Source organism: Vibrio sp. Isolate32, assembly GCF_022397955.1.
GTDB lineage: Bacteria > Pseudomonadota > Gammaproteobacteria > Enterobacterales > Vibrionaceae > Vibrio.
Window position 1 is genome coordinate 57,672 of the sequence record NZ_JAKEUQ010000012.1, and the last position, 56,303, is coordinate 113,974.

44 protein-coding genes and 1 pseudogene (1 of these 45 only partly in view) are annotated in these 56,303 nt (G+C 45.2%); 23 read left to right on the top strand and 22 right to left on the bottom strand.

Going from position 1 to position 56,303, the window contains the following annotated elements; all coding sequences use genetic code 11:
* A protein-coding gene (gene yccS, locus L1D11_RS11375; RefSeq protein WP_239832101.1) for a YccS family putative transporter crosses the window boundary here: on the bottom strand, window positions 1-1,017 show its 5' end (the start). The gene continues 1,167 nt to the left of window position 1, outside the view; only the first 1,017 of its 2,184 coding nucleotides appear in the window; its start codon is at window positions 1,015-1,017; its stop codon lies beyond the left edge, outside the window.
* Window positions 1,018-1,194: 177 nt separating this feature from the next.
* Between yccS and helD the strand changes: the two genes are divergently transcribed.
* Complete coding sequence (gene helD / locus L1D11_RS11380; RefSeq protein ID WP_239862502.1) at window positions 1,195-3,270, top strand: DNA helicase IV; 2,076 nt, start codon at window positions 1,195-1,197, stop codon at window positions 3,268-3,270.
* Between the two features lie 82 nt (window positions 3,271-3,352).
* On the top strand, window positions 3,353-3,703 hold the full coding sequence (locus L1D11_RS11385) for a VOC family protein (protein WP_239832099.1): 351 nt from the start codon (window positions 3,353-3,355) through the stop codon (window positions 3,701-3,703).
* A 92-nt stretch (window positions 3,704-3,795) separates the two neighbouring features.
* Here the strand turns inward: L1D11_RS11385 and L1D11_RS11390 are convergent, their stop codons facing one another.
* Together L1D11_RS11390 and torT are read right to left on the bottom strand one after the other, a co-directional pair.
* A complete protein-coding gene (locus L1D11_RS11390) occupies window positions 3,796-4,251 on the bottom strand; it encodes a methylglyoxal synthase (protein WP_239862504.1) in 456 nt (151 codons plus the stop codon).
* A gap of 61 nt (window positions 4,252-4,312) precedes the next feature.
* Window positions 4,313-5,341 carry a TMAO reductase system periplasmic protein TorT gene (gene torT, locus L1D11_RS11395; protein ID WP_239862506.1) on the bottom strand — a complete coding sequence of 343 codons (1,029 nt, stop codon included), beginning with the start codon at window positions 5,339-5,341 and terminating at the stop codon, window positions 4,313-4,315.
* 92 nt (window positions 5,342-5,433) lie between these two features.
* On the opposite strand from torT, the gene torS reads away from it, so the two are divergent.
* Entirely contained in the window at window positions 5,434-8,448 is a 3,015-nt protein-coding gene (gene torS, locus L1D11_RS11400; protein ID WP_239862508.1) for a TMAO reductase system sensor histidine kinase/response regulator TorS, read from the top strand.
* Between the two features lie 122 nt (window positions 8,449-8,570).
* Here the strand turns inward: torS and L1D11_RS11405 are convergent, their stop codons facing one another.
* From L1D11_RS11405 to L1D11_RS11415, 3 genes are all read right to left on the bottom strand, one after another.
* Window positions 8,571-10,925 (bottom strand): fatty acid cis/trans isomerase, encoded by a 2,355-nt coding sequence (locus L1D11_RS11405; RefSeq protein WP_239862510.1) that lies wholly within the window; start codon window positions 10,923-10,925, stop codon window positions 8,571-8,573.
* Between the two features lie 144 nt (window positions 10,926-11,069).
* Window positions 11,070-12,734, bottom strand: a complete 1,665-nt coding sequence (locus L1D11_RS11410) for a VRR-NUC domain-containing protein (RefSeq protein WP_239862511.1) — start codon at window positions 12,732-12,734, stop codon at window positions 11,070-11,072.
* 56 nt (window positions 12,735-12,790) lie between these two features.
* The gene (locus L1D11_RS11415) at window positions 12,791-14,026 is read right to left on the bottom strand and encodes an OFA family MFS transporter (RefSeq protein WP_239832094.1); all 1,236 of its coding nucleotides are present in this window, start codon (window positions 14,024-14,026) and stop codon (window positions 12,791-12,793) included.
* A 596-nt stretch (window positions 14,027-14,622) separates the two neighbouring features.
* On the opposite strand from L1D11_RS11415, the gene L1D11_RS11420 reads away from it, so the two are divergent.
* Complete coding sequence (locus L1D11_RS11420; protein WP_105023277.1) at window positions 14,623-15,003, top strand: NADH:ubiquinone oxidoreductase; 381 nt, start codon at window positions 14,623-14,625, stop codon at window positions 15,001-15,003.
* 136 nt (window positions 15,004-15,139) lie between these two features.
* Here L1D11_RS11420 and L1D11_RS11425 read toward each other — a convergent pair whose 3' ends face one another.
* A complete protein-coding gene (locus L1D11_RS11425; protein WP_239862513.1) occupies window positions 15,140-15,484 on the bottom strand; it encodes a YajD family HNH nuclease in 345 nt (114 codons plus the stop codon).
* A gap of 273 nt (window positions 15,485-15,757) precedes the next feature.
* Between L1D11_RS11425 and yghU the strand changes: the two genes are divergently transcribed.
* The 3 genes from yghU (at window position 15,758) to L1D11_RS11440 (ending at window position 18,572) form a co-directional block, all read left to right on the top strand.
* Entirely contained in the window at window positions 15,758-16,609 is an 852-nt protein-coding gene (gene yghU / locus L1D11_RS11430; RefSeq protein ID WP_239832093.1) for a glutathione-dependent disulfide-bond oxidoreductase, read from the top strand.
* 206 nt (window positions 16,610-16,815) lie between these two features.
* Window positions 16,816-18,042, top strand: coding sequence for an NAD(P)/FAD-dependent oxidoreductase (locus L1D11_RS11435; protein WP_239832092.1), 1,227 nt, complete (start codon window positions 16,816-16,818; stop codon window positions 18,040-18,042).
* A 206-nt stretch (window positions 18,043-18,248) separates the two neighbouring features.
* Window positions 18,249-18,572 carry a DOPA 4,5-dioxygenase family protein gene (locus L1D11_RS11440; protein WP_239832091.1) on the top strand — a complete coding sequence of 108 codons (324 nt, stop codon included), beginning with the start codon at window positions 18,249-18,251 and terminating at the stop codon, window positions 18,570-18,572.
* A 110-nt stretch (window positions 18,573-18,682) separates the two neighbouring features.
* Here L1D11_RS11440 and L1D11_RS11445 read toward each other — a convergent pair whose 3' ends face one another.
* From L1D11_RS11445 to L1D11_RS11465, 5 genes are all read right to left on the bottom strand, one after another.
* Window positions 18,683-18,835 carry a hypothetical protein gene (locus L1D11_RS11445; RefSeq protein WP_239832090.1) on the bottom strand — a complete coding sequence of 51 codons (153 nt, stop codon included), beginning with the start codon at window positions 18,833-18,835 and terminating at the stop codon, window positions 18,683-18,685.
* A gap of 87 nt (window positions 18,836-18,922) precedes the next feature.
* Complete coding sequence (locus L1D11_RS11450; RefSeq protein ID WP_239832089.1) at window positions 18,923-20,215, bottom strand: HAMP domain-containing sensor histidine kinase; 1,293 nt, start codon at window positions 20,213-20,215, stop codon at window positions 18,923-18,925.
* Window positions 20,212-20,886, bottom strand: coding sequence for a response regulator transcription factor (locus L1D11_RS11455; protein WP_239832088.1), 675 nt, complete (start codon window positions 20,884-20,886; stop codon window positions 20,212-20,214). Before L1D11_RS11455 ends, L1D11_RS11450 begins: the two co-directional genes overlap by 4 nt.
* A gap of 8 nt (window positions 20,887-20,894) precedes the next feature.
* The gene (locus L1D11_RS11460; protein WP_239862515.1) at window positions 20,895-21,806 is read right to left on the bottom strand and encodes a sterol desaturase family protein; all 912 of its coding nucleotides are present in this window, start codon (window positions 21,804-21,806) and stop codon (window positions 20,895-20,897) included.
* Between the two features lie 11 nt (window positions 21,807-21,817).
* Window positions 21,818-22,408, bottom strand: coding sequence for a hypothetical protein (locus L1D11_RS11465; protein WP_239832086.1), 591 nt, complete (start codon window positions 22,406-22,408; stop codon window positions 21,818-21,820).
* A gap of 180 nt (window positions 22,409-22,588) precedes the next feature.
* Between L1D11_RS11465 and L1D11_RS11470 the strand changes: the two genes are divergently transcribed.
* From L1D11_RS11470 to L1D11_RS11485, 4 genes are read left to right on the top strand one after another with little or no spacing between them, the layout of a single operon-like run.
* Entirely contained in the window at window positions 22,589-23,476 is an 888-nt protein-coding gene (locus L1D11_RS11470) for an ABC transporter six-transmembrane domain-containing protein (RefSeq protein ID WP_239832085.1), read from the top strand.
* Window positions 23,466-24,641, top strand: coding sequence for an efflux RND transporter periplasmic adaptor subunit (locus L1D11_RS11475; protein WP_239832084.1), 1,176 nt, complete (start codon window positions 23,466-23,468; stop codon window positions 24,639-24,641). Before L1D11_RS11470 ends, L1D11_RS11475 begins: the two co-directional genes overlap by 11 nt.
* The gene (locus tag L1D11_RS11480; protein WP_239832083.1) at window positions 24,638-27,820 is read left to right on the top strand and encodes an efflux RND transporter permease subunit; all 3,183 of its coding nucleotides are present in this window, start codon (window positions 24,638-24,640) and stop codon (window positions 27,818-27,820) included. Before L1D11_RS11475 ends, L1D11_RS11480 begins: the two co-directional genes overlap by 4 nt.
* Window positions 27,817-28,851 (top strand): AraC family transcriptional regulator, encoded by a 1,035-nt coding sequence (locus L1D11_RS11485; protein WP_239832082.1) that lies wholly within the window; start codon window positions 27,817-27,819, stop codon window positions 28,849-28,851. The genes L1D11_RS11480 and L1D11_RS11485 overlap by 4 nt, the downstream gene beginning before the upstream one ends.
* A 77-nt stretch (window positions 28,852-28,928) precedes the next feature.
* Here L1D11_RS11485 and fruA read toward each other — a convergent pair whose 3' ends face one another.
* From fruA to fruB, 3 genes are read right to left on the bottom strand one after another with little or no spacing between them, the layout of a single operon-like run.
* On the bottom strand, window positions 28,929-30,692 hold the full coding sequence (gene fruA, locus L1D11_RS11490) for a PTS fructose transporter subunit IIBC (protein WP_239832081.1): 1,764 nt from the start codon (window positions 30,690-30,692) through the stop codon (window positions 28,929-28,931).
* Between the two features lie 15 nt (window positions 30,693-30,707).
* Window positions 30,708-31,685 carry a 1-phosphofructokinase gene (pfkB, locus tag L1D11_RS11495; RefSeq protein ID WP_239832080.1) on the bottom strand — a complete coding sequence of 326 codons (978 nt, stop codon included), beginning with the start codon at window positions 31,683-31,685 and terminating at the stop codon, window positions 30,708-30,710.
* 9 nt (window positions 31,686-31,694) lie between these two features.
* Window positions 31,695-32,828, bottom strand: coding sequence for a fused PTS fructose transporter subunit IIA/HPr protein (fruB, locus tag L1D11_RS11500; protein ID WP_239832079.1), 1,134 nt, complete (start codon window positions 32,826-32,828; stop codon window positions 31,695-31,697).
* A gap of 374 nt (window positions 32,829-33,202) precedes the next feature.
* On the opposite strand from fruB, the gene cra reads away from it, so the two are divergent.
* On the top strand, window positions 33,203-34,207 hold the full coding sequence (gene cra / locus L1D11_RS11505; RefSeq protein ID WP_239832078.1) for a catabolite repressor/activator: 1,005 nt from the start codon (window positions 33,203-33,205) through the stop codon (window positions 34,205-34,207).
* A gap of 57 nt (window positions 34,208-34,264) precedes the next feature.
* Here cra and L1D11_RS11510 read toward each other — a convergent pair whose 3' ends face one another.
* From L1D11_RS11510 to nirB, 4 genes are all read right to left on the bottom strand, one after another.
* Complete coding sequence (locus L1D11_RS11510; RefSeq protein ID WP_239832077.1) at window positions 34,265-36,106, bottom strand: bifunctional protein-serine/threonine kinase/phosphatase; 1,842 nt, start codon at window positions 36,104-36,106, stop codon at window positions 34,265-34,267.
* 128 nt (window positions 36,107-36,234) lie between these two features.
* On the bottom strand, window positions 36,235-37,704 hold the full coding sequence (locus L1D11_RS11515) for a NarK family nitrate/nitrite MFS transporter (RefSeq protein WP_239832076.1): 1,470 nt from the start codon (window positions 37,702-37,704) through the stop codon (window positions 36,235-36,237).
* A gap of 183 nt (window positions 37,705-37,887) precedes the next feature.
* Window positions 37,888-38,232, bottom strand: coding sequence for a nitrite reductase small subunit NirD (nirD, locus tag L1D11_RS11520; protein ID WP_061031137.1), 345 nt, complete (start codon window positions 38,230-38,232; stop codon window positions 37,888-37,890).
* A 127-nt stretch (window positions 38,233-38,359) separates the two neighbouring features.
* A complete protein-coding gene (gene nirB, locus L1D11_RS11525; RefSeq protein ID WP_239832075.1) occupies window positions 38,360-40,942 on the bottom strand; it encodes a nitrite reductase large subunit NirB in 2,583 nt (860 codons plus the stop codon).
* 505 nt (window positions 40,943-41,447) lie between these two features.
* On the opposite strand from nirB, the gene L1D11_RS11530 reads away from it, so the two are divergent.
* Window positions 41,448-44,054 (top strand): nitrate reductase, encoded by a 2,607-nt coding sequence (locus L1D11_RS11530; RefSeq protein ID WP_239834072.1) that lies wholly within the window; start codon window positions 41,448-41,450, stop codon window positions 44,052-44,054.
* A 94-nt stretch (window positions 44,055-44,148) separates the two neighbouring features.
* Here the strand turns inward: L1D11_RS11530 and L1D11_RS11535 are convergent, their stop codons facing one another.
* Window positions 44,149-45,051 (bottom strand): LysR family transcriptional regulator, encoded by a 903-nt coding sequence (locus L1D11_RS11535; RefSeq protein ID WP_239834073.1) that lies wholly within the window; start codon window positions 45,049-45,051, stop codon window positions 44,149-44,151.
* A 156-nt stretch (window positions 45,052-45,207) separates the two neighbouring features.
* Here L1D11_RS11535 and L1D11_RS11540 point away from each other — a divergent pair, with 156 nt between their 5' ends.
* The 5 genes from L1D11_RS11540 (at window position 45,208) to L1D11_RS11560 (ending at window position 49,914) form a co-directional block, all read left to right on the top strand.
* Window positions 45,208-46,218 (top strand): D-cysteine desulfhydrase, encoded by a 1,011-nt coding sequence (locus L1D11_RS11540; RefSeq protein WP_239834074.1) that lies wholly within the window; start codon window positions 45,208-45,210, stop codon window positions 46,216-46,218.
* Between the two features lie 109 nt (window positions 46,219-46,327).
* Complete coding sequence (gene dctP / locus L1D11_RS11545; RefSeq protein WP_239834075.1) at window positions 46,328-47,317, top strand: TRAP transporter substrate-binding protein DctP; 990 nt, start codon at window positions 46,328-46,330, stop codon at window positions 47,315-47,317.
* Between the two features lie 10 nt (window positions 47,318-47,327).
* A complete protein-coding gene (locus L1D11_RS11550) occupies window positions 47,328-47,861 on the top strand; it encodes a TRAP transporter small permease (protein ID WP_239834076.1) in 534 nt (177 codons plus the stop codon).
* A gap of 2 nt (window positions 47,862-47,863) precedes the next feature.
* On the top strand, window positions 47,864-49,168 hold the full coding sequence (locus L1D11_RS11555) for a TRAP transporter large permease (protein WP_239834077.1): 1,305 nt from the start codon (window positions 47,864-47,866) through the stop codon (window positions 49,166-49,168).
* Window positions 49,168-49,914, top strand: coding sequence for an alpha/beta hydrolase (locus tag L1D11_RS11560; protein ID WP_239834078.1), 747 nt, complete (start codon window positions 49,168-49,170; stop codon window positions 49,912-49,914). The genes L1D11_RS11555 and L1D11_RS11560 overlap by 1 nt, the downstream gene beginning before the upstream one ends.
* A gap of 204 nt (window positions 49,915-50,118) precedes the next feature.
* Here L1D11_RS11560 and L1D11_RS11565 read toward each other — a convergent pair whose 3' ends face one another.
* Window positions 50,119-50,646: a hypothetical protein gene (locus L1D11_RS11565; protein ID WP_239834079.1), complete on the bottom strand. Its 528-nt coding sequence runs from the start codon at window positions 50,644-50,646 to the stop codon at window positions 50,119-50,121.
* A 436-nt stretch (window positions 50,647-51,082) separates the two neighbouring features.
* Between L1D11_RS11565 and L1D11_RS11570 the strand changes: the two genes are divergently transcribed.
* The 4 genes and pseudogenes from L1D11_RS11570 (at window position 51,083) to L1D11_RS22740 (ending at window position 53,878) form a co-directional block, all read left to right on the top strand.
* On the top strand, window positions 51,083-51,853 hold the full coding sequence (locus L1D11_RS11570; RefSeq protein ID WP_239834080.1) for a GNAT family N-acetyltransferase: 771 nt from the start codon (window positions 51,083-51,085) through the stop codon (window positions 51,851-51,853).
* A 21-nt stretch (window positions 51,854-51,874) separates the two neighbouring features.
* Window positions 51,875-52,288 carry an NUDIX hydrolase gene (locus L1D11_RS11575; protein ID WP_239834081.1) on the top strand — a complete coding sequence of 138 codons (414 nt, stop codon included), beginning with the start codon at window positions 51,875-51,877 and terminating at the stop codon, window positions 52,286-52,288.
* 93 nt (window positions 52,289-52,381) lie between these two features.
* Window positions 52,382-52,885, top strand: a complete 504-nt coding sequence (gene def, locus L1D11_RS11580) for a peptide deformylase (protein ID WP_239834082.1) — start codon at window positions 52,382-52,384, stop codon at window positions 52,883-52,885.
* A gap of 219 nt (window positions 52,886-53,104) precedes the next feature.
* Window positions 53,105-53,878 (top strand): annotated as a pseudogene (locus L1D11_RS22740) (hypothetical protein).
* Between the two features lie 54 nt (window positions 53,879-53,932).
* Here L1D11_RS22740 and L1D11_RS11595 read toward each other — a convergent pair.
* Window positions 53,933-54,220: a hypothetical protein gene (locus L1D11_RS11595; protein ID WP_239834085.1), complete on the bottom strand. Its 288-nt coding sequence runs from the start codon at window positions 54,218-54,220 to the stop codon at window positions 53,933-53,935.
* Between the two features lie 1,220 nt (window positions 54,221-55,440).
* Here L1D11_RS11595 and L1D11_RS11600 point away from each other — a divergent pair.
* Window positions 55,441-56,058 (top strand): RraA family protein, encoded by a 618-nt coding sequence (locus tag L1D11_RS11600; protein WP_239833806.1) that lies wholly within the window; start codon window positions 55,441-55,443, stop codon window positions 56,056-56,058.
* Window positions 56,059-56,303 lie beyond the last annotated feature (245 nt).

Below are 56,303 nucleotides of genomic sequence, written 5' to 3' on the forward strand. Positions count from 1 at the left end.
ATTGAACAGATAATCCAGTTGGTTCAACAACGGCTTCCATTCGGGCTTATTCTGCTGGTGCAGATGATTAAGTGAAGACATCAGCTCATCTAGCGCCAATACAGACTTGTCACCATGTTGATATTCAGATCCAACCTTGAGCGAGCTCGCGACTTCTTTACATGCAGTGGCCTGCGCTTCCAGTAGGTATTTAAATCGGAATAAAACATCAGAACGTTCAAAGTGCTTAGCAAGCTCTTGATAACGATAGTGGGTCGAACTTACACGTTCGTGAATGTCTTGAGCGATGAAATAAGTATTTAAGAAGCGGTCACTAGGGCCATCAATGTGTCCACGCTTAGAGCGGTTAAGTAGCGTTGCTTTACACATGTTGAGCGCGTTCACGGTACTCGCATTTAATTTAGCTTCAATAATGCGGTGTGGCTGCGGAATAAGGTCGGATACTGGGTAGAAAAGTTCAGCCTTGGATTCCATGTAGGTGCCAATTTGGTCAAATACTGTGGCAAGGTTCTGCTGTACGGGTTGCATTGGCCACACAATCTGCCAAATCATTGACATTAAGTAGTACCAAGCCGCGCCTGTTAGTAGCAATAAAGGTTGGAACCATAAATTTGTGCTCTCATGGGCACCTAGCATGGTGTAGATTGCGACTAGCAGCGAGCCAAACGCAATGCTTGCGTATTTCGGGCCAATTGCGCCTAGCATGATGAATGAGAATGTTGATGCAAATAGACCTAACGCGAATAGCCACGGCGTGTCGAAAAGTAGTTCAATAGAAAAGGCAGCAATCGCAAAACAGATAAAGGTTAAGGTCAGAGCTTTGAGTCGCCCTGTAAAGCTATCGTCGCTTTCCGCTAGTGCGGCTGCGATGACACCTAGGATCAGTGGGGTGATGAGTGTGTTCTGTCCATAATACCAAGTAGGCACCACCACACCGAGCAGAGTGATGAGAATTAATACGCTGTAATTTATGGTTTTATTTGCCCAATAGAGGCGTAATTTGGCTGAAAATTCCACAGTCACTCGCTTGACGCACTAAAAACCATAATCCTAACAGAAATCAAGCACTAGAATTTGATACTTATCCATAATTGTCTGTAGGTGGTCATGAAAGCGTCGATAAGATATGAGATATTATTAATTCTCATTGCATCATGATATAAATTCAATATTCCCAATTAAGAGCACACTCCAATGCAGCTAAGCGCTAACAAGACTGCACAATTTTTTATTCAAAATGAATACCATCAGGTTGAACTCGATGGTTCACGTCTGTTGTTGTCGTCAGTGGGCAGTGAGGAACGTATCCCGTTTACTATTTGGAGTGGCAAGATCGCGATCAAACGCGGATTGTTTTGGGGATCGTTACAGTTTTTTGCTAATCAACAAGACGGAAAGCAGCGCAGTTGGTTAGTTCAAGGTCTACCTTGGAACCAGTGTCGTCAATTTGCACGCGCATCGGTGGCGGCATACCAGAAGTGGCACGATACACAATGTGAACAACTGGCTGAACACGTACCTCAATGGGAAGCTGAATTACTGCGTTTAGAGCAACTTCCAGCCTTTCTTCCTCACTCTAAGGTCAACACTTGGGTTGAGAAGGTTAACTCTGGCTTAGAGAGTATGACGATGACCCTGGACGAAGCTGCGCAGCGTATGCCAAATCGCATCGCAAGACTGCAGCCGTGGTTGTCTGATACCGAGGCTAAGCAAGCGGAAAGAAACCAGCAATGGCTTGAGACTGAGAGAAAAAACTGGGAAGTGTTGTTCGCTCAATGTGAGTCATCGCCGTTGAACTTGTCACAGCAATATGCGGTTTTGATGAACGATGACCATAACCTGATTCTTGCAGGTGCGGGCTCAGGGAAAACCAGTGTCCTGACTGCTCGTGTTGCTTATTTATTACAAAGCCATCAGGCACAAGCTGAAGAGCTGCTATTACTTGCCTTTGGTCGTGAAGCGGCCGAAGAAATGAAGCAGCGCCTCGACAGCAAAATTGGGTTGTCGTCTGAGAAGGTTCAAGTGAATACTTTCCACCAGTTGGGTTTGAAGATCTTGAATGAGGTTGAAACCGAGCGTGTGGTGATTTCTCCCCTTGCTTTAGATGACAATCAGCGCCAAGCCTGGTGTATTGATTGGTTGAAGAAGCACTGGATGACGCCGACCAACTTCAAACGTTGGCAGAAGCACTTATCTAAATGGCCAATTGCTTATCTAACGGGTGATGATGAGCTAGGCAGCCACGTTTCAAACCTTAAGTTGATTGGCTGGCTTGAAAAGCAATTGGAGCAGCTCAACGCATCAGGATTAACCAAGAAAGAAGTACAGCAGCAGCTTATCGATCACCGTGATTACACACGTCTTAACAGTGAACTATCACTTTGCTGGCCTTGTGTGACGGCGTGGCAAAAGGCATTGAAAGAAGAGAACCATATCGATTTCTCGACCATGATCAGTCGTGCGACTCTGTACGTCGAAAAAGGTAAGTTTATCTCGCCTTGGAAGTTCATCATGATCGACGAATATCAAGACATCTCTCCTGATCGTCTTGCCTTGGTTGAGGCGCTGTGTAACCAGTCTAAAGCGGAGCACCAAGCGTCTATTTTTGCCGTGGGGGATGATTGGCAATCTATTTACCAATTTGCGGGTGCAGACGTTGATTTAACTACAGGCTTTAAAGATCGTTTCGCCAGCTCGACGATTCACCACCTGGATACCACGTATCGTTTCAACAATCAGTTAGGTGCTGTGGCGAATCGTTTTGTGCAAGAAAACCCAATTCAGTTGCCGAAAGAGCTAAACAGCTTCAAGCAACAGAAGCAAAAGGCGGTCTACAGTGCGCCAAGTAAAGAGGTTGAGAAGATCCTTGATCAACTTAACCGCCAATCTAAAGGTAAAACCAACAAGTCGGTGTTGATGCTTGGCCGCAATCACTACCATAAACCTGAGTTGTTGGAAGACTGGAAGAAGATCTATACCTCTATTGATATCAACTTCATGACTTGTCACGCCAGTAAGGGTAAAGAAGCAGACTTCGTTATTATCCTTTGTGTGGATGAAGGACAATTCCCGGCGAAGAAGAAGCAACTTCACATTGACGGCGCATTGACTGAATCGTCAGACGTGTTCCCATTCGCGGAAGAACGTCGCCTGTTCTACGTAGCGATGACACGTGCTAAAGAGAAAGTGTGGTTCACACACAGCGGCGATGGTTCTGGCTTCGTACAAGAGCTGCATGGTTCTGACTACCCAGTGGTTCGTAAGAAGTAGCTACTTAGACGGGGTGTCGATTAAGAGCTCAAGTTGCTTTCGCTGTATTTTATTTGCAGACATAAAGTAGTAGGACATACATATGGAACATGGCTCAATCAATTACATCGAATTTGCCGCGAAAGATATCGTAGCGACCAAGGCGTTTTTCAGCCAAGTGTTTGGTTGGCGCTTTGAAGATTATGGTCCTGAGTATTCTGCTTTTGAAGGTAAAGGGTTAATGGGTGGTTTTTACTTGGCTGATTTATCTTCAGATGCAGAAAAGGGCGGGGCGTTGATGGTTTTCTACAGTGAAGATCTCGAACAGACCGAACGTGACTTGCTTGATGCGGGCGGAGAGGTCAATCGTGAAATATTCAGTTTCCCTGGTGGTCGACGCTTTCATTTTCGCGAGCCAAGTGGCAATGAAATGGCAGTCTGGAGTGACAAATAGCCTCTTATCAGAGCTCCTATATTCAGATAAACAAAAGCCTGCGATTAAGCAGGCTTTTTAGTCTGTGGCGTATTAGTCTATCTCAACGAGAGTTAGGTACGCTCAGCAAGATACGCTTCGTAATCTGGAATCTCGATAATCACTTCTTCTCCTAGCATTGAAGAGTTGAAAAGGAAGTTCGCAGTCGCGCGGTTGGTTGCAACTGGAATGTTCCAAACACTCGCAATACGCAGTAGTGCTTTTACGTCAGGGTCGTGCGGTACGGCATTAAGTGGATCCCAGAAGAAAATCAGCATGTCGATTTTGCCTTCTGAAATCAGAGCGCCAAGTTGTTGGTCGCCACCCATTGGGCCACTAATCATGCTCTTGATTGCTAAACCTGTCTCTTTGCTTAGCAGAGAACCCGTTGTACCAGTTGCATAAAGGAAGTGGCTTTGAAGCTTCTCTTTATTTTCTTTTACCCATCTTAGTAGCTCAGGTTTGAAGTGGTCATGAGCAACTAGAGCGATATGTTTATGCGTTGGCATAGTACGCGTTGTTTTTTGCATGAATTTACCCTAAATTATAGTTCGTATTTTTATTGTTATGAGTGCTTAACTCAATATAACACTATGGATTCACACTGAATACCGGCCGAAACTCAGAAGGTGACAATGAATCGGTAATAATTTGATCTTTGAGTGTTGCAGGGGTCAGAGCTTCAATTTTTGGTGCGCTGTGCATCTCGTAAGGCTGCCCTCGTAAATAACTCACCGCTTGTTTCACCGACAAGCGACCCTGTTCCACCATTTTGTCTGTTGGTGCAAAAAGTACCTTGTTTCGCAGTAAGCCACGGTAAGTACCATGACTCAAATAGCTGGAAATCAGACCAATTTCATCGGTTTTACCCGCCGCTCTTAGCTCACTGATTGCAGCCTCGATGGCAACTGCGCTACCAACGATGTACTGGACCTTTGCTTGTTCTATCACTTGTTGTACAAGATTGCGTTGCAGCTCTTTGTCGTTGTCAGCCCAATAGCTCACATCGATTTTTACATCGCTATCTTTAATCGCGTCATAGAATCCTAACGCAACAGGTTTAGTGCCACCGCTTGCTTGAGGGCCAAGCAATAATGCAATAGGGGTTTCGCCAGAGCCTGTTGGATGAAGCTTCGCTAAATACTCACCTACTTGAAAGCCCATCTGATACCAATCAACACCAACTGTACCTTTCAGTACTTTTTGCTGTTCTTTACTTAACGTTAATTCATTTACTGTTGCGAACATAGGTGTCGAACCAACCCAGTCAGTAAGGTTATCGTGATAGGCGTCTGGTGATACGGTGCCTAAAATAATGGCATCGGCACCCCATTTAGTACACAGGACGAGTTGTGAGGCTTGTTTGCCGATGTTTGGATAGCCGCCAGCTTCTAGCACTCGTAGTTCAACCTGCAATTTTTCGGCTTCGGAAATCATGCCGTAATTTACAGACAACCAATAGGAATCCTTGAGGTGTGGGTAGATGGCGCAAACCTTCTCTTTTTGTGACGTCGCTGTCGCTGGTTTGATAGGGCTTAATAGCTCATCAGCACTAGCGGAAGAGGCGGCTAACGCAAGTAAAGATAAAAGAAGTTTTGATGCGAAGGATTTAGTGCGCATGAATTGCCGTTTTATTGGTTTTAGATAAGAAACACCGCAAAATATAGCGTATTCTGCAGGGGGAAAGAAGAACGTTTTAAGGTTTAGGTTTTATGTTGTTAGCTTCAGCGAGTATTGGACGCAAGCTGCTGGCCTCATTTTTAGTGATGGCGATGCTCGTTCTTTTGTCTGCATTGATCGGGGTATCTGGTTTTAGCTTTGTTGCAAAAACAGAGAGAAACGTTGTTGATTCAGCGCTACCAGCGATGATTGAAGCTCGTCAGGTTTCTGAGTTGAGTAATCGCATCATTTCGTCTGTGCAAACCCTCTCTAATGCGAGAAATGAAGCTGAGCGAAAAGAGGCAGGCACACTGTTGTTTGACCAACTAGAAGCCTTGTTACAACACATCAAAGATTTGGGAGTCGATAGCTTTGATTCAGAACTGCTGCATAAACTTGAAAACAACGTGCAGAGCGTTATTAATACGCTAGCGGAGCTGGGCGTTTCAGTAGAACGTAAACTCTGGTTAACCAAAGAGCTATCGTCTCGTGTTGAAGAGATGCGCTTATTGGCTGAAGAGCTAGAACAACTGACTCGAACTCAAGTGCTAAATACCGCAACTATAGCCGTTGCGAACGTTACTCACATCTATGACCTATTAGAAACGAAAGAAACCGATAAAGCTTACCAAGCCTTAGATGCGCTGGTGGAAGTCGACCTTGACCTCTCAGAGCGCCTACACGAATTGCATCTTCTGGCGTTCAAAATGCTCAACCAGATTGAGGAGACTCAAACGGTAACCAATGTTGAGCGTATCCATCAAATCCAAACTGAGTTTGAGTCCAACCTTAGGATCATGGTTCGCCGCGTCAAAGCGGTAGAAGATCCAACACGTTCAGAGCAGATGTCCCTGCTTCTAGAAGAGCTACAAAAACGCCAAGTGGTGTTTGATATCTCTCTGGAGCAGTATGAGAACACCAAAAAGTCTGAGCTGTTGATGCAGAATACGTTGAAGTTGTTTTCACAGCTGAACACGACGGTCAACCAATTGATCGATGATTCCAACCTGAGTACGAAAAAAGCGGTAGATGAACTGACGTCTACGTTAAGCCTTGCGCAATGGTCACTCTCTGTGATCTCTATTATCGGCTTGGTGATAGTGGCGTTTATTGTATGGCGCGTGGTGTATGTGTCGGTCGTGAAACGCCTTGCTGAATATTCAGCAGCCCTTATGTCTATTGCGCAAGGGCGACTCAATATCGATATCTCAGTAAAAGGTAACGATGAGCTCGCGCACATGGGTGAAGCAATCATCACAGCAAGAAACACAGCGCAGGCGCTACAAATTGTGGCTGTGGGTGAGGCTAAAGCGAAACGAGAGCTAGAAGAACATAAAGAGCACCTTGAAGAACTGATAACAGAGCGAACCTACCAACTCCAAAAGACCAACGAGAAGTTGAATGTTGAGGTAACCAACCATGCGAAGGCGCGCAGTGCTGCTGAGCAAGCGAGTCGCGCTAAGTCAGCCTTCTTGGCGACCATGAGTCACGAAATCAGAACGCCGATGAATGGGGTGTTGGGTACGGCGCGTTTGCTAAAAGATACCGGATTGAACCCTCTGCAATCTGGCTATGCTGACATCATCAACCGCAGTGGTAAGAATTTATTAGCCATCCTCAACGATGTATTGGACTACTCTAAAATTGAAGCAGGACATCTTGAGATTAGGATTGCGTCTTTCGACTTGCATCAAATGGTTCAAGACACCTATCAATTGATGGAAGGGCGCGCAGCCGAGAAGAAGCTTGTCTTTAGCTACCATATTGAAAGCGATGTACAGCGCTACTGGCGCGGTGACGTCACCCGCATTAGTCAAATATTGAATAACCTAGTTGGTAACGCGATTAAGTTCACTGAAAAGGGCGATATCGATATCTTCATCAGCTTAGATCTTGAAGATGAAAACCGCGTTATGTTTGAGGTGTCCGATACGGGGGTTGGGATACATGAAAGTGAACAGAAATGCTTGTTTGATGCGTTTAGCCAAACCAACAGTGGTCGAAACAAAACGGGTGGCACTGGATTAGGTCTGGCGATCAGTAAGCGCATAATGTTGGCAATGGACGGTGATATAGGCGTTCATTCAGAAGAAGGGGAAGGCAGTCAATTCTGGTTCTCTTTACCGCTTCAGGCTGGCGAAAAAATCGAAACTAAAGCCTCAGTGGTTGAAACCTGCATTCGAGCTAAAGTGCTGTTGATTGAAGACAACCCAGTGAACTGCATCGTTGCTGAAGGCTTCTTAAATAACCTGGGGCATGAGGTCGTGATTGCCACAACCGGACAAGAAGCTCTTAAGATATACAGTGAACAATTCTTTGATATTGCGCTGGTTGATATCAACCTTCCAGACTGTGATGGTGTTGATATCATTCAGCAACTTAAAGAGATTGAGGTTCAAGCATCTGCTTTAGACTGTTTACCAGAGAGCAAAGCACAGTATGCGCCTCCTATGGTGGCGGTATCGGCTCATGTGTTTAATGAAGAAGTAGAAAGTTATTTGGCGTCTGGGTTTGATGGCTTCTTACCAAAACCTTTGGAGAAAGAGTCGCTTGCAAGGCTGATAGTGACTCAACTAGATGGCAAGACCTTGTTATTACCACAGCCTGATCCTAATGACTCGACCTGTAAGAGAAACGAGCATGGGTTTTGTGAAAAGCGTATTGAGAGCGACCTTATAGCTGAAAGCAAAGTTGAACAGCCAAACCAAGAGGAAAGTCCTGTGACCATTTCTGATAGCAAACTGATAATTGATAGCAAAGTAATCGAAGGCGACGTGTCTATTCTTGGTTTGGACAAGATGAAGCAGATTGTGGGGATCTTTGAACAAAGCAGCCTTGAGACATTAAAAGAAATGGCTGACGCCAATGATGCGGAGAACGCCCGTGAGGTGAAATCACTCGCTCATAAGCTCAAAGGGTCAGCGGGCAGCTTGGGGCTATTAGCCCTGTTTGATGTGTGTAAGAACATTGAGATAAGCAGTGAACCTTTAACGCAATACAGAGAGAGCTCTGAAGAATTAACAGAGCTAGTTAAAGACTCTCTAGCGGCGCTGCAACAACATGTCTGAGATTGAATGTTCTCTGTTACAAAATGAGCTTCTCAGGCTAAGCTGAGTTCTGCTTAACTGAGCATCCAGAAACAAAAAAACCTCTGCTAAGACAGAGGTTTTTTTTAAAGCGATGCTTCAGACTACCGGTTTTCGAAGCGGTTGTAGTCCAACAGGCCGAACTCAATCGGTTGGTCTTGTTGGTACCAACGATGTACACGGTCACTGAATGGCCAGAACTCATTAGAGCTGCGTCGAATAGCAAACTTATCGAGCAGCGTCACGTAATCTTCTTCAGTCTGTATGTTTTGTAGAGACTTCACTAGAGTTGGAATTTCCTTCTCTGTCAGAGATAGGTAAGCGGCTGGATAGCTGCCTACAATGCCTCGGACGAGCGTTAAGTCGTCATTAGCGTAATCTCTGTTACCTTCTTCATTAAACAGGCTAGAAATGTTGCTGTGAGCGTTATTGTGAATCATGGTGAACAGTTGCTCTTCACCGTTATCGCCTTCAATCATGATCATCACGAGTTGAGGGACATGGCGTAGGCCTTCACCTTTCACCAAGCTTACCTGTTTAAGCAGTGCTTCATTTGTATGGCTAAAGCCAGTATCAACGATCTCATAACGGTCATTGAGGATCGGGCTCAGCTTATCTCTCAGCTTATCGAGCAGCTCGCGTTTTGGATCGGTGGTTTTGTAAACTACGCTAGTTGGTTGATCAAAAGGTGCAATATTACGTTGCAAGAAATCGCTCAACTGTACGCTTTGATTTTGGTACCAGCTTGAGTGCTCAAGGTGTCGTACATCTTTTGGTAACAGTGTTAAGAAGTTACTTTCACCTTCAAGACGTAAGAAGTCCATAAACATACGCGTGATGAGCTGGTGGCCGAAGTTTCCATAAACATCGAAGCCAGCTACAAGTAGGTAATGAATTCTCTCTAAAAGTGCATAATCCAGAATCCACGCCGTTTTAGGTTGAGGGCCAACTAAGCCTTGCACAACTGATGCACTGTCAAAGTGACGGAAAACAGTAAGGGCAGCGTTCGGGTTAGTCCCATTGCCATCCCAGATAACGTCTGTCGTTAAGTTCTCGCCATTCTTAAACCATTTATTAGCAAAGTCTGATTTCCCTTCTAGGTAGCGTGCTTGCTGTTTTGAATATCTAACCCAGTTAGTTGCAGGAACCGTGTTACTTTCAAGCTCACTTGGAAGCTTAAGGTTGTCACGTTGGCTCGCATAAAATGCATTGATCTCTGGAAGATCGGCTTTGTCTGGGTCGATAAAGAATACCCAGAATCGGTCGTTAATCACGTTCAATGCTAACTGACCACGACATACTGGGCCTTTGATGTAAGCCATGATGGTGTTCTGTGCGTTGTCGAGCATAAACTTAAAGCGAGAGTTTACTGGCAAGGCTTCAAACGAGGTCATCGGGTTTGCGGCAACATCAATATCGTAGCTTGGCAGCTTATCTACGGTGTAATCGGCATCAACAAACCAAGTGTTCCAGTTTTGCAGGCGTTCTTCATTGAGTGCGAAAGGCATGTGTGTCTTGTCGACAATTGTGCCTTGCTCAGGGATAAGACGGTAGTACACACGAGGGACTTTTGGATCGTCATAAGGACGACGAGTGGTGATGCGCTTCACCGGTTCGCCAGGAGGTGTGGCAGAACGAACAATAGAGAAAAAGCGTGTCGGTTGTCCTAACTCAGAAAAATAAACGTGCGATAAAAACAGGTGCTCGTAGATGTAACGAGCTGAAAGTTGGCTCTTTCTTGAACTTTTGTTGAGGAACTTTTCGTAAGTATTAACCAGTTCTTGTTCAGCTTCACTTAGCGGAATATGTTCGTTCATCAAAGCGCCATTTTCCAACCAGCTCATCAGAGTCGCGTATTCTGTTTTGTCTAAGTTAGGCATCCCATAAGGCATACCCCACGTAGGGTAATCTCTCTCATATTGAGCATACTCTTCGATAGTCGGACACTGCTGGTCACGATCGATGGAAAAGTCGAAGCCTTCTAGCTGTGTTTGCTCTGGAAGTGGGTGATTCTCTTTCTGTATCAACATGCGCGAGACAAGCCCGGCATCTAAGTTAGCGGTCGAGTTCTGCATACGTTCGTTGAGTACAGGGTGAAAATCAGCATCGCGCCACTCTTGTGTGGTTAACGCATCTTCAAACAAGCGAGTGGGAGCCGATGCCGTTAAACGCGTACCTTGATAAACCAGTGCTTTACTTGCACCTCGGTCGATACCCTCCACAGAAGACATTTTCAGTTGGCAAGGTGCATCATAGCAGGCGTGACAAACCACACATCGGTTATCAATGATCGGTTTAACTTCGTTGAGAAAGTGTTGCGATTGAGCTGAAAGGATAGGAGTTTGGCGATCACGAACTTGTTGTTCGCCAAACAGCTCATCGAAGTTTAGACCCGCGTACACGGCACAACCTGAGAACACGCTGACAAGAGACAAAATGAAGAGTTTTTTCAAATTCATACGTACTTAGATATTTGGCATTTTTCCTAATTATATCGAAAACGATTGAAAATGCTCATGTTCTGACAATTTTGTAGACAAGATCTCTATAGGATTGAGCGGTTTGCTAGGCTTGGCTGCACGCATAGAGCTCAGTATTCAGGCCTACCGGTTAACGTAACAAACAGAAAAGGGGACTGAGAGTCGCTCGAATTCCTTTATCCAACGCCATTGGTTATCTTGTAATTTGTCTCCAGGGCCTTTGACTTCTATCCAGTGAAATTGGTCACCTTTAAAAGCGATCAGATCAGGCATTCCGGTTCTAAACAGTTTTAGGCCACTCAATATGACTTTGAAGAGATCGATCAGCAAGGCTCGTGGTACTGAGTGGATGCTACGTTCGATGAGTGCTTTAGGGAAGTGATTCCAATGCACAAATGGATTAGCAATGCCAAACTTTTCATCATAGACATCGAGCAAGTGTTCAATGCCTTTGCTCGAGATGGTTTGGAATACGGCATTGATTTGCAATTCACGCTTTTGTTGAAAGTCTGAATGATAAAGATCCAGTGGTCGATGTTGGTAGCGGTTGATAAAAGCACCTTCTACATCTGAGAAAATCACATCCCAAAACGCTAAGCCGAATAACCCAAACAGAAAGCTGTTCTCGGAAAAGTAGACTTCCCAACCTTCAGCTTCAAAATATTGCTTAACAGCAAGCTCGACTCTGGTTTGGCTTAGGTCTAATTCCAACCTAATTTGTTCGCAAATCGGCTTTGATGCGCGTGGAACCTTTTGTCCCTGTTTGCGTAGCAACCTCTGCTCAAGCTTAACTGCGACTTCCAGTTCTGATACGTCAGATGGATTAGTTTTCATTTCCGTGACGGTGTCACTCATTAGGTCTAGTTCATTTTGCTTGTCGTAGATGCGAGCAAGCCGCTCTCTGTTCGGTGGAAGTGATGATTGTTTAAACCAATGGACGGCTTTTTCGTTCTGATTGAGCCTTTCTAGATCACGAGCAATGTCATTGATCAGGCGTGATCGTTTTCTCGCGATGGTGCGATGTTCTGATTCACACGGTAAGGATTGCAAAAGGTGCTCAAGAACATCGCAGTCCTTACGGTCCCCTTCGTAATATTTTCGTTGAACGTCGCGCATTGATATCAGCTGATCGAGCTGCTCCCTGGAGTTGAAGAAGCGACGTTGCTTACTCAATGGGTAGCTTTCAAAAGTGTTGAGGCCAAGATCGCTTAAAACGAACTGACTGAGATCTTGGTATGTATTGGCAAAAAAGAGTAGCAGCAATACATCGATAACTTCGGCTTCAATAATATGAATACAGTCAAATGTTAAAGCTTGATAATTATCAAACGGTTGTTGAGTCAGTAGTCCTAATAGCACGTCTTTTTTTGCCGACTTACTGCTTTTGAGAGTAGGGAATACGTTCAATAGCTCAGGCTTGGTGAGTAAGTGTATGCCTAGCTCATGCTCTGTGATGACAAGGTTGTGCGAAGCTTTAGTATTACTCAGTGCAATAAAGCCGGATGTATTTAGCTCTTGCAGCGCGCCGGGGAGGTTGGGTATTTCAACGTAGTCGAGTTTATCACTGCGAAACCAGCATCCCTTGCGAGACAGCAAACGAACCATTAAACACTGGCTAGGTGTAGAAAGGCGCTTGTAATTTTGGAGCCAACGAGTTTCATCGGCGCTTAGAAGGTCAGGGTAGTACGTTTGAGCGTGTTCAATCAGTCGATTGAAGTTGTCGAGATAGTAAGTTGGGTGTAATTGAGGAGTGGATTCTAATGTCACTTGATACGTCGCTTGATACAAAAAGAGCCTAACCCTAAGGTTAAGCTCTTTCTTTTCAAATTCAATCTTTTATCAGATTAAGCTTGAGATGCTTTTAGCTCAGCAACTTTCGCTTCAGACATTGGCTTAGTGATGATTGCTAGAACAATACATACTGCCATCATTGCTGCAGAGATAGTGTAAGCAAGACCGTAGCTATCGCCGTTAGTCATCGAGTAACCAACAACCGCTGTACCGATTGCACCACCGATACCCCATGCCGTGTAAAGCACGCCGTAGTTAGTGCCGTAGTTTTTAAGGCCGTAGAACTCAGCTGTAAGCGTTGGGAATACTGCTAATAGGGTACCGTAACCAACCGCTGCTACTGCAGTACCGATGATTAGCGTGAACTCAGTGTTAAACGTAGCGAATAGCGCCATATTTGCACCTTGCAGGATGAATGCAAGTAGAAGAGTACGAACGCCACCGATCTTGTCAGCAAGCATACCAGCAGCAACACGACCGCCTGAGTTAAATACAGCAAGGATAGAAGCAAGGTAAACCGCGTTCGGTAGGTTTGCTTGTGCGCTTGCAATACTTGTGATGTTACCGATGATCATTAGACCAACAGAAGCTGCGAATGCGTACATGATCCATAGAGAGTAGAACTGAGGAGTCTTCAGCATTACTTTCCAAGTTAGGTCTTCGCTCTTCTTAATAGCTTTTGGAGCTTGGCCAGCTTTTACTTTTGGTTCAGCTGGAGCGTAACCCGCTGGTGGGTTGTTGATTGTTGCTGCTAGAGGTACTGCGATTGCTAGTACACCAACACCAAGAATCTTAAAGCTTGTTTGGATGCCCATGCTCTCGATAAGAGCAGCAGTAACTGGAGCAAGGTAAATTGCCGCTAGACCGAAGCCTGCTGCGATAAGACCGTTAACCATACCTTTCTTAGAAGGGTGGAACCACTTCATTGCAGAAGGAGAAAGGCATGCGTAGCCGAAGCCGATACCAGCACCTGCCATCACACCGAAGGTGATGTTTAGCATGAGTGGAGAAGTCGCAAAACCTGATGCGATCATGCCAAGGCCAGTAAGAGCTGTACCAAGAATTAGGATCTTACGTGGACCCATGCGGTCTTGTAGGATACCAGCAACAAGAAGACAGATAGAGAATGTGATTGTTGCAGTCGCGTATGGTGCTGATGCTTCAGCTGCAGACCAGCCTTCACCTTGTAGGGCTTTGTTAAATACACTCCAAGCATACAGGATGCCAAGACAAAGGTTGATACAGAAGCCTGCTAGCAGGATACGTGTAGCTTTATCAATCTTGCTCATTTTTATTCTCAGTTTTGTCTTTGGTCTAGTGAGAGCCACAGAACTAAAGACGGGTTATTGTGATTATTTCTTCAAAATTAGTTTGCGTTTATCAACAGATGGCGCAAAAGAGCGCGGATTATAACCAATAAAAATGTGATTGGAATCTCTTTTTCTATTTTTATCAAAATTAAACTTGAGTTGTTAAAGGACTGTTTCTTATGCGTATTGCAGTTGTTGTTAACACCTTTCTTTTTTGTACATTTTGTTGGTTTAGGCTCCAGTATTCATGCTTTTACCCAATTTCTTCCTGCTAGTGCCCCCACAAACCGTGCTGTCATCACATCATTGCAATTAATTTTAAATTATTTCTGTGGTTAATTTTGTGTAACAAAATAAATCAAATTAGACATTAATCGCCACAACCCCAGAGGGGACTTAGTTTGTTGAATTTATGAATGTTAATTGATTGTTAATGCGGGGCTTTGTGTTTCTTGTTGGTTACAATTTGTTCGTTTTTTGGGCTTGTTTTGTCCGTAAAAAGTGGGAAAATAGTCTGCAAACTGAGATTTCAAATTTGAAAGGATGCGTTTCTAGTCTACCAAGAGGCAAGTGTTATGAAACTATTTTTAATTCTACTGATGTCGATTACTGGTGGTGTAGCAGCCGCTGATCATATTCATTCTTTCTTATTCGGTTTCTACATTGCAGCACTTGCAGTGGGAAGTTGCTACTGGCTTGCATTCCGTAGCACACGTTTCCCTCAGTTGGCTCTAGTGCTTCTACTGTGTGGCTTCTTTGCGAAAATCGCGGTAACAGTGGTAGGTGTGTCTTGGGGTATCTCTAACGATATTATCCAGTCACCATTCATCTTCTCATTGTCTTACCTATTCTTCTTAGTGGTTGTGTCTTACGTGTGGTTCTCTTACCGCGATAAGCTGACACTAAAGAAACGTGAGAAACAGATTGAAGAATCTCGCAAGCAAGCTGCAGCATAGTTAAAAACAGATTTTCAAAAGCCTTCTTCGGAAGGCTTTTTTGATCCTGCGAGAACCTATATGGCCTCGATAGCAAGAAACCCCAGTATGGCGACATACTGGGGTTTCTTGCTATCGAGCCTTGATGAAGAGGATTTTACTTTTTCATCATCTTTGCTAGGTCAGCAAACGGGTTATGTGTCGCCGTTTGGTGGTCATCTAAACGTGCTGTGGCATCGACACCGTAACGTTCGTGGTCTGTGTATTTAGAATGTTCATGATCGTGACAGTAAAGGCACAATAGTTCCCAGTTACTGGCGTCTTCAGGGTTATTCGTGTGGTCATGGTCGACGTGGTGAACAGTCAGCTCTCTTAGGTTCGAGTAAACAAATTCACGTGCACACTTACCACATACCCAAGGGTAAAGTTTGAGTGCGTTCTCACGGTAACCTTGCTCTTGGCGAGCGTATGCCGCGCTTGAGCCATTGTAATCTGAAGACATTGCCAAATTCCTATTTGTTGTAATCAGCCGATATTATCACAGCTTTATTGAAGCTCTAGGGATGTTGTCACTAAATGATACTTTGCTTTAACCAACATCAAACTTGCGCTGAATTGGGTTGTGAGCGTTTTGGAAAGGACGCTGTATGTTGGATATGTCTTTCTGGAATAAGGCATGCTTAACAGTTTGAAAAGAAAACGCATTGAGGGGTTTTAACCGAGTAAATGTGACCTAATATCTGTTGGTAAGACCCTATACTAATAAGGAAATATCATGTCAGAACAATACACGCCACCAAAAGTGTGGGTTAACGATGCTGCCGGTGGTAACAAGTGGGCAAATATTAATAGCCCTGAATCTGGCGCTCGATTCGACAAAGATCTGGCTGTTGGTGAACATGCTCTGCAACTTTACTCCCTTGGTACACCGAATGGCCAAAAAGTAACGATCATGCTTGAAGAGCTATTAGCCGCGGGCGTGAAAGAAGCTGAATATGATGCGTACTTGATCAACATTGGAGAGTCGGATCAGTTCTCTTCTGGTTTTGTCGGTGTAAACCCTAACTCGAAAATTCCTGCTTTGGTCGATAAATCTGGCAATGAAGACGTGAACGTTTTTGAATCGGCTTCCATTCTGGTTCATTTGGCTGAAAAGTTTGGTCACTTCTTACCGAAAGAGGGCGCTGCTCGTTCTCAAACGTTTAACTGGCTATTTTGGGCGCAAGGTTCAGCCCCATTCCTAGGTGGAGGCTTTGGTCACTTCTACGCTTACGCAGATGAAAAGCAAGAGTACCCCATTAACCGTTTCGCGATGGAAGCTAAGCGTCAACTAGACGTACTGGATAAGCAGCTAGCAAACAGTACCTTTGTTGTTGGAGAAGAGCTGACTATCGCTGATATGGCGATTTGGCCTTGGTATGGCAACCTAGTACTCGGTAACCTTTATGATGCTGCTGAATTCTTGCAGGTTGAGTCTTACACCAATGTCGTTCGCTGGGCGAAGTTGCTAGAAGAGCGTGAAGGCTTCCAGCGTGGCCGTATTATTAACCGCTCATGGGGTGAAGAGTGGGAACAAGTACCAGAGCGCCACTCGGCTGAAGACATTGATAACGTGTTGAAACTATAGCCTTAGTTTTTATCTGAGATAGACAAAAGCGCCACATATTCTTATTGAATGTGGCGCTTTTTTGATCCTGCTATGAATCAATCTGAATTTAATTATTACAAATTAGTAAAGGTGATTTAATTTAAATTGGGATTATCATTAATTTTGTTATAAATATAATGCGCTCCATCAGAGAGATTTTGCCTTTAGGCATGGTGGGTAAGCGAATGTTGAAACAGAAAGAAAAGATTGTTGTGGTTGGCGGTGGCGCTGCTGGCCTTGAATTGGTTACGCGTTTAGGTCGTGATAAACGTTATGATGTGACACTTGTAGAGCCATCGTCACACCACTACTGGAAACCGCGCTTACACGAAATCGCAGCGGGAACATTCGACGAAGAACTCGACGCTGTCAGCTACTTCCAACATGCATCTTGTAATGGCTACACCTATGTTCAAGCTTCAATGAGCGGCTTAGAACGTGCTAATAAAGTCATCAAACTGAATCATTTTAGCGGTACGACGCAAGAGCTAGAATACGACTATCTTGTTATCGCAGTCGGCGCCATCAGCAATGACTTTAAAACAGAAGGCGTGAGTGATCACTGTCTATTCCTCGATTCAGCAAGGCAAGCACAAAAAGCTTGGCAGGAGATCAACCCTCTACTGAGAGCAAGCAGTCAGCGCAAAATTTCAATTGTTGGCGCAGGTGCAACGGGCGTTGAACTGGCGGCAGAGCTAGCAAAAGTGAGTGCCAAGCTACAGCGCTATCGTCAGGAAGGCAGTCTTGAAATCACTTTGATTGAAGCGGCTGATCGTGTGTTGCCTGCTGGGCCTGAATGCATGTCGAAACGAGTTCATGAAGCTTTGGTAAAACAAGGCATTAATGTTAGAACAGGGACTCGAATTCAAAGAGCTGAAGAGGCGAAATTAGTCACTTCAGAAGAGGCGGTTATTTCAGCAGATCTCCAGGTATGGGCTGCTGGTATTAAATGTGCGGATTGGCTAAGTGAATTAGACGGTTTAGAAACGAATCGAATCAATCAATTAGTTGTAGATCAGACACTAAGAACAACCAATGACAACGATATTTTTGTGATTGGCGATAGTGCTGAGTGTCCACAACCAGATGGTTCTTTTGTTCCACCAAGAGCTCAAGCTGCCAATCAAGCCGCGGGTCACTTAGCTCAGCAGTTCAAGCGTTTAGCGAAGGGCAAGGCGTTACAACCCTTTGTGTTCCACGATGGAGGCATGTTGGTAGCGGTTGGGCACGACTATGCGGTCGGCGCGCTGATGAATGACAGAGTGCTTTTGCGTGGTCGATTTGTACGAAACCTTTACGACACTATTTTCCGTTTACATCAGCGAGTATTGTTTAGTTGGGGACGTGTAACTGCATTGGTTGTATTAAAAAGACTGAAATGCGCACTAAATCCATACAGTAAAAAGATATAGAGGCTTCACTTCAGGCTGACACATAAAATGAGCGCCATACATAAGGCTATGTATGGCGCTTTTCTTATGCGCAAAAGATACCCTATAACTGCGATACAGCGTCTAAACCATAAGTGCCGATTTAGCTAGCTTATAATATTTAGCTTTAGCTATTGAATGCGGTTTAGGTATAAAATCGCGACATCATAATTCTAAAGGATGGTGCCATGTACCACGGTCATATCTATTTCCCTCTGCGATTTGCAGAGCAAGCAGAAACACTGCGTGAGAAGATTCTAGCTGAGCGCAAAGATGTATTAGAGGTTTTTCCTTTGGTACAGCGTTTGGTTGGCCCGCATAAGATGCCGATGTTTGAGATTCATTTTGCTAATAAAGAGTCGGGCATCGTGGGATGGCTTGAGCAAGAGCGTGGTGATATGTCGGTGCTGATTCACCCTGTAACCGGTGGTGAAGAAACATTAGACCATACAGTACGAGCGATCTGGCTGGGTCGTGAGCTAGGTGTATTTGAAGACACACTAAGTAGTTAATTTAATTTTCGCCCGACAGTGTGCACCTAATCAATGCATTTGGTTAAGGTAACAGCTGTCGGGTGTGCCAAAGCCCACTAAGTTTTAAACCCATCTTGCTTCTTGAATAACTAGCTTCTCCAACTATTCCCCAGTATCAAAGACACCGCCACCGAAACACCTAGTGCGATTAAAATATTAGGTAAGTTAAATCCCCAAATCGCGACACACACAGCCACAGTAACCATTGCCCACAATAGTGTTTCTAAAATCCAAGTACCCATAAAACGACTCCTAACTTGATTGTGCGACTAGCATAACCAAGCCAAGGTAAACATTTGGTCACCATCTGATACCGATTTCTAAATTCGTTAAAGCACCACTTTAACGCTGAACTCGTTGCCGTGAGTGCCATGAGTAAATCTCCACCCTTGGTTCTGACAAACGCGATCAATGAGTTCTAAGCCAATGCCAAATGAGGTTTGCTGTTCAGAGTCGTGAGTTATGTTTTCATCCTCTAAACGGTTGGTGACCTCAAACTGAGCTTGTGACAGGGTGATACGGATCTCTCCACTTCCGCCGTGTTGGAATGCATTACGGACTAAATTAGTCAGCACGACTTCGGTCAGCTCGCGGGGAAGGGTATGTTCTTCTGGATCAATATTGATTTGGATTTCTACATCTTTGTTTTTTAAAAGATAACGCTGGCTTTCGATGATGTTATTGATCAGGGGAGTTAGCTTAATCTGCTCATAGTTGGTTTCTATCTCGCTATTACGGCTCATCCAAAGCAGCGTCGTGACCAAGGTTTTCATATTGGTGGCGGAACGTTGGATTCGTGCGATAGCTCGCTGACCACTGTTTGGAATGCTGTCAGACAGTCGAACCAGCATATCGCCACTCGCTGAAATGGTTGCAATCGGCGTTCTTAACTCGTGGCTTGCTGCTCTCAAGAAAAAGCTCTCACGTCCATTGGCTTGGCGTTCACCTTGCACACTCTTAACAAGCTGCGATGCTAATTGGTCGATCTCTTGATATCGAAACTGAGCCAGCCCTTGTGTGTTATTCACATCAAGCGATTCTGACCATTTTGATAGGGTAATAATCGGTTTGGTGACTCGGTGTATCAAAAGGCGAATGATCAAGAACACCAAGAGTAAAAGTGCACCAATGGCGATAAAGGCGCTGTTTATTTGATTGACGGATTCAGGAGGGTTGAGCTCGAATAGCTTCAGATAAATCGCTTCATCGTACTCAGAGATGATGTACATCGATTCGTCAGTACCAGAAATTGAATGCTTGGCTGCATAGAGGTATTGCCCAGACTCATTACTGGCTGGAGTGTCGTAGTGTTCATAAATAGCGTCGTTATCAAACGTGTCCCAATCAAAGGCTTGTTGAAATTGAGTCGGCACTTCTGAGTAGCTTAGAAAAGCTTGAAAGGTTGGGTTTTGGTAGTCGGGTAATGCTCCAGTTTCAATGTAACGCTGCTCTGCAACTTCCAGCTCATACAAGAACCCATACTTTGCTGATTCGTTCAGACCAATATGATAGCTCTGTGAAACCATTAAGCTGTATATGGCGGTAAGCAATACAACAATGCCAAATAGATAGAGGTAGATGTCGCGCTTGATGCTGACTCGATTCACGCTTGCCTGCTTCATGACTGTTCCTCATGTAAGACCACGCCAATGCCGTGAACGGTATGGATTAGCTTGGTATCAAAGGGAGCATCAACCACTTGGCGAAGTTTAAACAGGTGCGCTTTCACGCTGTCAGAGCTTGGCATCTCGTCTTCCCAGGCTTCTTCAAGCTTGGCTTTGCTCACCACATTTGGGCTGTTTCGAACTAACGTGACGAGCATTCGCCAACATACTGGAGAGAGCTTCAATAGCTTGCCGTCTCTAATAGCTTGGTGCTTATCCAAGTCCAATTTGAGATCGGCTACAGACAAAGTCGTCACCGTACCTTGAGCACGACGAACCAGCGCCATCAATCTCATTTTGAGCTCTTCCATCGCAAAAGGTTTCACTAGGTAATCATCTGAGCCGACTTCGAAACCGGCGACCTTATCTTGCAATGTGTCTCTAGCGGTCAGCATGAGAATAGGCGTAGTAATGCCTTGCTGACGAAGAGATTGGCACACATCGAGCCCATCCATTTTAGGCATGTTGATGTCCGTTAAGATGATGTCATAGCGTCCTTCTAAGGCGAGGTTAAGCCCAGCTGCGCCATTATAGGCAAAGTCGAATTCGAAACCGTCCAGTTCCATGTAGTCTGCAATGGCTTCTGCCAAGTCACTGTCGTCTTCAATCAACAGGGCGTTAATGCTCATAAGTGTCCTTACTTTGTCTCTCGTTCTCGTTTCCAAGCCCATATAGGTGGCTGAATCAGAAGTTGTAGCCGGTAGTTCCAATTTGGTGCGTGCCATAGCTGTTGGCACAGTTTAACGTAGCCGTGGAAATATACCTTAAATGGGTTCACAGAGTTGATTCTAGGGAACACGCCATATCTGACTTCTTCCTCTTCTCTGGCGAACGTACCGAACATACGATCCCAAATGATGAATATTCCCGCGTAGTTTTTATCCAGGTATTGTTTGTTAGTCGCATGATGCACTCTGTGATGAGAGGGCGTATTGAACACAGCTTCGATAGGGCGCGGCAATCGCTTCACCGTTTCGGTGTGCAATAGCGTTTGGTATAGCTGCACAAAGGTTTCACACATCAGCACAACAAACGGATTAAAGCCAAGCAGAATTAACGGCAAATGGAAAAAGAACGGGAAGAACCAATCCAAAGGCCCAAAGCGATAGGCGACCGATATATTTAAGTAAGGCGAGCTATGGTGAACCGAGTGCGTTCCCCATGCTAGGCCATTACTGTGTAGGAATCGATGCTCCCAGTAATACGCGAGATCCGCCAAGATCAAGCATCCAAGAATCGTCCAGCCGGATATTGGCAGCTGAGTCAGGCTAAAATTCTCGTAGGCATAAACGAACGCACCGACATAAGCTAAGCCGACCAAGAAAACGGTGACCAACAAGAAGAACAGAGTGACAAAGTTAGTCGCGCTGTCTCCCAACATGTTCCAGCTTAGCTTTTTCTTAAAGGCATAGCGGATAAGCTCAAAGATAAATAGAGCGAGAGCAAGCATTACAAAATTGTCATCTACCCAAGTTTCGGTAAGGATGATGCTTGTTTCTGAGAAGGTTTGAGAGAGAAAACTCCCAATGCTATCCATAGTGAAATCCATAACCAAATCCTTTACTGATCATTCTTATAATAGACGTATAACTCGCTAGAATCTGGCAACCCATGCTGATTCAACTGGTGGTGCTCAATAACCTTATCAACCTCTTTTAAAATCGCGATCCCCTCCCAAGCTTGTGCTAATTCTTGCTCAGTATGTTCACCTTTACTAAGTAGAAGCGTACCTTTGGCTTTGTTTGGAATGTGGATTAAGCGGTTGTTTTTATTTGAAGTTGTTCGCTTAGTCGGGAAGCCAATGGTGACAGTAGCCTTGCTGAAGTCTGAACTGATGTCCTGATAGATCACGACCACTTTCTGTTGCTGTGCGACCTCCTCATCATTTGCCTCTAGGTTTTGGTAGAAGTCGACCCACAGCTCAGGCACATCCTCTAAAGGGATAGTCTTGCTCAAACCTTGCAGGTAAGTCGTATTTGCAGTCGCCTGTGGTTTTTCTTTTGATGGCTGTTTCTTTGAGGAGTCATTCGTTGGTGACTGAGCTATTGGTTGCTCAGTTGAGGCATCCGCAATCGCGGGCTGAATATGTAATAGCCCCCAAACTGCGCCAGTAATACCGACAGTCGTGAGTAATGAAGCGAATAATTTCATGCTCTTTCCTTGTTTTTCATTTTTCTTATCAAGGACAGTAAAGGAGCTAAGGTAAACAAAAGGTAACCGAGTTTCTCGTTGAGCGAGTCTGGCGCCTAATTTTCTAATACAGCAATCTGGGACACTTTTTCCCATGCCGAATTGGTAATACTGACGCCATATTCATTTATGGGCTCAATAATGCTATTCAAACATCCCATCTCTCTGCTGACGATTATTCGGCTTAACCCATTAAAGGTCGCTGCGACTTGGTTAATGGTTTTGGCTGAAAACGTGATGCTTATTCTGCTGCCACTGTTTATTGGTTACGCCATCGACGGTGTATTAAACCAAAGCTTCCAGCCCTTAGTGATGCTGGCACTTATCCTCTTTGTACTGGTCATTCTCAGCGTGGTTCGCCGTTTCTACGACACCCGTGTTTATGGGGCGATTCGTGTAAAACTGGCGAATATCGTGGAGCGAAACCTGCGTGGCTTATCTGTATCAACCAAAGATGCTCGACTCACCATGTCACGTGAGCTGGTTGATTTCTTAGAAGACGATTTACCCGCTTTGATGACGGCAGTGGTGCAGCTTGTTGCCACTGTGGTGATTCTCTCCACATTCCATTTCTCACTGGCGCTTTGCATGTTGTTTGCTGGGCTGTCGATGCTCGCCATCTATGGTTTGTTCCACCAGACCTTCACGCGGCTTAATGGCCAATTTAACGATCAAGTCGAACAGCAGGTTCAACTGTTGAGCGGTGTTCGCTTGTCTGCGCTTCGTTGGCACTTTGAGCGACTTAAACAGTGTGAAATCAAGCTTTCAGACACTGAGGCGATTGTTTACGGACTGATCTTTACCGTGCTGTTTGGCGCAGTCGTAGGCAATTTGTGGATGGTGAGCCAGCTTATTCAGCCGACTGCAGGACAAGTGTTCTCAATCGTTACCTATTCGCTGGAGTTTGTTGAAACCGCAGTGATGTTGCCAATTACGCTGCAAACCCTTTCTCGTCTTACTGAAATCAGTCAGCGACTCAATCATACCTCTGTCCAACAGGCTACCAAGGAGATGCCTTATGAAGTTTAAAAAGCCACTTTCGGTATTAGTTGGTTGTGCGGCTATCTTTGCTGCCTTGATTATTGTCGATGAATTGGAACCTGAGGCAGCGGAACCTGTGAAGAAGCAAGCAGTACTGGCACCGGTTTCTGTATTGGAGGTAACACCTTCGCAGCACGAATCGACGTTAACGGTACTAGGCTTAACCGCTGCTCGTTGGCCAATTCAACTGAAAGCCTCGAGTAGTGCGCAACTTAAGTGGCTGAATGAAAACATTGAACCGGGACAGCTAGTGACTAAGGGCGATGTGTTGGCGAGGTTAGATACCAGCGCCGTTGATGCGAACTTGGCGCAAGCGTTAAGTGCGTTAAAGCAAGCTGAGTTGGAATTGAAACAGGCTAAGCATGAACAAACCGTCGCGCTCAAGATGCTCAATCCCAAAACAAGTTCTTCCTTTGCGCGCAGAGAACCCCAAGTGCTTGCTGCAAAAGCCAACCTGCAACAAGCCCAACAAGTTTATGTCAGTGCAAAGAAGCTCGTGGAAGAGTCAGTGATTACTGCGCCTTTTGATGCGGTCGTTATGAAGCGCCACATTAGCCCGAGAGAGTGGGTAGAGGCGGGGCAAGTGACCTTTGAGTTAGCCGCCAGTGATTCGATTGATATCGAGCTTCCAATCTCTGAATTGCATTGGCAACAAGTACAAGCTGCCTTGGTTAAGCCGAGCATTCGTGTCGTGAGTCGTTCTGGGAATCAATGGCCGGCAAAGGTGCGCTATGTGTCGCCTGAAGTCGATTCGGTGACCCGCCAAAGGCAAGTGGTGTTATCGGTTGAAAACCCATACCAACACAAGCCTAGGTTATTCCCTAATCAGCAGGTTCAAGCAGTGGTTAACCTCGGTCTACAAGAGGACGTCGTAAGCCTACCTTTGAGTGCGATGACGCGAGATGGCTATATCTGGACATTAGATACAGAAGATCGCCTACGTAAAGAGTCGGTAACGCTTATTGGGCAAGGCAGCCAAGAGCTCGATATTCGCTTCAACGATCAAAGTGATAAGGCTCGCCGCGTGGTGCAGTATCCACTTTCTTCCATGCTTATCGGCAAACAAGTCGCGCCTAGGTTCAATGGAATCCATTCTGAAGCCATGCTCGCGGGTAAATCTGATGCCGCACAGATTAAGGAAGCAAACCAATGAGTTGGATGACAAAATGGTTCATTAATAACCCTGTCGCTGCCAATTTGTTGATGATGGCGATTGTTATCAGTGGCGTACTGGCGTTTGGTCAGTTGCGTGTCGAGTCGTTCCCGCAAATTGCACCATCCTCAATCAGTATTACTGTGGCTTATCCTGGCGGTACTGCACAACAGATTGATGAGAGCGTGACGCAACGAATCGAAGAGTCGATCAGCGGCATTGCAGGCATCAAGCAGATCACTAGCCAATCGAGTGCTGGAATGTCACGAGTCGTGGTACGTAAAACCAGCAGTACAGATTTAGACAAGCTGTTGGATGACATTCGTAACCAAGTAAACGCCATCAACGGCTTTCCCGTGCAAGCAGAAAGACCGCAAGTGGTGCGCAATGAATTTACCAACTTAGCCGCGTTTGTGGTGGTGTCAGGTCCAAGAACCGATGACGAATTACAACCTATTGCTAAGCAACTTGAACAAGCGCTGAAGAAGAACCCTCAAATTTCAAAGGTAACAAATTGGGGAACTCGAATGCCTCGGTTGGTTATCGAGCCAGACCCAGACCAACTGAAGGCGTTAGGGTTGAGCTTGGAAGAGTTGGCAGGTTTAGTTGAGCAGCGCTCGCTAGAGTCTCGCAGTGGTGAGCTTATCAGTGACAAAGGCCGAATGGTGATTCGTGGTGACGGTTATGCCGATGATTTGCAGAAGCTCAATCAGCTAGTCGTGATTTCGGGAAGTAACGGAAAAATATACTTGGGAGACATTGCCAAGCTAACGCGTAGCTACCAATACAGCGGCTCTATCGTGCGTAACAACGGTTCAAATGCCATTGCTTTATTGGTCAGTACTAGCCAAACCGATAACTTACTTAAAGTCAGTGAAGCGATCAGCGAAACACTGGATGCACAACGTGCGATTCTGCCGTCGGATATTGAGCTGAATACCATGGCTGATATGGCGCCTTACATTGAAGAGCAGCTGTTTCGTTTGAGCGAAAATGCATGGCAAGGCTTGTTAATCGTGCTGATTTTGCTTGGGATCTTCCTTGAGATTAGGCTCGCGTTTTGGGTCGCGATGGGGATCCCGATTGCACTCACTGGAACACTCGCCGCAATGCAGTGGTTTAACTACAGCATCAACGACATCACCTTGTTTGGTTTTATCTTGGTACTCGGCGTGTTGGTGGATGATGCCGTAGTTGTGGGGGAAGCGATTCATGATAAACGGACGGGAAATCCTATTCATTCCGGCACTTCAAAGCTAAACGGCTCCTCTAATATAAACGGAAAGACAGCCGCTTGGCAGGGCGTGCATTCCGTTTCGGTGGCAACTGTATTTGGTGTGCTAACGACCATTGCTGCATTTTCTCCAATGCTATGGATTAACAATGAACTGGCTAAGGTGCTTGCTGGGTTTTCGGCCGTGGTGATCTTCGCTTTGGTCTTCTCGTTGATTGAAAGCAAATTTATTCTACCGTCACACTTGGCTCAGCTTTCTGTGAAAACGCCATCTACCAGTATTTTTGCCAAGGTTCAGAACGCCGCTCAAGGCGGTTTGCAGTGGTTCAATCTCAACATCTATAAGCCAGTATTGGAGTTTGTACTTGGCTACAAAGTGGCGTCTTTGCTTGGGTTTGTGGCGGTTATCTCACTGGCTTATGGTATGTGGTCGAATGGGGCGATTCGCAGTGCGCTGTTTCCTGAAATTCCGGGCCGTTACATCACAGCAGTAATTGAGTTAGAAGACGGTGCACCATTGCCACTGCAGCGCCAAGCTTTGTTGCAAGTAGAGCAAGCGATGGCTCAGGTTGAGAAAGGCTTAATGGAAGATTACCCATTACAAAAGAAGCCCGTGGTGAACCTGCTTGCATGGTCTGATGGTTATGGCGAAATAGAAGTTACTGCCGAACTTAGCAATGAATCTTTAAGCTCGTTGCCGGGCAATTTACTGCTGAAGCGATGGCGAGAAAGTACAGGGCAAATCGAAGGCGCTTACTCGGTGAAATTCAGCGCAGCAGAGGAGCCTGCTGGTGGCACATTCTTAACGATCTCTTCTAATGATCGTGAGTTGGCCTCTCGTGTCAGTGAACAGCTAGCAGATACTCTAGCGTCCTTAAAAGGTGTTTCAGATGTTTACGATGATGGTCAGGATGGCTTACCCCAAGTTCGATTGGTGCTGAATCAATATGGTCAACAGCTTGGTTTGACTCAAGCCACGCTAGCTCAACTCGCAGGCGAAGCGTTTGGCGAAAGGGAAGTTCATCGCCTTTTAGAAAACGGACAAGAGACCAAGGTACTGCTGCAATACCCAAGAGATGAGCGCAGAACTTTAGCGCAGCTAGAGCAAGCCATTATTATGTTGCCGAGCGGTGGCAGCGTGATGATTGGAGATATTGCCGAGTTTCGTCACGAACAAGAGCCGCAAGTGGTTTACCGTCGCGACCGAGAGCAAGTGATCAACCTTTATTGGAAGCAAAACCGTGACCTGCAATCACCAGAGAAAACACGAGAACAGCTAGAAGATGCGATTGAATCTCTATATTTACAATATCCAAGCGTAACCATCAAAGCGGGCGGCGAGTTTGAAGAGATAAGGGAAGTGTCGGATGGCTTTAAATCAGCGATGATTCTGACGCTGTTGATGATCTATATCTTGTTGGCAGTGCCTCTGAAGTCCTATTGGCAGCCAATGATCATTATGGCGGTAATACCGTTTGGATTCGCAGGCGCGATTTTTGGCCATTACTTGATGGACTTGCCAATCAGCATTCTTTCGATGTTCGGTATGATGGCTATGACGGGGATCGTGATTAACGACTCATTGGTGCTGATTACGCGTTTTAATGCTGAATATCGCCAAGGCGTGCCACTACAGAAAGCGTTGGTAATTGCGGGCACCAGCCGTTTGAGAGCGATCTTCTTAACTACGATAACCACTGTGTGTGGGTTATTGCCGTTACTAAGTGAAACTGCGGAACAAGCACAATACCTAAAGCCTGCGGCGGTGTCTTTGGTGTTTGGTGAACTGTTTGCCACTGCGGTAACGTTGATTTTGATACCTGTGTTGCTTGGTTTGTTTTGCCGAAAAGCACCTCAAGTTGAAGATCTAATTGAAAAAGAACCGGTCGAACAAGAACCACATGAACAAGATGCATTAGAAGAATTCACTTTGGATCGCTCGTGATTGATTTTATAAAGGACAAAGACGATAGTGAAGCCAAGCGATCGAATTCGATCAAGTCGACAGAGACAAGAGCTTCTATGCCTGAGAACAAAGACCGTATGACGCAGCAGAGCAAGCCTGACTATCACTCAGTGCCTGGGTTTAAACTGGTGCCTGAGATTGCGTTGGTGGAATCTTTACCAGAGCACCTCCAAAAACGTTTTAGCCATGCACTTAATTTAATGCATGAAGAGTGGGGGGAGCGTCGTACTTGGGAAGAGATAGCGACCGAGAGTGCGATCTCGCCATACCATTTTCATCGTCAGTTTACTGAGCTGTTCAATGAAACGCCGGGTCAGTACCTAAGCCGAGTACGTCTACAGATTGCGGTTAGTTTGTTGATCAATGACGAGCCATGGAGCGTCATTGAAATTGCTCAGTATTGTGGGTTCTCATCGTCGCAGTCACTAGGCAAGGCGCTCAAGCGTGATCTGGGTGTGACGGCAAAGCACATTCGAGAGATGGGTTACAACGCGACTCCAAAGGAAACTGCCGATTTCATCCAGAGACTGGCGCATCCGGGTGTGCAGTCTTCCATCGAAAAAGAGCTGGTTAAGTCGATGCCGACAGAGTTGGTTTGGTATCCAGAGCGCGGTATGCAGAAGCTCAAACTAGACGATCCAGACTGGGATACTGCGTTTGAAATGTATGGTCTGAAATCAACACAACTCATGGGCACAACACCAATTAAGCAGATGAGAAACAAGTGGGACGACATAGACGCTGAAATCGGTAACTGGCAAGTGGCTAAAGAGCGTTACGATGTGACCATTCCAGAAGGATACTACTTGTGCAGCGATGTTTATCTGGTTTCCGATGTCGCCTACAGCACGGCTTTAGAAGCGCTGTTTAACGCGGTTAAGCAACAAGGCTTACAGTTAGACGTAAACGGATATTTGGTGGAGATGATTCGCCATATAGATGATGACGATGTGGAAGGGGTGACCTTCTCTTTCCAGCTGCCAGTTTTAACCACACAAGATAGCGAATAACAAAAAGGCTCCTCATATGAGGAGCCTTTGTTTAATGATAAGCCGCTTTATAGAAGGAGCTTAACAGAGTCGGGGGATTAAGACTCTGCCGTTACTTTAGAGCTGCTCATCTTTTTAAGTGCTGCGTAGCCAAAGCCTGTTACTAGCGTACCTGCTGCAATCGCCACTAGGTACATCAGTACTGGAGAGATAGCGCCAGGAATCAGTAGTACGAATAGACCGCCGTGTGGAGCCATCAGCTGTGCACCAAACATCATTGATAGAGCACCCGTTAGTGCACCACCTGCCATACATGCTGGGATAACACGCATTGGGTCTTTCGCTGCGAATGGAATTGCACCTTCAGAGATGAAGCATAGGCCAAGAACGAATGATGCTTTACCCGCTTCACGCTCGCCTGCTTCAAACTTGTCTTTCACTAGGAAAGTTGCAAGGCCCATACCTAGAGCTGGAACCATACCTGCTGCCATGATAGCTGCCATTGGAGCGTAAGTTTGTGAAGCCAGTAGACCAACACCGAATGTGTAAGCGGCTTTGTTTACCGGACCACCAAGGTCGAAACACATCATTGCGCCTAGAATCACACCCAGAAGAATCGCGTTAGACGTACCCATGTTATTTAGGAAGTCTGTCATTGCGCTCATTACGCCAGAAACAGGACCACCTACGATGTAAACCATCACAAGGCCAGTGAACAAACTCGCGATAAACGGAATGATCAGGATTGGTTTAAGCGCTTCCATCGATTGTGGAAGTTGAACTTTGTCGGCAATGAACTTCGCAGAGTAACCCGCAATGAAACCAGCCGCGATACCACCTAGGAAGCCTGCGCCTGTTGAGCTAGCCAGCATACCGCCGATTAGACCAGGAGCTAGACCCGGACGGTCAGCAATCGAGAATGCAATAAAACCAGCAAGAACAGGAATCATCAGTGCGAATGCAGAACCACCACCGATAGTCATCAGTGCCGCTGCTAGTGTGCCTTCTTCTTTAAACGCTTCGATACCGAATACGAAAGAAAGAGCGATGATCAAACCACCCGCAACAACCACAGGAAGCATGTGAGATACACCTGTCATAAGGTGCTTGTACACGCCTTTCTTCTCATCTGCTGGTGCTGCTTGTGAAGAAGAAGCTGTGTGTTGGTATGGCTTAGCTTCAGCGAACGCTTTCTCAACTTCTTGCTTCGTCTTCTTAAGAGCTGGACCAGTTGTTGTTTTGTAGAGAGGCTTACCGTTGAAACGATCCAGTGGAACGTCGATGTCAGCTGCGATGATAACTAGGTCAGCGTCTGCGATTTCTTGGTCTGTTAGTTGGTTCTTAGCACCTACAGAGCCGCGAGTTTCCACTTTGATTTGGTGACCTAGGCGTTTGCCTTCTGCTTCAAGCGCCTCTGCTGCCATAAAGGTATGTGCAACACCCGTTGGACAAGCAGTAATCGCAACGATCTTTTTGCTGCCTGTGCTTGCTGTTGTAGAAGAGTTTACTGACGTACCGGTCACTTCAACAGTGCTTTCAACTTGAGAAGCGTCTAACACCGTTGCTTCTGCTACCGCTTTCTCCAGAAATGCTTTTGCATCTGCAGTGCACTCAGAGATAGCAGCTTGGTAAACCTTTTTGCCTACGAAACGTGTTTTATCTACGTTTGTGTTCGCTGCAATAACCACAACGTCGCTGCTGTCGATAGCGTCTTGTGATACTGGAGATTCAGGTAACACGCTTGATTGGCACTCAATAGCGGCGTTCCAACCCAGTGCTTTTGTTGCTTGCTCTAACAAGCCTGCTGCGATGATGCTGTTTGCTACGCCACTTGGGCAAGCTGTGATAATGGTAATATTCATAATAAACCTTTTGTCCTATTTGCTTGTGTCTAACTGGTTCGTTGGAGCACCAAGCACCTGTAATTGGATATTTTGTAGTACTGAATCCAGCTCTTGTTGGCTGGTTACACCGACACCTACCTGCGAAACGGCTAGAGCAGATAGGGCGGTTGCGAATTTGATAAGTTCTGGTTTTGGCATTTGCTGCATGTGACCCCAACATAGACCAGCAACTAAGGTGTCGCCTGCGCCTACTGTGCTCACTACTTGCATGCGTGGTGGCTGAGCATGTAACCATTCACCTTGGTCCAGCCACATCACTCCTTCAGCGCCAAGTGATACCACGATGTTGTCGATGCCTTTTTCGCTTAGGGCTTGGCCTGCGTGTTGGCATTGGTCACGTGTTGTCAGCTCAGCATTGAATAGCTGAGATAGCTCTTCATCGTTTGGCTTAATCAACCAAGGCTGTGCATTGATACCGGCTTTAAGTGCATCACGGCTGCTGTCGAAAAGAACCTTTTTGCCTAGGTCACGTAAGCGTTGAACCCAAGAAGCGCAAAGCTCTGGTGATACGCCTTGTGGCAAGCTGCCTGCAATCACGAAATAGTCGTGCGTTTCAGCCAGTTCTAGTAAGGTTTCTTCAAACGCTCTAATTGCGTCAGCATTAACAGGAACACCAGGGAAGTTGATGTCGCTTACTTGGCCTGAGTTCTCTACCAGTTTCACGTTGATGCGAGTCGCGCCGTCAACACGGATGAAGCGGTCAGTTGCGCCCATCTGTTCGAACAGTTTGCAGAAGGCTTCTTCGTTATTGCGACCAAGGAAACCTGTTACGGTCACTTTAGCACCAAGCTCTGAAAGTACTTTTGCTACGTTTACGCCTTTGCCTGCTGCGTGCAGAGAACCTTGATTCACTAGGCTAACCGAGCCAACATTCAGTGCGTCGATAGCGCCTGTTAGGTCTAGTGCTGGGTTTAGCGTAACGGTAACGGCTTTGATTTGTTTATCAGACATATCGATTCCCTAACCTTCACCAAGGCCTGAAGCGATAGCTTTACCAATCGATTCAAGCGCTTGTGCTGCATCATTACCTTCAGCAACAAACTGAAGCTGGTGGCCGTGTTTAACGCCAAGAGCGATTACTTTCATCAAGCTCTTCGCGTTCACTTCTTTTGCATCACCGTCTAAGTTTGAAACGCGGATAGAAGATTCGAATTTCTTCGCTTCAGCAACCAGCATTGCGCCCGGGCGAGCGTGTAGGCCGTGTGCGTTTTTAATTTTGAATACTGCGCAGTTGTCATCGTCTTGAGACGCTGTAGAAACCGCTTCACCTTTAAGAAGGCCAATTACTTTTGCAACGTCAGCAGATAACAGTTGTTGCTGTTTACCTTCGAAAACCATTTTGCTTAGGTTTGCCAGAATAGACTGGTGCGCGCTGTTACAAGCCGCGAATGCCACAAGAGCTTTCACTGGTGTGCCTTCGAATTCACAATCGTTCGCTGTAGAAACAAAAGATACGCCAGTGCGCGTTACGCCTTTATCGCTACCTAGTAACCAAACGCCTTGGCCTAGATGAGTCGGTGTTTTTGTTACTAGGTCAGCAACGAATGCGTTGTCAGTGCAACCTGTGTTCTTTAGAAGACCACCCGCTACAGCAGACATTTGAACCATGTCGCTTGCTGGGAACAGTAGCTGAACTAAAGAAGCGTCTAGGTCAGCTTCTAACTGAACTTCACCGTTCAGTAGTGCAATGATTTCGTCTTCTGATTTCGCTTGTTTTAGTTTCTCTTCAACGCCGTCCGCCGCTAGCACTTTAGTTAGCTGTTTAAGAATGCCCAAGTGCTCGTCAGATTTCGCTGCAATACCAATCGCAACGTAAACACGGTTGCCATCTGCCCAATCGATGCCTTCAGGGAAGTGGTGTACTGCAACGCCTGTTTCTTTTACAAGGCCGCGAGTGTCTGTGGTGCCGTGAGGAATCGCGATGCCGTTACCAAGAAACGTAGAGTTTTGGTTTTCACGGTTCAGCATTCCTTCAACATAGCCTGAGTCCACTAGGCCTTTCGCAGTTAGGTCGCCAGCAATGTTCTGGATAGCTTTGAATTTGTCATCGGCCGTTTGACCAAGAGTGATGTCAGATTTTGATAATTTAAGCATGGTGCCTCTTTAGCGTATCGCTTGAGAATTTGTGTATCGCTACGATTCAGTCTAGAGCAATATCTTCTCGTTACTTGCTCTTAGTTTTATCTAAGCTGAATCGGTTCAGCATTCAATGTAAAAAAATTCAGCAAAGCCGATTTTGGTTTTCAAAATAGTTTTGCTGCGTGTCGTAATTTCAGTTTCATTCATAACGTGAAGTTGAAACACGACAAATGACGCTCAATCCATACAAAAGGATGATTGAAGTCACTTTTCAGATTTTGCTGAATCCTTTCAGCTTTTATACTGAATCGATTCAGCATATAATTCAACTAATCCAAGGATCAGAAGATTGGTTATATGATCCTACGCACAAAATACAGGTCACCCATATGACACTAGATGAGATTGCCAAACTAGCCGGTGTGTCGAAAACCACGGCCAGTTATGTGATTAACGGCAAGGCGCAGAAATACAGAATCAGTGAAAAGACTCAGCAGAAAGTAATGGCGGTGGTAGACGAGTATAACTACCGTCCAGACCATGCTGCCTCGTCGCTGCGTGCTGGTAATAGCCGTTCATTTGGTTTGATTATTCCTGACCTGGAAAACAGCAGTTACGCGCGTTTAGCAAAACTGATAGAGCAGAACTCACGTAAAGTGGGCTACCAAATCCTGATTGGCTGCTCTGATGATGACGCTGAAACCGAACGCAAAGTAGCGGAAGCGCTGGTAAGTCGTCGTATTGATGCTTTGCTGGTGGCGAGCTCTATGCCAGACGCTAACGAGTTTTACTTGAAGCTGCAAAATTCGGGTACGCCAGTCATCGCGATTGACCGTCCGTTAGACGATGAACATTTTGCCTGCGTGATCAGCGAAGACTTCGAAGCGGCGTTTGAACTGACGCATTCAATTCTAGATGACAACATTCACAGCGTTGGCTTAATCGGTGCACTGCCTGATCTGAACATTTCGCGCGAGCGTCACTTAGGTTTTGAAGCAGCGAATAAGGCTCACACACAGCAAACAGGGCTAGATGAAAATAAGCCAACGGTTGTCGGCTACGGTGAGCACTTTGATCGTGAATCTGGTCGAGAAGTGTTTGAAGAGTGGATTGCTAAAGGCACAGTGCCTAATGCGATTGTCACTATGTCTTACACCTTACTAGAAGGCGTGCTTGATGTGATGGTCGAAAAGCCAGAGTTGATCAATCAAGTGAAGTTGGCGACTTTTGGTGATAACCGATTATTGGACTTCTTACCCTTTAAGGTTCATTCATTGCCGCAGCAATTTGAGGTCATCGCAGACAGTGCGTTTGCTTTGGCATTAAACGCTTCAGCAAAACGTTATCAGTCGGGCATTGAATTGGTGCCGAGAAGTTTAGTGAGACGCAGCTAACACAAAGATGAGTTAATTTTAAGAATGCCTCAACTCCAATTGGTCGCTGAGGCTTTTTTATTGAATCAACAAACCAAACTCAACCAGCGCTACTAAGCCTAAAAGTAGGGCAATCACCTTCCAAAACTGGATTGGGTGGCGATCAAGCAGTGGCTGCTTGGTTTTACGTTTTACTAATTTTGAGTTCGGTGTGTATAAATCCGAGATAAAATCGCCAAGCACACCGTATCGTTCGGGCGGGTGTTCAGCGCAGGCTTTGTTTAGTACCAAATCAAACCAAGTAGGAATATCGGAACGGTGTTGAGTTATCGGGCGATATTGCCATTGGTGATGGCGCGATTGCATGAGTGAGCGTGGTGTCATTTCTGGATAAGGCAGTTGGCCTGACAGCATTTCATAGCCGATGACACCAACAGAGAATAGATCCGAGCATGTGGTAGCAACATTCTGTTTAATGCTCTCAGGGGCGATGTAGTTGACCGCTCCTAGTGGTACGGCATCCTCTTCAAAAGGTAATCCTTCTTCAATGCCGCGAATGAGTACTGCTCCTAAGTCGATGAGTTTGATATCGCCGTTTGGCAGTAACATGATGTTTTCAGGTTTGAGATCGCGATGCACCATATCGGCACGTTGCAATACACGAATACCTTGAACGATCTTTTCAAGAATAGCGCGGACTTCAGGCAGATTCGGTTTAGGATTGTCGTACATCCATTGCCTCAACGTCACACCTTCAACCATTTCACACACTTGGTAGAGAAACTGCGACTTCTCATCGGTAGGGTACACCTTCATGATGCGCTTGTTGTTCAGTAGCATCCCAGCCCATTGTTCGTTATAGAAGGCTTTGAGCTCGGCGGGATCGTCGCGATACCGCAGAGAAGGCACTTTAATTACGAACTCAGTTTGTGTCTGAGTTTGTATGACTCGATACACATGGCTGCGCGTTCCTGAATAGAGCACCTCTAGAACCTGAAATTGGTCGATCATCTGTCCGAGCTTGAGTACGGGAGGGATAACGCGGGTCGCAAGCTTTTCGTGAAACTCAATAAGGGAAGGTTTAGGGAGCTGAGCCACTTCAAGCATTAAACAACTGACATTGTCTCTGCTGTTTCTAGCCAGTGCTGTATTACAAACGGTTTGCGTGGCGAGCTCAAAATCGAGCTGATTTGAGGCCGCTTCCATTAGGTCGGATTCATCAACAAACTCATGCACGCCATCGGTGGTGAGAATAAAACGATCTTTCGCTTTGATGGGCAGAGTTTGGTAATCGACGTTGAGTTGGTTGTCCATGCCTAAAGCACGAGTGAGGTAGTGGGTATTGACCAAATTTTTTCGGGTGTGATCGCGAGTTAACTGCTGAATTTCACCGTCACGAACTAAGTAGATGCGGCTGTCACCTACATGGAAAATATGTGCTGTGTTTGATTTGAGAATCACTGCGCTAAAGGTCGACACCATATTGTTGTGCGCGAGCTGTTTTTCGTCATCAAGGCCCGAATAAGAGGCATTGAATAGCCAAGAATTGAGTGAAGTTAGAACTTTTTGGGCAGAGCGTTGAATACTCCAGCTTTCAGGAGTGGCGTAATAGTCGGCAATGAACTGCATCACGCTGGTATGGCTGGCTTTTTGCCCTTGTTCACTGCAACTTACTCCGTCCGCGATACAGGCCACACTCCCTTTGAATTCATGTTCCGCTCTGGTCTGAGGGTGTTTAACGATAATCGCATCTTGATTCTCGTTTCTTATCCCTTGGTGTGAGTAGCCGCCGAAATTGAGCTTTAACTGATTGCTAGCCTCAGCGTGAATACTCTGAACCTTGGTTTGTGGTCCCTTTGGTATCACAGTCTGGCTCAGTTCTAGAGTGGCGTCTTGAGTTTGACTGAATGAAAGCGTCATAACGTCCTTGCTCCTATGGTGCTCATTGTTACTTGAAGAAAGAACAAAAGTTCTCAGTAAAAACGAGAGCCTTTGAACGAAGTAACCAAGTGTCGCAGCTCGGTTACTTCTCCCGATTCAATGAGTGATTAGCTCGAGACGTTAATCAAGGTAACGCTCCCGTCGTCGTTCACTTCAGCGATCTGACCGTTGGGCTCTTCCATGAACATCAGAGTCACGAAGCCAAGAACCGCCGTTGCAGCAATCACAAGGAAGAAAGTCTGGTAGCTAACAAACGAAAGCACCGTTAGATAAACCACCGCTCCCACGTTACCGTAAGCGCCAGTCATACCTGCAATTTGACCTGTCATACGGCGCTTAATCAGTGGCACTGTTGCAAACACCGCACCTTCACCTGCTTGTACGAAGAACGAACACGCCATTGCCGCAACAACTGCTAACCATACTGGCCATGTGCTCTCTACCTGACCCATTGCGAAGTAACCTACAGCTAAACCTGCCGTTAGAATCAGTAGCGTTGGTTTACGACCAAATTTGTCTGAAATCCAACCACCACCCGGGCGAGACATTAAGTTCATGAAGGCATAAGCCGAAGCCACCATGCCAGCTAGAACAGGTGTTAGTTCGAATGTTTCAGAGAAGAACAGTGGCAGCATAGAAACCACCGCTAACTCTGAGCCGAATGTCGCAAAGTACAGAACATTTAGTACCGCAACTTGCTTGAATTTGTATTGGTGAATCTCTGGTACTTCTTCTTGAAATACGTTCTTATTCACTTTCCAAACTTGAGTTACTTCATACACATACAGCGCTGCAAGTACTGCATACACACCGTAAACAGCAGTGTCTGAAAGCATGCCAATACCTGATGGAGACAGTTTCCAAGCCAGCAGAGCTAATGCCGCGTACATAGGGATCTTCATGAAGAGTAGAAAGAAAAAGTCACCCTTAGACGTCACTTCCATTGCCGTTACTTGAGCTGGTTTGAAGTAGGTAGAACCTTTTGGTGTGTCGGATACGTTTTTGTAGAACACAACAGAGAACAATAAACTCATTACACCCGTGATACCGACAGCGTAACGCCAGCCATCTTCGCCACCAAATACCAATGCTAGGGTAGGAAGAGTGAACGCTGCCGCAGCTGAACCAAAGTTACCCCAACCACCGTAGATACCTTCCGCTGTACCCAGTTCGTTATGTGGGAACCATTCAGATACCAAGCGAATACCAACCACGAAGCCAGCACCGATAAAGCCTAATAGAAAACGGGCAATGGCGGCTTGAATGAAAGAGTCAGCCAGTGCGAACATGAAACACGGAATGGAGCAGATCGCGAGTAGCAAAGAATAGACCAGTCTTGGACCGTAGCGGTCGGTGAGCATACCAATCGCGACACGCGCTGGAATGGTTAATGCAACGTTTAGGATCAGAAGGGTTTTAATCTCTTCAGTGGTTAGCCCTAGGCTGGTTTTTACCATTTGCAGTAGTGGCGCAAAGTTAAACCAAACCACAAATGTGATGAAAAAGGCGATCCAGCTGAGGTGTAAGACCTTCATCTTACCGGTAAATGAAAACAGCGAAAATTTTGAGTTATCCATGTATTAAATCCTTTAAATATGGAATCTAGAGTTATCTAGCCGTCCACATGCCAACTCCGTAGCTTGCCTAGACTGTTAATTATAGGCGGCTAAGGCATGTTAATGGGTGAATTTGAAAGTACAACCTTTTAGGTAATTAACTTTTGGTTAGTTGATCACTTTTGGTTAGTTGAAAGCTAGGAGTTAACTCGCTAGGGCTTCTGGTGCCAGAACTTGAATCTGGTTGCCTTGTCTGCGTACTTCAAAACGGGTTAGGGCATGTTCAGGTTCTTCTAAACAGGCACCTGTCTCTAAGTGGTAATGCTGCTTGTAGAGTGGCGAGGCCACATAGGGTTCTCCACTTAACGAGCCGATAATGCCGCGAGACATAACGTTGGCTTTACCTACTGGGTCAAAATTCGAAAGGCCGTAAAGCTTGTCACTGCGTTTGCAGTAAAAGATAGCGACTTGATGATCAGCCACCTTGGCACACACACCCGCATTGGGTGACAGTTCCTCTTGAGAGCAAACAGTGGTCCAGTTTTCCATGACAGTCTCCTTGGTAATTTATAGAGTCTTTGATTTTGTTCCATTTCCTAAAAAAGAAGGTCGTAAAGAAAGAAGGTCGCTAGCAGTGAATTGCCGAGAACGAAGGATCTACTAACGACCAAACTGGTTACGAGACTTCCGTAATTTCAATTTGTTGAGTGTTGCTTAATGCCTGATTACGCTCTGCTTCTTGGTCTGTGTTGACCGAAGGCTTCGGGAAGCGCTGCTCACGCTCTTTGATAAATGACAGGCTAGAGTCCATCTCATCGCTGTTGATGTAGTGCTGGAAGCGCTTCATCTTGACTGGATTTTCGATGGTGGTTTTCCATTCACACTGGTAGTTTTCGATGTTGAGCGCGATGTCGGCTTCAAGTTCTGCCGCCACGTTGAGTTTGTCTTCAATCACCACCTCTTTGAGGTAGTCCAAGCCGCCCTCTAGGTTCTCCATCCAAACAGAAGTACGTTGTAGGCGGTCTGCAGTGCGTGTGTAGAACATCAACACGCGGTCGATGTATTGAATAAGAGTTTGCTCATCGAGGTCGGTTGCGAATAGGTCGGCGTGACGTGGGCGCATACCGCCGTTACCACACACGTATAGATTCCAACCTTTGTCGGTAGCGATAACACCAATGTCTTTTGATTGCGCTTCGGCACATTCACGCGTACAGCCAGATACGGCGAATTTGATCTTGTGTGGTGAGCGTAGGCCCTTGTAGCGGTTTTCTAGTTTAATCGCGAGGCCAACACTGTCGTTGACGCCGTAGCGACACCAAGTGCTACCCACGCAAGACTTCACTGTACGAACCGACTTACCGTAGGCGTGGCCAGTTTCAAAGCCTGCATCAATCAGCTTTTTCCAGATGGCTGGTAGTTCATTGAGTTGTGCACCAAATAGGTCGACACGTTGTCCGCCAGTGATCTTGGTGTAGAGGTCGTATTCTTTTGCCACTTCACCCAGCACGATCAGTTTATCTGGTGTGATTTCGCCGCCAGCAATACGTGGAACCACAGAGTAGGTGCCGTCTTTTTGCATGTTTCCAAGATAGATGTCGTTAGTATCTTGCAGTTCGATGTGCTCATCTTTCAGGATGTAGTCGTTCCAGTAAGAGGCGAGAATAGAACCCACCGCAGGCTTACACAGGGTACAGCCTAAGCCTTGACCATGAGACTCAAGCAGCTCATCGAAGGTTTTGATTTTGTTGACTCGGATAATGTCGGTCAGTTCTTGGCGAGAGTAAGCAAAGTGCTCACAGATGTCGTTAGATACCTCAACACCCAGGTTGCTCAATTCGCTATCAAGTACCTGTTTAGCAAGGGCAGAACAGCCACCACAACCGGTTGATGCGTTGGTCGATTCTTTCAGCGCCGCCATTGTGGTGCAGCCAGCAGAAACGGCTTCTTTGATATCGCCTTTGGTGACGTCGAAACATGAACAGATCACCGCGCTGTCCGGTAGCGCTTCAACACCCATGGCGCAGCCAGAATCGTCAATAAGGTTTGGCAGAATCAATACCGATGGGTTCTCTGGCAGAGGCATGTCGTTTTGCTTGATTTGCAGCAGCGAACCGTAGGCTTCAGCGTCACCTACTAACACGGCACCGACGATTTTTTTGCCATCAGCAGAAACAATTAGGCGCTTATAAACTTGTTCAATTTCATCGTTGTAGGTGTAAGACTGTGCGCCTTCGGTTTTACCGTGCACTTCACCAATACTCGCTACATCGACGCCTAGCAACTTAAGCTTGGTGCTCATATCGGCACCCGTAAAACTGCTCTCACCTTCGCCATTGGAAAGGATATGGCTTGCTGCGACTTTCGCCATTGAGTAGCCCGGAGCCACAAGGCCAAAGATCTTGTTATCCCACAGCGCACATTCACCAATCGCGTAAACATCATCGATGTTGGTTTGGCAGTAATCATCAATCACGATACCGCCACGTTCACCAATAGCGATGTCCGAGCTACGAGCCAGAGCATCTTGCGGGCGAATACCGGCAGAGAACACAATCATGTCGGTCTCAAGGCGAGTGCCATCGGCAAAGTTCATACGATAGCGAGCATTTTCACCCTCTACAATCTCAGAGGTCGCTTTCTCGGTGTGAACTTGTACACCCAAGTCTTCAATTTTGCGTCTCAGCAGGGCACCGCCGCCGTCATCGAGTTGAACTGCCATTAAGCGAGGCGCAAATTCTACGACATGTGTTTCTAAGCCAAGGTTTTTAACTGCGTTTGCGGCTTCTAAGCCCAGTAGGCCACCACCGATCACCACGCCAGATTTACTCTGCTTGCTCGATAGTTCAATGGCATCAAGGTCTTCGATAGTGCGGTAGACGTGACAGTGTTCTTGGTCGTTCCCTGGAATTGGGGGGACGAACGGGAATGAACCTGTTGCGAGAATCAGTTTGTCATAGCTTTCACGGTGACCATTGTCAGTCACGACCGATTTGTTTTCGGTATCGAGCTCAGTGACTTTGGCATTGATTAGGTATTTAACGCCATTTTCTTGGTAGTAAGCTTCACTCGTTAAAGCCAAATCGTCGGCTGTCTTACCGTTGAAATAGGCCGTAAGTTGAACACGGTCGTAGGCAAGGCGCGATTCCTCACTGAAGGTAATAACTTCATATTGGTCTGAATCAGCTTGAATGATGTTGTCGATAAATTTGTGGCCAACCATGCCATTACCAACGACGACAATCTTTTGTTTGCTCATAGTAAATTCCTTTTTTGCTGGCTTCCTAGCGTTTCTAAAACTGCCCACTCTCTGGTGGATAATGTGCTGTTCTTCCAATGAACTGAAAACTGTAAATTTTGAGTTGTTGGTAAATAGGGCAGCAAGTAGGGTGCCAGATAAAAACAGATATCGAGAAAAATAAAAATAACATTTTAAATCAGTAATTTAATTAAATGGTAAGCGGCCGAATTACCTCTAAAGTGGTAGGTTTAAAAAAGAGAATATTTATGAAAATGAGCCTTTGTGGTGCAAAATTGATCAACATGGTGCAAAAATCTCAATATTTTCTCGATAGCATTTAATTAACATTATTTTCTGTAAGTGATTTTATTTTAAATTATTGTAATTGATGGTTATTTTTCTTGATTGGGAAAGGGGGGAATAGTGGTGCGTAAATTGCTTTATTAAAAAAGAGAAATTTTCACCGCGAAGAGTGGTTAGTAAGAGGCGCTCTGTTAGAACGGTGGAAACAATAAAAAGAACATTGCACGAGGGAAGAGTGATGAGTTCAAACAAGGATTGGATCAAATCAACGTGTGCTTACTGTGGCGTAGGTTGTGGCATTGAAGTAAGGCCAACTGCTTCTGGGAAATTAGAAGTACGTGGCGATAAAGACCACCCATCGAATTATGGCAAGTTGTGTACAAAGGGCGCTGCACTGGGAGACACCGTAACACCAATTGGCCGTTTAACTCAGCCGATGCAAAGAGTCGCAAGCGGACAACAACTTCTACCTTGGAGTAGCGCATCTCAGCTGGTGGCAGACAAGTTCAAACAAGCGATAGAAGAGCATGGTCCGGACTCTGTCGCCTTTTATGTGTCAGGCCAGTTGCTGACTGAAGATTACTATGTGGCTAACAAGCTGATGAAGGGTTTTATTGGTAGCGCCAATATCGACAGCAACTCTCGCCTTTGTATGGCATCTAGCGTCGTTGGGCATAAGCGTGCGTTCGGTACTGATACTGTTCCTGTCTGTTATGAAGATCTAGAGCAAGCCGAAGTGGTCGTCATCACTGGATCAAACCTCGCTTGGTGTCACCCTGTACTGTTTCAACGCTTAAGAGCAGCCAAGCAAGCTAACCCAGACATGAAAGTGATCGTCATTGACCCGCGCTACACCGACACCTGTGAGATTGCCGATATGCACTTGGCATTGGAATCTGGTTCCGATGTCGCTCTATTCAATGGTTTGTTGGCTTACTTAGATGATAACGACCAGCTTGACTCTGATTACATTGAAAATCATACCCAAGGTTTTATGGAAGCGATTCGAACAGCCACAGATTACCGCTATACCGAATCAGGTTGGGGTAACAAAAGCGTTCCTGAACTGACTGGGCTTAGCGAGCAACAACTCGAACAGTTCTATCAGTTGTTTGCATCTAATGAGAAGGTGCTCACCATCTATTCCCAAGGCGTGAACCAATCCACACAAGGTTGTGACAAGGTAAATGCTATTATCAACTGTCATTTGGCAACCGGAAAAATCGGTAAGCCGGGTATGGGCCCATTCTCGGTAACAGGCCAACCGAATGCGATGGGTGGGCGTGAAGTGGGCGGCCTAGCCAATACCTTAGCAGCACACTTTGAATTTGGTGATCCACAATCACATCAAACCGTTAGCGAGTTTTGGCAAACTGACAGCTTAGCCACTCACGCAGGCTTGAAAGCCATCGACCTGTTTGACGCCATGAATGAAGGCAAGATAAAAGCGGTGTGGATCATGGCTACTAACCCTGTTGTGAGCCTGCCAGATAGCGAAAAAATCAAAACTGCTTTGGAGAAATGCCCGTTTGTGGTGGTGTCGGACTGCATTGCCGATACGGAAACCACTCGCTTGGCCGATGTAGTGCTACCCGCGCAAGGGTGGAGTGAAAAGTCGGGTACCGTAACCAACTCTGAGCGTCGAATCTCACGCCAACGCCGCGTATTACCAAGCCCAGGAGAAGCGAAACCTGATTGGTGGATATTAAAAGAAGTCGCGCAAAAAATGGGATTTAAAGAGCAGTTTGATTACCGCCACGAAGGCGAGATCTTCAAAGAGTATTGCGAGATGACAGTCCTAGGTAATGAGACAGGTAAAGTTCGCGATTTGTGCTTAATCGGGCTTACTCAGTTAGATGAGAAAGGCTATGGCGAGCTGACTCCGCAGCAGTGGCCAGTACTTGAATATCAACCAGAGATCATTGAACAGCGCATATTCACCGATGGCGAGTTCTTTACTCAATCTGGCAAGGCGCAGTTTATCGGGGTTGAGCACGACAAGCCGATTGCCGATACCAGTGTTGAATTCCCACTTGTTATGAATACAGGTCGAATTAGAGACCAATGGCATACCATGAGCCGCACTGGCTTGGCGGCAGGTTTAGGTGAACACACACCAGAGCCTTTTGTTGCCATGCACCCTGATACAGTTGCAGAGCTTGGTTTAGAAGAGTTTGGCTTAGATGCTTTCAACCACGCGGCTATAAGCCTTGTTAACCAAACGATAGATAATCCGGTTGTGAAAGTGCGCAGCGCACAAGGTGAATGCCAAGCCCGCTTAGTTGTAACCAAAGAGATGCGCCGTGAACAGGTGTTTATGCCCATTCACTGGAATGCGCCAACCGCAAAAGACAGCAAGCCGTGTGACCTGATCTTGCCTCATACCGATGCGGCTTCAGGCCAACCAGAATTTAAACATACCCCAGTAGTGGTAGAGCCGTGTGGTTATCGTAGTGAAGCCGCCTTGGTCAGTGACAAAGTGATGGATTGTAGCGGATTTGATTATTGGGTTCGCCAAAGAGTGGAGGGCGGTTTTCTATATCGCATCTCATCATCTAAGAACCCAATGGAGTTGGTGATTCAGCTGGTTAACACTCTCGATGCCTTGCCAGAGCCGAGCACTGAGGCGATTAAATCACTCCATTACCACGGCAACAAATCGTTCAAGAACTACGGCTCTGCCAAATTTGACCAGTTTGGTGTAAAGCAAGCCTTTGTAGTGAACAGTAAGCTCGATCATCAAAGTATTGATTGGCTGGTGGGATGTCTAACCCGAGAGGCTGATGAAGAGTTTGAAGCCGAGTTTTTGAGTACATTGGCACGTTAGGCGACTTTAGTAGTAGATAAGCCACTTTGGTGGCTTATCTGATGGCATAGGGCATACAAAGATTTAGTAGCAAGCTTCTGGCGCTGTTTTGGTCTCACCCATTAGTGTTCTTGAAATGTTGCCACAGCTTACTCATTCCCGGTGTCATTTCCTCCATCGAGAAGCGATATAGCTTTATTTCTGCTGTTATTGGAGAGATCGTTTCTGAAAACCTCATCAACAAACCTTGATTGAGTTCTTCTTGGACAAATCCTTGTGGCAACCAAGCTACACCGTGGCCAGATAACACCATTGATTTAAGGGAGTGTGTAACAGCATTTTCGTATACGACATCAAAGGTACACAGGCTTTGAGTTATCGAGCCGTGTTTTTCTAATACTTGTGCGAAGAAGGTATTTGATGGGTAACTAAGAAGAGGAACGTTGGAGTTTTTGCAATCTCTGAACAGAGCAGAGCCATCAGCTTTAGTGGCAACAACAGGTATGAGGCACTCATACCCGATTGTCACTGACTCGACTTCTGGATTGGGTACGTAAAGTCGACTTCCTTTAAAAGATAGGCCTATTAGGAAGTCAGAGCGGTTGTCGATAAATGCTTGTACAGAGTCATGTAAGTTATTTGGGCTGACATAAACCAAGGTCGTTTTAAACGCATCGGTATATTCATTGATCATCTTATTGACGACATATTCTGACAAAGAGTGCTGAGTATGAAATGTGACTTTTGTTTCATTATTGTTGACTTCTCTCACGGTTTCTAGCCGAGCGAAGTCGATCTGCTGTTTGAGGTCATTTGCGTGTTTGAGAAACCGAAAGCCCGCTTTAGTGAATGTCGCAGGGTAAGTATTTCTATTGACAAGGTCAGTCCCTATCCATTCTTCTAATAGTTTGATTCTTCTTCCAAAAGCGGGTTGGGTTATATTTCTGGCTTTTGCTGCTTTTGCGAAACTTCCGTACTGTGCGAGGTGTAAAAAATCCTCAATCCATTTTAAGTCCATTTGGCTAACCTACGTCTTTATTTAATCGATATGGTATTCGTTTAAACCAATATTTAACAGCTAATTAACAAAAAGCATTGTCTTTTTAGCCGTTTCGCCAACTAATATTATTGAGTGTTAAATATACACGAGTTAAACATTGATCGGAGAATGAAAATGCATTTAGCGCGATACCCTCGTTTAAACTTTGCGCACTTAAACACACCATTAGAGTTGATGGAAAACTTGAGTGTAGCGTTGAACGGACCAAATATCTGGATTAAGAGAGATGATTGTACAGGTCTTGCCGGTGGTGGTAACAAAACACGGAAATTAGAGTTTTTGATGGCTGACGCCGTTGAGCAAGGTGCAGATATTATTATTACCCAAGGAGCGACTCAGTCTAATCATGCACGTCAAACTGCAGCGATAGCGACAAAACTCAATATGGATTGTTTGATTTTGCTCGAAGACCGCACTGCGAGTGATGATCCTGATTATAAATTCAACGGCAACGTTATGTTGGACCAACTCTTTAATGCTCAATTATCTAAGTACCCAGGGGGGACTGACATGAACGCAGCGATGGAAAGCGTTGCATCAAAACTGCGTGCACAAGGTAAGAAACCTTACATCATACCTGGTGGTGGTTCTAATCATATTGGTGCGCTTGGTTACGTGGATTGTGCGTTAGAAATTTTAAAACAAAGTAATGATCGCAGCTTAAAGGTTGATCATGTCGTTCATGCCACGGGCAGCGCTGGAACACAAGCTGGCTTAGTGACGGGGTTTGCGATGACCAATAGCCATATCCCAGTTCTCGGTATTGGAGTGCGAGTTGATAAAGCGACCCAAGAGAGCAACGTATTCAGGCTTGCTCAACGTACTGCTCTCCACTTGGGTGCACCGTATGTAGTTAAACGAGAAGATGTTGTGGCGAATTGTGATTATGTTGGGGAGGGTTACGGGATTCCTGCTCCCTCAACGATTGAAGCTATTAACATGTTCTCTCGCTTAGAGGGCATTTTGCTCGACCCCGTGTATTCAGGTAAAGGTGCTGCAGGTCTTATCGACCTTATTCGAAACGGCCACTTTAAAAAAGGAGAGAATGTCGTGTTTGTGCATACTGGTGGCGCTCAGGCCCTGTTTGGCTATCGCGACTGCTTCGACCTACCAAATTATGAATAACCCTCGAGGGACGGTGCTTTGTACCTGTACCTTCCAAAACAATGTTGCTGATAGATGAATTTCACTAATAGCAACACTAAATTATTTAAATGCTGTAAATGGAGATTACATGAAAATTTCAATCAAACTTGCCAGTCTAATTATTGGCGGACTTCTATCTTTAAACGCAATGAGTAAAGAGGTGATTCGACTTTCTACCTATGTTAATGAATCAGACATTAGGTATGAAGGATTCAAAAAATTTGCAGAATTGGCGGAAGAGAAATCTAACGGGAGTTTGAACGTAAAAATATATCCATCATCCACCTTGCATGGCTGGAGTGAAGGGGTTGATGCGATTCAAGGTGGTGTAACGGATATCAGTTGGATTAGTGCTGACAATAGACTTTCATGCTATCGAGTGACCTCGTTGTATCCGTCTGCCGTGAACTTGAATGGTCAGTTGAAGATGGATTCTCAATACCGTGAAATGATTATTCCAGAGGCAAATGAAAACGGGTTAGTTCCTATTTTCAACTCCAATTATTCGTATGATCAAGAATGGTGGTTCAATAAAGAGATCCATTCTTTCGAAGAGTTTTCAAACCTAAATGGCAAACTGGTGCGTTCAATTGGACCATTAGTGAGCCAAATAATAGAAGGTTGGGGAGGCAAGCCAGTCTTCATTTCTCCAAAAGAAGTGTTCCAGTCGGCAGAAAGAGGTGTTGTTGACGGCATTAATATGGGGGTGGCAACTTACAGCTCATGGAAGCTTTGGAATGTGATGCCACACATGGTTGATGCGGGAATATTTTACGGTAACATTATGTATATGATGAATAAAGAGCGATTTGATTCACTGTCCAAAAGCGACCAACAAGCCCTAATAGATGCAGCGGAAGAGACAGAAGCTTGGCTCAAGCCAAGATATGAAGAGTGGGTCGATGCTCGAATTGAAGAAGCCAAAAAAGAGGGTGGCACTGTATTAGAGTTAACTTCAGAGCAGAAGTTGAATTTGGTTTCTGGCATCGCTAAGTCCTGGGAAAGCGAGGTGGTTAAAGGTTGTGGAACTAAACTTTCAAACCAAATGAAAGATCTCTTTGCTGAGCACTCACTCTAGGGTAGAAACTATGAAAGGTAGATTCAGAAAAGTTTTGGACATTTCGACGAGTACATTGTTGTGCTGTGGTGGTTTAATCGTACTTGTCCAAGCTTTCTGGATTACCTATGGCGTGTTTATGAGATACGTAATAGGTAATCCTGATGGAATGGTTACAGAGGCGACCGCTTTGATGTTAGTGCCATTGGCCTTTGTTGGACTCTCATACGCACACAAGGCAGATGCATTTCCTAAGGTTACGATCTTCGTTGATAAACTTTCGAAAGCGAGAAGAGAAAACCTCGCAATTTTAAACAGTGCGTTGATAATGTTAATTTCTGTTTTCTTTACTTTAGCTGCATGCAAAGGTTTGTCTAAATCCTACGTGTCGCTTGCCGCTTCAGAGATACTTTTATGGCCAAAATATTATTTTTGGGCAGGAGTATTTGTTTCATTAATGAATCTGTCTTTGATTTCTATTTTAAAATTTTATGACTCGATAGTGCATAAACTTGAGTCTGTTCGTGGGAAACCTCCCACCCCCCAAACTAAGCTCGGAGAATAAGTATGCTTGAGTGGTATGAAGTAGGGCTCGGTCTAATGGGGCTGCTGATTATATTTATTGCGTTAGGTTTGCCCATACCTTTTGCATTGGCGGGGGCTTCGATCCCGTTTCTTCTTTCAATACAGTCTTTCTCTACCATGCTTGTGACTGCAGAGCTAAAAATGTGGGGGGTTTGGGTAGACTATGTTCTGTTGTCCGTACCATTGTTCGTCCTTTTAGGAGAACTGATAGGACGGTCTAATATAGGCCCCAATTTATATTGGTTTATGCACAGCAAAGTGCCGATTACAGGCTCCGCAGCATACGGGAGCGTGGGTGCATGTGCTGGATTTGGTGCTGTATGTGGCTCTAGTATGGTGGGTTCATTGACGATTGGTGGTGTTGCTCTTCCTGCAATGTTAGATCTTGGCTACGACAAAAAACTTGCTAGTGGGGTGCTTGCGGCTGGTGGCACGCTCAGCGTATTACTACCGCCAAGCTTGATACTTCTTTTCTATGGTATTGTCACCGACCAATCCATCGGGCAACTATTTATTGCTGGTGTAGTTCCCGGGTTAATTTTGGTTTCTTTTTTCTTTCTTATCATTAAAGCTTGGAGTGTATTACAAAAAGGCTCTGTGCCAGGGGCTGATGACAGTGAAAGTATTCCTTGGGGATTAGCATTAAGTGCTGTCATTCCTATTGTCGTTATTGGTTTTATTATTACCGTTTCGATCTATGCCGGGATTGCAACGCCTACCGAAGCCGCTGGTGTCTCATGTGTCATCACTCTACTACTTGCGATGACTATCGGCGGGATGGACTTGAAAGGTTTCTTTGAGTCAATCAAAGCCACAATGAAGACAATGGGATACTTGGGTTTATTGCTTTCTTCTGGCGTGCTATTTGGATTTGTGATGACTTACTATCAAGTGCCCCAAGAGTTCACTAGTCTGTTTACGTCATTAGAACTATCTCCCTACACAACGCTTGTTTTGATTATCCTGTTCTACATTATTTTGGGGATGTTCTTAGAACCGGTCTCAATGACTTTCATTACACTGCCAACCTTATTCCCACTGATTCAAGCATCTGGCTTTGATCTGATTTGGTTCGGTGTCATTTACACAATCACGATGGAAGTCGCTGTATTGACGCCTCCGGTAGGTTTGAACTTGTATGTCATTCAATCTATTGAGAAAGATCGTTTAACGATTATCGACGTTATCAAAGGATGCTTACCATTCATTGGTGCTCTTATATTCTTGATAGTACTTATGGTCGTTTTCCCCGAGCTAGCCGTTTGGCTACCAAATGTGATGGGGTAATGATGATGAACGCTAATGCACCATTGGTTATGATTCACGGCTTTTTAAGTGGTCCTGAATATTGGACTTTTCAAGTCTCACATTTGGAAAAAAGCATTCAAGTTGTGCCGATTTGTCTGAAAGGTTTTGGAGAACGTTCCAGCGAGACTGCTTTTGATACCATTCAAGAGATGGCGGAAGATGTGATGTTGCAAATTGCACTTCTTGGCATCAAGCGTTTTCACTTAATCGGACATTCGATGGGAGGAATGGTCGCTCAGCAAATTGGACATCACTGGGCTGAACAAGTTGTCAGCTTAACCTTGTACGGAACAGGACCAAAAGGAGAGCTGCCAGGGAGATTTGAGCCTTTGCAAGAAAGCATCAAAAATGCATCCGCGGTTTCGTTTGGTGACAGTAAACAGCGAGCGGTGTCTAGCTGGTTCAAAAATCATCTTGAACCCCAAGTACTTAAACAGTCGATGAAATTGGCAGAAAAGGTTTCGTTTCAATCTTACTTGAATGGTCTCATTGCAATGAATGGTTGGAGCGGTGAAGCTTACGTTTCCCAATATAGAATGCCTGTATTAATTATATGGGCAGACTCAGATCGAACTTACGATTGGGATGAGCAGATATCAGTTTTATGGGAAGGTATTGAACATAGCTCTCTGTGTGTCATCAATGATTGCGCTCACAATGCCCATATAGAAAAGCCATTGCACTTCAATGTCGCTTTTGAAGAGTTTTTACAAAGTGTGTATTAGTTATCTGACGAGGGTTAATCACAGAGAAGATATCTGAAGGGCGAAAGCCTTAGTGTCTTACCTATAATTCCCATTCAAAACACGCCGACAACGCTGTCGGCGTTTTTAATTTACTCGCGACTACTCTAGCCACTATGTTAGCTGATTATAAAACAGAGGTGATAATAGGGCGGGTGTCACGAATATCTGGTTGGATCAAGGCAATTACCAAGTGGCGGTAAAGCTCACTTCGTCTAGTTGCTTGAATTTACCTGAATTGCACTTAACTTTGCCTGCAATATGGTTTCTAGATACATAGGTCAATGTAATCTTTCCGCTACTAGAATCGGCAACGATAGTGCCATTTTGTAGCGCCATTCTAGCTTTGCATCGTGTATTTATACCGTCTTGTAGGCTTAGATAGCCACTATTTGCAATTACTACCGTGTTTTTGTAGTTATCTCCATTTAATGAGATATTCATTTTATAACCCTTTCCTTGCTCCCTTCGTATTTGGTCGTAATCGCTAGAGTCTAAAAAGCCATTACCGAGGCTAATTAACTGAGAATACTTTAGCTCACCGTTTGCAGTCACGAAGACTAACTCTTGAACACCGTCACCATTCAGATCGGCCATTGAGAAGCTTTGTACGTTTTCACTTGGAAGAAGAGTCTTTGGATCACTGACAACCAGATCCGATGCACTGGCATTCGCCATAATAGTAATAGACAACATTAGCACTGACTTTTTCATTAAATATCCTTTGTTTAATGTATATTTCACAGGATGCATATATTCACATGCGTTTGCGCATGGTTGCGTATTGGTGTTGTAATTTCAAATGGGCAAGTCTTTTTAGTTATATATATCAGGCACTTATTCCAAAGTGACCATCATTCTCGACAGAGAGTCTTACGGCTTTTCGGCGTATACAAACTTAAAATCAACTATCGCGTCAGGGGAAGGGTGTGTATGGATAAAATGATAAGTAATACACATATTCATATGATTTCTACATTTAATTTGAGCTATCAGGAATACTTCTAATTTGCGTCATGTATGATGCACGTGTTTTGCTAAAGCTTTGTTACTAAATGACTTAATTGCAAATCGATCGGTTTTCGCTCTGTTGGCGTACAAAGTGTATGGTGCAAAGACGAGACATAGGGCTATCTACCAAGAGAAAATTATGAATACAAGGGATGTAATGCAAGAGTACAACGAGTTCGAGCGAAAGCGTTTTAACTCATTCAATGGTACTAAAGTAACAGATAACAACCTGACTAAGTTCGTATCTAACGATCGTCATGGTAGCTATATCTCCTTTTTCGACTTCGATGAAAGCCTCACAGACTCTATCGTCAAAGAGCAACTGGCGTATTTTAAGCAGCGTAACCTATGTTTTGAGTGGAAGACGTACAGCACCGACACACCAACGAACATCAGTGCAGTATTGCTCGAGAATGGTTTTGAGCAGGATGAGCACGAGTCATTCATGGTGTTGGACCTGTCTAAGGCCACCTGCGAGCCCTTTGATGAAGGCAAAATCACCGAGGTGACGGACAGCAAAGGTATTCGCGATGCAATCAAAGTTCAAGAACAAGTTTGGGGTGGCGATTTTGAATGGCATTACAACCACTTAGTTAGTCTTAAACAGCACGCGCCAGATTCGGTGTCTATCTATGTCGTGTATATCGACGACCAGCCTGTGACCTCGGCGTGGATCATCTTTAATGGAAGTAGCCCGTTTGCCGGTATTTGGGGCGGAAGCACCATCGAAGCATTTCGAGGTAATGGCTATTACAGTTTGCTACTGAACAAACGTATTGAGGAAGCCAAGTCGAGAGGGGTTAAATACCTCACCATCGATGCTTCTGATATGAGTAAACCCATTGTATCCAAACGTGGTTTTGAAGTGATCGCGACAACGACAGGGTATACCTCACCAATTAGCGAGTAATGTGTTTCAAAGGAGTAAAGAATGAATAATCAAGTACGTGTAGGTGTGGCTGCGGTCATTTTTAGGGAAGGACGCATTCTACTTGGCGAGCGTATAGGGTCTCATGGTGCAAATACCTGGGCGACGCCTGGTGGGCACCTTGAATTGGGTGAAAGCATTGAAGAGTGCGCGCAGCGAGAAACCCTTGAAGAGACAGGGTTAGAGGTCGGTTCTTTTATGAAGCTCGGCTTTACCAACGATATATTCGAAAAAGAAGGCAAGCACTACGTCACCTTGTATGTTGTCGCGACCAGTTCTAGTGGTGAGCCCCGAGTCATGGAACCTCATCAGTGTAAGCAGTGGCAATGGTTCCACTTAGATGAACTGCCAGAGCCTCTGTTCTTACCTTTGGTGAACTTGTTGAAGGAACCGGTAAACTTCAAGAACTTTGACTAGCCAGAACGCCTATACTTGGTACTGAAAGCACATTGGGTTATCTTGTTCACTCTTTTATAACGTATTGATTAAATTGAAAATTAAAAGGAAAGCATGGCAGTTTTAGACATTCTTACCGCACCAGATCCAAGGCTTAAAGTGAAAGCGGAAGAGGTGCAAGATGTATCGACGGTACAAACACTCATCGACGATATGTTAGAAACACTCTATGCCACTGATAATGGTATCGGTTTGGCATCCACTCAGGTCGGTCGTAAAGCGGCCGTGGTGGTTATCGATATTTCAGAGAGCCGAGACCAACCGTTAATCTTGGTGAACCCGTTAGTCGCAAGTGGTTCTAACAAAGCTTTGGGACAAGAAGGCTGCTTATCAGTGCCTGACTATTACGCGGATGTAGAGCGTTTTACGTCTGTGGTTGTTTCTGCTCTCGACCGAGAAGGGAAGCCAATCACCATTGAAAGCGATGACTTTCTCGCTATCGTAATGCAGCATGAAATTGACCATTTATCGGGTAACCTATTTATTGATTACCTGTCGCCACTAAAGCGTCAAATGGCGATGAAAAAAGTTAAAAAGTACCTCAAAGCGCACGCTTAATCTGGCTTATAAACCACTATCTCTTCAAACCCAACGAGTGAACTTCAACACATCGGCGTTGGGTTTTGTCGCTATCCTTCTCAATTTAGTGTGCTCTCCCTTTCATATTGTACGACTTTTCAATAGGTTGGTCCGTTCCCCTAGTAGAAACATGGTTTGCCAAAGCATTAAGCACCGAAGCAATAACTTAGTAAAGATATATGGCAATAAAGGAATATGATGAAGAAAAACCTCGTGGTTGGCTGCACCTTGCTGGGCGTTGTCGCACTCTTTTTCGTTGGCAAACGGAGTGGCGAAAAACTAACCCTTGCCCCTTGTGACATAGGCGAAAAAGTCGAAACTCCCGTCCACTTCTTTACCGATGCATCGATGAGCGAGTCAAAAATTCAGAAGATGATAGGCTACTCTAACCTTGTTCTCCAAAATTCATGCGTACCGATGCAGTGAACATTATCAGGTATCACTAGAATCGATCTCTCCAGTTTCCAAGATGCAGACAGTGGTAAGTTGCATAAACAGTTAGCCAAGCTGGTTGGCGACGAAGTGTTGGAACCCATGCAGCGAGAGGGGAGCTACTATGCATTAGTTCTTCCTAAAGATCATGAGCTCTCAGACGATGGAACCACAGGTATGGCTCATGTGAATTTCAGTCGTAGCTTTTTTGTGTTGTCATCCGACGCGGACGTAAATTTACTAGAGCATGAGCTGGGTCATCTGGCTTGGGCATGGCACAACGACACTCCCGACTACTGGCTCAAAGGTCAGCTGCTTCCAGAAAACCATGATTACATAAAAGCTTACTCTTTCGGTGCTTTGTGCCAAGAAGCGGGTACCGTGATGACCTACGCTGAAAAAGTATTGCCCGTGTATTCCTCGCCAAACATTCAATACTACGGAAAAGCATGTGGCGATGCAGAAAATGCAGACAACGCAAGGCACATGCGAGAGTTTGCTCAGTCACTGGCTTTACAATGCTGCAACATAGGCATCTAAGACAACAAATGAATAAATACCGACCCCAGAGGTCGGTATTTTTATGCGTTAGCTCTAATTAGAGCCACACTCCAATATAAAGCCATCTTCAGTACGGCGTAAAGTGATCGTCGTGCTGGCCTCTAATTCCCCCTCGGGTAAATAAACCGCGCAGTTTTCGAACCCAGCAGAGTTATTTGAATTGATCGTTTCATATACCTCTTCTGAGCTGTCTACATTTTCACCTGCGTAAACAATAACGTTATCGATTTGTGCAAGCATCTGGTCTAAATTTTGTGTTGCTTTAGCGTGAGCGAACACAGAAAGAGAACCAAGAGCAAGAAACAGTAAAGCCTTTTTCATTGTATACCTCGTAAGAGTCTAGGGTTGGTGTTGAGGGGCTAATATACATCGAAGCATTTGTAGATCAATAAAAAATTATCGAATAACAATAAATATTTCTTGTTTTGCCTGTGTTGTACCATGAGCGCAAACGGTGAAAGCCCCCAGCTTTATTGGGCTGTTCGGTCCTAAGTAACCTTTTGTTCGACTGTGAAATTTTTTAGCGCCTGCGCTCACGCTCCGTCATTTTTTACGCAGCTCAACCGCTTGATGACTTTTGATGGAACTGTTCTGTGGGGGAGCTCGCTGGTGGTGGGGGCTATTGGCTTAACCTGTGGAATAGTCGATCAAGATTGATTTACAACACATGGTATTTAGTGCTGAATCGGTGAGGGCTCATAACGCGAATAGTCAAGTAGATTGCTCAACTCAGTCACATCTAAAGAGAGCGCCACTCTCCATAACCCATCATCCGCAACTGATTCATTACACGTGGTGCTCTTGCTACCTGTAGTGGTTGTAGCTAAGCCCACACTTAAAAACGTTGGGCACTGTGCTTAGCAGAAATGACCACACAATAAGCACCTTCAAATTAATCGTGATGACAAAAATTATCAGTGGACAAAAGGTTTCATGACTGTGCTGCTTTAGGTATCGAATTAAGAAAGATTAAGACCATTAAATTTATCAGTGCGAGACTCGCCGATACTGCGGCTTAATCATCATGCTACCGACAGATCTAGAACCAAAATGCTAAGACGGCGGGGAAGAAATCAACCTGTAAGATAACGACTCACTCACAAATTGGGCTATTTTCTGCATTTCTCCGAAACTATATAGAAAATTTCTGTGTTTCATCATGTTCGATCCAGAAGCGAGCAGGTAAGATATTGTTATTAAATCGGTTAATAGACAGCCCCCGAACTGTTTAGATTACTAGACTGAATGGTTTCAGGGACAAAATGCNCAAAATGCTAAGACGGCGGGGAAGAAATCAACCTGTAAGATAACGACTCACTCACAAATTGGGCTATTTTCTGCATTTCTCCGAAACTATATAGAAAATTTCTGTGTTTCATCATGTTCGATCCAGAAGCGAGCAGGTAAGATATTGTTATTAAATCGGTTAATAGACAGCCCCCGAACTGTTTAGATTACTAGACTGAATGGTTTCAGGGACAAAATGCAGAATTATTCTGTCTAATATAGCTGTTAGGCTTTCTACAAACATGGAGGTTAAAATGAAGAAGGACTTTTCTAAATTGGCGACAACCGAGTATGGGAACATACTTACCAATGACCACTTTATAGATTACAACATTGGCCCTCTTTGGCAGGGTATGCCGCGAATTAGTGGAGAGGCATTCACGGTTCAGTTAGCTTCAGGTGATAATTTAATGCTTCATTCTGCAATATACGAAGCGCCTGAAGGCTCCATAATCGTTGTGGATGGCGTTGATAGTGAGTATGCAGTTGCGGGCGGTAATGTATGCGCAGTTGCTAAGAATCGAGGCATAAAAGGCTTCATCATTGATGGTGTAATTCGGGATCTGGGTGAAATTTCAGATATGAAATTTCCAGTTTTTGCGAAAGGTGTTCACCCGGTACCAGGCAAGAAAGATGTCTATTGTGAGTTGGGTGTTTCAATTACTTGTGGGGGAGTAAAGGTATCTACGGGAGACGTAATTGTCGCTGATTTAGAGGGTATCGTAGTTATACCTAAAGCAAGAACAGAGGAAGTGTTCTTGTCGGCCTCAAAGAAAGCATGTGATGAAGCTTCATTAACTCTGCTTGAGTGGGAAGCGAACCACAGAGCTAAAATAGCTCTAGCAATAAGTTCTGCGAAACAAAAAGCCTAACAAATAAGGATTAAGGTGTTGCGCAGCCAACACTAAATCCCGAGTGTTGAACAAGCCCGAAGCCACTTTATTAAGTAAATTGTACGATTGAACTTGAAGGGCACATCGCTTTGAGGCTTTTCTCAAGGCGAGCGAGGTCAAGATAAGGTTGCGATAGCAATCTTATCAACCCGTTAGCTGTTTTCCGTTTCTTTCGTCGTTACATCTCCTTTGATTTCGTCAATGCCATTCTCCTTATTATCGGT

Excerpts from the sequence above, each read along its gene's own strand:
- helD (WP_239862502.1), top strand. The coding sequence starts at position 1,195 with ATGCAGCTAAGCGCTAACAAGACTGCACAATTTTTTATTCAAAATGAA.
- L1D11_RS11385 (WP_239832099.1), top strand. The coding sequence starts at position 3,353 with ATGGAACATGGCTCAATCAATTACATCGAATTTGCCGCGAAAGATATC.
- L1D11_RS11390 (WP_239862504.1), bottom strand. The coding sequence starts at position 4,251 with ATGCAAAAAACAACGCGTACTATGCCAACGCATAAACATATCGCTCTA.
- torT (WP_239862506.1), bottom strand. The coding sequence starts at position 5,341 with ATGCGCACTAAATCCTTCGCATCAAAACTTCTTTTATCTTTACTTGCG.
- torS (WP_239862508.1), top strand. The coding sequence starts at position 5,434 with ATGTTGTTAGCTTCAGCGAGTATTGGACGCAAGCTGCTGGCCTCATTT.
- L1D11_RS11405 (WP_239862510.1), bottom strand. The coding sequence starts at position 10,925 with ATGAATTTGAAAAAACTCTTCATTTTGTCTCTTGTCAGCGTGTTCTCA.
- L1D11_RS11415 (WP_239832094.1), bottom strand. The coding sequence starts at position 14,026 with ATGAGCAAGATTGATAAAGCTACACGTATCCTGCTAGCAGGCTTCTGT.
- L1D11_RS11420 (WP_105023277.1), top strand. The coding sequence starts at position 14,623 with ATGAAACTATTTTTAATTCTACTGATGTCGATTACTGGTGGTGTAGCA.
- L1D11_RS11425 (WP_239862513.1), bottom strand. The coding sequence starts at position 15,484 with ATGTCTTCAGATTACAATGGCTCAAGCGCGGCATACGCTCGCCAAGAG.
- yghU (WP_239832093.1), top strand. The coding sequence starts at position 15,758 with ATGTCAGAACAATACACGCCACCAAAAGTGTGGGTTAACGATGCTGCC.
- L1D11_RS11435 (WP_239832092.1), top strand. The coding sequence starts at position 16,816 with ATGTTGAAACAGAAAGAAAAGATTGTTGTGGTTGGCGGTGGCGCTGCT.
- L1D11_RS11440 (WP_239832091.1), top strand. The coding sequence starts at position 18,249 with ATGTACCACGGTCATATCTATTTCCCTCTGCGATTTGCAGAGCAAGCA.
- L1D11_RS11445 (WP_239832090.1), bottom strand. The coding sequence starts at position 18,835 with ATGGGTACTTGGATTTTAGAAACACTATTGTGGGCAATGGTTACTGTG.
- L1D11_RS11450 (WP_239832089.1), bottom strand. The coding sequence starts at position 20,215 with ATGAAGCAGGCAAGCGTGAATCGAGTCAGCATCAAGCGCGACATCTAC.
- L1D11_RS11455 (WP_239832088.1), bottom strand. The coding sequence starts at position 20,886 with ATGAGCATTAACGCCCTGTTGATTGAAGACGACAGTGACTTGGCAGAA.
- L1D11_RS11460 (WP_239862515.1), bottom strand. The coding sequence starts at position 21,806 with ATGGATTTCACTATGGATAGCATTGGGAGTTTTCTCTCTCAAACCTTC.
- L1D11_RS11465 (WP_239832086.1), bottom strand. The coding sequence starts at position 22,408 with ATGAAATTATTCGCTTCATTACTCACGACTGTCGGTATTACTGGCGCA.
- L1D11_RS11470 (WP_239832085.1), top strand. The coding sequence starts at position 22,589 with ATGCTATTCAAACATCCCATCTCTCTGCTGACGATTATTCGGCTTAAC.
- L1D11_RS11475 (WP_239832084.1), top strand. The coding sequence starts at position 23,466 with ATGAAGTTTAAAAAGCCACTTTCGGTATTAGTTGGTTGTGCGGCTATC.
- L1D11_RS11480 (WP_239832083.1), top strand. The coding sequence starts at position 24,638 with ATGAGTTGGATGACAAAATGGTTCATTAATAACCCTGTCGCTGCCAAT.
- fruA (WP_239832081.1), bottom strand. The coding sequence starts at position 30,692 with ATGAATATTACCATTATCACAGCTTGCCCAAGTGGCGTAGCAAACAGC.
- pfkB (WP_239832080.1), bottom strand. The coding sequence starts at position 31,685 with ATGTCTGATAAACAAATCAAAGCCGTTACCGTTACGCTAAACCCAGCA.
- fruB (WP_239832079.1), bottom strand. The coding sequence starts at position 32,828 with ATGCTTAAATTATCAAAATCTGACATCACTCTTGGTCAAACGGCCGAT.
- cra (WP_239832078.1), top strand. The coding sequence starts at position 33,203 with ATGACACTAGATGAGATTGCCAAACTAGCCGGTGTGTCGAAAACCACG.
- L1D11_RS11510 (WP_239832077.1), bottom strand. The coding sequence starts at position 36,106 with ATGACGCTTTCATTCAGTCAAACTCAAGACGCCACTCTAGAACTGAGC.
- L1D11_RS11515 (WP_239832076.1), bottom strand. The coding sequence starts at position 37,704 with ATGGATAACTCAAAATTTTCGCTGTTTTCATTTACCGGTAAGATGAAG.
- nirD (WP_061031137.1), bottom strand. The coding sequence starts at position 38,232 with ATGGAAAACTGGACCACTGTTTGCTCTCAAGAGGAACTGTCACCCAAT.
- nirB (WP_239832075.1), bottom strand. The coding sequence starts at position 40,942 with ATGAGCAAACAAAAGATTGTCGTCGTTGGTAATGGCATGGTTGGCCAC.
- L1D11_RS11535 (WP_239834073.1), bottom strand. The coding sequence starts at position 45,051 with ATGGACTTAAAATGGATTGAGGATTTTTTACACCTCGCACAGTACGGA.
- L1D11_RS11540 (WP_239834074.1), top strand. The coding sequence starts at position 45,208 with ATGCATTTAGCGCGATACCCTCGTTTAAACTTTGCGCACTTAAACACA.
- dctP (WP_239834075.1), top strand. The coding sequence starts at position 46,328 with ATGAAAATTTCAATCAAACTTGCCAGTCTAATTATTGGCGGACTTCTA.
- L1D11_RS11550 (WP_239834076.1), top strand. The coding sequence starts at position 47,328 with ATGAAAGGTAGATTCAGAAAAGTTTTGGACATTTCGACGAGTACATTG.
- L1D11_RS11555 (WP_239834077.1), top strand. The coding sequence starts at position 47,864 with ATGCTTGAGTGGTATGAAGTAGGGCTCGGTCTAATGGGGCTGCTGATT.
- L1D11_RS11560 (WP_239834078.1), top strand. The coding sequence starts at position 49,168 with ATGATGATGAACGCTAATGCACCATTGGTTATGATTCACGGCTTTTTA.
- L1D11_RS11565 (WP_239834079.1), bottom strand. The coding sequence starts at position 50,646 with ATGAAAAAGTCAGTGCTAATGTTGTCTATTACTATTATGGCGAATGCC.
- L1D11_RS11570 (WP_239834080.1), top strand. The coding sequence starts at position 51,083 with ATGAATACAAGGGATGTAATGCAAGAGTACAACGAGTTCGAGCGAAAG.
- L1D11_RS11575 (WP_239834081.1), top strand. The coding sequence starts at position 51,875 with ATGAATAATCAAGTACGTGTAGGTGTGGCTGCGGTCATTTTTAGGGAA.
- def (WP_239834082.1), top strand. The coding sequence starts at position 52,382 with ATGGCAGTTTTAGACATTCTTACCGCACCAGATCCAAGGCTTAAAGTG.
- L1D11_RS11595 (WP_239834085.1), bottom strand. The coding sequence starts at position 54,220 with ATGAAAAAGGCTTTACTGTTTCTTGCTCTTGGTTCTCTTTCTGTGTTC.
- L1D11_RS11600 (WP_239833806.1), top strand. The coding sequence starts at position 55,441 with ATGAAGAAGGACTTTTCTAAATTGGCGACAACCGAGTATGGGAACATA.